This window comes from Mesorhizobium sp. B2-3-12 (assembly GCF_006442205.1).
Lineage (GTDB): Bacteria > Pseudomonadota > Alphaproteobacteria > Rhizobiales > Rhizobiaceae > Mesorhizobium.
In genome coordinates, this window is the sequence record NZ_VFVR01000003.1 from 283,094 (window position 1) to 338,219 (window position 55,126).

Genomic DNA, 55,126 nt, shown 5'->3' on the forward strand with positions numbered 1-55,126 from the left:
AGGGCATCAACGGCACCGTCGCCGGCAGCGGCGAAGCGATCGCCGCGCTGATCGACCATATTGAAGCGATCGACGGCCTGTCGGGTCTCGAAGTGAAGTACAGCGATGCCGCGGCAATGCCGTTCCACCGCATGAAGGTGCGGCTGAAGCGCGAGATCGTCACCATGGGGGTGGAGACCATCGACCCGGCGACAAGCGCGGGCACCTATGTGGAGCCGGGCGACTGGAACGCGCTGATCTCGCAACCCGACACGCTCGTCATCGACACGCGCAACGCCTATGAGGTCTCGATCGGCACTTTCAAGGGTGCGGTCGATCCGGCGACGGCGAGCTTTCGCGAATTCCCGGCCTGGGTGGAAGCGCACCGGGCGGAGTTCGAGGGCCGCAAGGTGGCGATGTTCTGCACCGGCGGCATACGCTGCGAAAAGGCGACGGCCTATGTGAAGTCGCTCGGCTTCGAGGACGTCTTTCACCTCAAGGGCGGCATTCTCAAATATCTCGAGCAGGTCCCGGCCGAGCAGAGCCTGTGGCAGGGCGAGTGCTTCGTCTTCGACGAGCGGGTTTCGGTGTCACACGGCCTCGCGGAGGGTGAAGCGGAATTGTGCCGCGCCTGCCGCCATCCGCTGACGCAGAGCGAGCTGACGTCGCCGAACTATGCCGCCGGGGTTTCTTGTCCGCATTGTTTCGATGCCCGCTCGGACGAAGACCGCAAGCGCTACGCGGAGCGCCAGCGGCAAGTGGAGCTCGCGCGAGCCCGGGGCAGGAGACCGCATATCGGATCCTGATCGAGGCGCCGCGGCCGGCAAAGCGGCCGCGTGTCGTTGCAATGTCAGGCTTCGGGACCTACGTCTTCGGCGTTCGAAACCCGCCCGTTCGGCCGGGCATATGCTGGAGGCACTGAATGTTCGATCCCAAGAAGCTTCTCGACGATCTGCTCGGCTCGCAAGTTCCCGGCACCAGCGGCACGGTCCGCGACAAGGCCGGACAAGCGGTGCAGATGGCCAAGGACAATCCGCTGGCCGCCGGTGCGCTGGCCGCGATGCTGCTTGGAACCGGTGCTGGCCGGCAGGTGACGGGTGCCGCGGTGAAGCTCGGCGGGTTGGCCGCCATTGGTGGCCTCGCCTACAAGGCCTATCAGAACTACAAGGCCGGCAACGCACCCGAACAGGCGCCCACGGCCGGCGAGCCGGAATTGCTGCCGCCGCCCAAGGACACGGCCTTTCACCCGTCGCAGGCGCCGCAAGGCGAGGATGAGTTCACGCTGACCCTGGTGCGGGCGATGATCTCGGCGGCCAAGGCCGACGGCCATGTCGACGACGAGGAGCGCCAGAAGATCGCCGGCAAGCTCAGCCTTGCCGGGATCGGCACCGATGCGGAAAAATTCCTGATGGCGGAGCTGGAGAGCCCGCTCGATCTCGACACGCTGGTGGCCGGCGCCAGGACCGATGCGCAGAAGCTCGAGCTCTATACGGCGTCGCGTCTCACCATCGATCCCGACACGCGCGCCGAGCGTGGTTATCTCGACCTGCTTGCCGGCCGGCTTGGCCTGCCGGATGCGCTGGTCGACCATGTCGAGGCGACGGTTTCGGCGGCCAAGGTGCCAGCGGCAAAGGGGGGGACCTCAACCAACCCGCGCTGGTAGGTCGAAACGGGACAGGCGGGTCTTTCCAGCGTTAACCTTTCGTTAACTCAGGAAGCGCATGATTCTAGACAGTCGGATCGGCTTTCCTCCTCCCAAGCCCGGTTCAGATCAGGGCGGTCGCCAATGACCGCCCTTTTTGTCGGCCCTCGCCGGACTTCCTCCAAAGACGCGGTTCCACTTTTTCGAGCGCAGGCGCCCGCGGCCCCGCTTGCCATCGCCGCCGTCATTTGCGATGCCTTCTCCCGAGCCAAATCCTGAAAATCAGTCGGGCACGCGCGGCGCTGCCGGAGGACATCTGCCATGACCGAGCAAAAAACCGCCATCGTCACCGGCGCCGGAACGGGTATCGGCAAGAGCGTCGCCACGGCACTGCTCAAGGCGGGCTGGAACACGGTGTTCTGCGGGCGTCGCAAGCCGGTGCTGGACGCCGCGATCGCCGAGATCGGACCGACCGAGGCGAGGGCGTTGGCGGTTGCCTGCGACATCAGCAAGGCCGCCGAGGTCGACGATCTGTTCGAGACGGTGGCGGCGGCGTTCGGACGCGTCGACCTGCTCTTCAACAATGCCGGCATGGGCTACAAGTCGACGCCGATCGACGAGATCCCGGTCGAGGTGTGGAACGATGTCGTCGGCGTCAATCTCACCGGTTCGTTCCTGTGCGCGCGCGCCGCCTTCGGCGCCATGCGCAAGCAGAAGCCGATGGGCGGCCGCATCATCAACAATGGTTCGGTGTCGGCCTATGCGCCACGCCCGGGCTCCGTGCCCTATACGGCGACCAAGCACGCCATTACCGGGCTGACCAAGACACTGGCGCTCGATGGCCGCCCCTATGACATCGCCTGCGGCCAGATCGATATCGGTAACGCGCTGACCGACATGGCGCAGCCGATGACCGTCGGCGTGCCGCAGGCCAATGGCTCGATCGCGGCCGAAGCGGTGATGGATGTCCAGCGCGTCGCCGACGCGGTCGTGCACATGGCTAGCCTGCCGCTCGACGCCAATGTTCTGTTCATGACGGTCATGGCGACCAAGATGCCATTCGTCGGGCGTGGGTGAGCAGCAGGTACTGGCAGCGCGTTCGCCCGAGCCTTATTTTCCCGCCAGAGGCACGCCGGGCTTGAAGAGCAGAATAGGCCTGATCTCGTAAACGGCGGTTGGATTGACACGACGCAGGTCGCGGGCGATCGCTATCGCGTCGTCCCTGGTGACGCAGTCGACGACATAGAGACCGAGCAACTGTTCCTTGGTCTCGGCGAAAGGCCCGTCGATGATCACACCGTCGCCCGGGCCGCGCAAGGTGCAGGCATCCCGTGTCGTCCCCAGACGCGCCGACGGCCCAAGCGTGCCTTCCGCATGAAGCCTGGTGTTGATCTTCAACAACTCGGCCATCAGCGCCGCGTCTTCCTGCGGCGTCAGTGCCTCGATCGCGTCTTCCACGTGATAGGCGAGGATTGCATAAAACATCCGAGGTCCCTCATTCCGGTCCTGATCCGGGGAAGTGGTAGCCGTTTTCGGCATGACCGCCCAGCCTCGGCCACGCGCCTCCCGACGGCTCATGACACCGTCGTGGCGGCCGATGCCGGCCAGGCATGGGAGGCGACGAAACGAGCTGAAGCTCATTTCGCCAGGAACGCTCCGATCCGCTCCAGCGCGCGCAGGATGTTCTCCTCGGAATTGGCGTAGGAGAGCCGGATGTACCCTTCGCCGAGAATGCCGAAATCGGGGCCGCCGATCAGCGCCACGCCGGCCTCGTCAAGCAGGGCCGAGGCGAGTTTCTTCGCCTTCCAGCCGGTCTTCGACACGTTGGGAAAGGCGTAGAAGGCGCCCTTGGGCGTGATGCAGGAGATGTTTGGCAAGGCATTCAGGCCCTCGACCACGATCTTGCGGCGGTTGTCGAAGGCGCGCATCATCTTGGCGACATCGTCCTGCGGGCCGTCAATTGCCGCGATGCCGGCGAACTGGCTCGGCGCGTTGACGCAGGACCAGCAATTGACCGCCAGCTTGCGCACCTTGTCGTAGAGATGGGCACCCTTTTCGCCGTTCGGCCAGATCGACCAGCCCATGCGCCAGCCGGTCATCGCCCAGGTCTTGGACCAGCCATTGAGCACGATCAGCCGGTCGCGGATATCGGGAAAGCCGAGCAGCGAGCAGTGCGTCTCGCCGTCATAGGTCATCACGTCGTAGATCTCATCGGACATGATGGCGACATCGGGATGCTTCTCCAGCCCCTTGACCAGCTTCTCGATCTCGGCGCGCGGGGTGACGCCGCCGGTCGGATTGGCCGGCGAGTTGAGGATGAGGAGCCTGGTTTTCGGAGTGATCAGCGCCAGCGTTTCCTCGGCCGAGAAGGCAAAGCCGTTCTCCTCGCGCATCGGCACGGGAATGGGTGCCGCACCCGTGAACTCGATCATCGAGCGATAGATGGGAAAGCCCGGATCGGGATAGAGGATCTCGGCGCCCGGCTCGCCGAACATCAGGATGGCGGCGAACATGGTCGGCTTGCCGCCTGGCATGATCATCACCGCCTCCGGCGAAACCTCGACGCCGGTGGTGGTCAGCGTGCGGCGCACCACCGCCTCGCGCGTCGCCAGCAGGCCGTTGGCCGGCGTGTAGCCATGGTGGCCGTCACGCAAGGCCTTGATCGCGGCTTCCACGATGTGCTGCGGCGTCTTGAAGTCGGGCTGGCCGATGCCGAGATTGACGATGTCGCGGCCCTGGCTCGCCAGCGCCGTGGCCCGCGCCAATACCGCGAAGGCATTTTCCTCGCCGAGACGGTCGAAGGCCGAAATCGTGTGGAGCATTTTTCCCGTCCGTGTGGTTCTTGCTGTTGGGTCGCGTTTTTGTGAGCCTTGGCCCGCAAAAGTCAAACGGATTGGAGCTTTCGGTGTCGGAAAATCTTGCGAATTGGCAGCCACGCCCGCGACCCGAGCGCAAGGCGATTGACGGCCGCCATGTCAGGCTCGAGCCGCTGAGCGCCGCAAAGCACGGCGACGGCCTCTATGAGGCGTCTTCCGTATCCGATGTCGGTGGCCGCTTCGCCTGGCTGCCCGACTATCCGCCGGAGACGCGCGCCGCTTTCCAGCCCTGGCTGGACAGGGTCGAGGCCAGCGAGGATCCGTTGTTCTTTGCCATCATCGACAAGGCCAGCGGCAAGGTCGCCGGACGCCAGACGCTGATGCGCATCGATCCCGCTTATGGGGTCATCGAGATCGGCAACATCTATTGGGGACCGCTGATCTCGCGCAAGCCGGCGGCGACGGAAGCGCAGTTCCTGTTCATGAAATATATCTTCGACGAACTCGGCTATCGCCGCTACGAATGGAAGTGCAACAACCGCAACGAGCCGTCGAAGCGTGCCGCGGAGCGGTTCGGCTTCAAGTTCGAGGGCATCTTCCGCCAGCATCTCATCGTCAAGGGTGAAAACCGCGACACCGCGTGGTATTCGATCATCGACAAGGAATGGCCGGCTCTGCGCCAAGCCTATGAAGCCTGGCTCGATCCGGCCAACTTCGACGCCAATGGCCAGCAGAAACGCCGCCTGGAAGATCTTCGCGCGGAATTGGGCGCGTAACAGGAGTTTACCGTTTGGCCCATAGCCACGATCACAGCGGGCACGACCATGGCGCTGGTCATGTGCATGGCTCGACCGACAAGAAACGCGTCCTGATCGCGGCCTGCCTGACCGCCGGCTTCATGGTTGCCGAGGCGCTCGGCGGCTTGCTGACCGGATCGCTGGCGCTGTTGGCCGACGCCGGCCACATGCTCGCCGACGCCATCGCGCTCGGCCTGGCCTGGTATGCATTCCATCTGGCGGACCGGCCGGCGACAGGCCAGCTCACCTACGGCTTCGGCCGGGTCAAGACGCTGGTGGCCTACACCAACGGCATCGCCATTTTCGTCATCGCGCTGTGGATCGTCTACGAAGCGTGGGATCGCCTGCTGACACCGGCGCCGGTGCTGGGCGGACCGATGCTGGTGGTGGCGATCCTCGGCCTGCTGGTCAATATCGGCTCCTTCCTGGTGCTGCATGGCGGAGATCGCGACAACCTCAACATGCGCGGCGCCATCCTCCATGTGCTTGGCGACCTGCTCGGCTCCGCCGCCGCGATCGTGGCCGCGCTGGTCATCCTGACGACCGGCTGGACGCCGATCGACCCGATCCTGTCCGTGCTGGTCTCGCTGCTGATCCTGTCGACCGCCTGGTCACTGATGCGCGCCGCGGCCCACGTCCTGCTCGAAGGCGTGCCGCCAAGCCTTGATCGCGACCTGATCGCCAGTGACATCCAGGGGGCGGTCCAGGGCGTGCGCGAAGTGCACCATATGCATATCTGGTCGCTCGACGGGACAAACAGCATGGCGACGCTGCATGCCTGTCTCAAAGAGGGCGTCGATGCGCATCAGGCGGTCAGCGCCATCAAGAAGCGGCTTGCCCGCGAACACGGCATCAGCCATGCCACCGTGGAACCGGAATTCGGCCGGTGCGCCGACGAGGGCGAGGACCACGAGCATGAGCATGAGCATGGTGCGACCCCGCATCACGGCCACTATCACTAGGCCCGATCGATGACCATTGACCGGACCTGCCCCAGGAGTTCTCCAGCGTTGAAACTCAGCCCGATGAACGATCGCCGCTCCGGTGCGGCATGATGGACCGTGACACGCGCAATGCGGCCATCGCGGCGGTCTGGATCATGCTTCTGTTCGGCATTGCCGCTTTCTACCTGCCGACCGTGATGTTGGCACTCGGCAGTTTTTCGACCGTGCTGGCGGGTATATTCGGCACCGTCTTCGTGCTGGCGTTTTTCTTGGTGTTCTGGCTGCGCGCGCGCATCCAGCGCAAAAATCAGGGCAAGTAAGGGATATCGGACATGCGCATTCTGATCACCGGCGCCGCGGGCATGGTCGGCCGCAAGCTCATTGCCCGACTGGCCAAGGACGGCACGCTGCGCGGCAAGAAGATCACCGCGCTCGACCTGCACGACATCGTGCCGCCGCAGGCGCCTGAGATAGACGGCGTCAGCGTCGCACTGCACACCGGCGACTTGGCCGAAGCCGGCGCCGCCGAGAGCCTGGTCGCGTCGCGCCCCGACGTCGTCTTTCATCTCGCCGGCATCGTCTCGGGCGAGGCGGAAGCGAATTTCGACCTCGGTTACCGCGTCAACCTCGACGGCACGCGCGCGCTGTTCGACGCCATCCGCCTGGCCGGTTTTGCGCCGCGCGTTGTCTTCACTTCGTCGATCGCGGTGTTCGGCGCACCGTTCCCGGATGTCATTCCCGACGAATTCCATCCGACGCCGCTGACCTCCTACGGCACGCAGAAGCAGATGAGCGAGGCGCTGTTGGCCGATTATTCCAGGCGAGGTTTTTTCGACGGCATCGGCATTCGGCTGCCGACCATCTGCGTGCGGCCCGGCAAGCCGAACAAGGCGGCCTCCGGCTTCTTCTCTGGCATCATCCGCGAACCGTTGAGCGGGCAGGAGGCGATCCTGCCGGTGCCGCGCTCGGTCGTGCACACCCATGCCAGCCCGCGCTCGGCGGTCAATTTCCTGATCCATGCGGTCGGCATCGACGGTGCCGCCGTCGGGCCGCGCCGCAATCTGACGATGCCGGGTGTCGCCGTCAGCGTCGGCGAGCAGATCGAGGCGCTTGAACGCATCGCCGGATCGAAGACGGCAAGCCTGATCCGCGAAGTTCCGGACGAGACGATCTGGGCGATCGTCCAGGGCTGGCCGACCCGGTTCGAGGCGCGGCGCTCACGCGAACTCGGCTTCAGCGCCGAGGCGAGCTTCGACGAAATCATCCGCGCCCATATCGAGGATGAGCTCGGCGGCAAGATTCCCGGTTAGAGGTCCGCAGCCATCCGTTCGATCGTGGTGCAGGTCTAGACGCTGCCTGTCAGGCTCGCCGACAACAGCAGCAATCCGAACAGGAACACGAAGGCGGCGCCGCCGATCTCGACGATCGAGTGGATACGGTTGCCCATGCGGCCGTCGCCGGCGAAATAGACCGCCCAGTTCTTGGCGGTCACCGCCAGCGTCGCCAGCGCCGAGACGGTGACGGCGGTGCCGATCGACATGGCCAGCACCGACAGCAGGCCGCCAAGCCAGAGCCCGTTGAGCAGCGCGAAGCTGAGCACGATCAGCGCACCGGAGCAGGGGCGGATGCCGACCGCCGCCACCGCCGACCATGCGGTGCGCCAATCGAAGCGGTCACCCGACAGCAGCGCCGGATCGGGCGCATGCGAGTGGCCGCAGGTGTCGCAGACCTCGCCCGCATGGTCGTGATGCGCATGGTCATGGGCGCCGTGATCATGATGATGGTCATGCGCGCTGTGGTCATCGTGCGAATGATCATGGGCATGGTCGTGGTCGTCATGCACGTGAAGCGCGTGCGAATGGGCATGCGCCGAGTGGGCTGCGTGCGAATGGCCTGCATGGGAATGCCCGGCGTGAGAATGGCCAGCATGGGAATGACCCGCATGAGAATGCCCGGCATGAGCCGCCGACAGGCTATAGGCCGGCCCCTTGCCAAACAGGCGCAGGACGGCGGGGCCGAGCTTGCGCCACAAAAGCCAGGCGCCGAAGAGGGTGACGAGGGCAAAGCTCATGATTTCCATGAACCAGGCCGCGTCGGTCATCGAGATGGTGGTGCCACGCAGGACGAAATAGGCAAGCAGCATCACCAGGATCGCCGTCAGGCCCTGCAGCAGCGCCGAGACGAAGGACAACAGGATGCCGCGCTTGAGCGCCACTTCGTTGGCCACCATATAGGACGAGATGACGGCCTTGCCGTGGCCGGGGCCGGCGGCGTGGAAAATGCCATAGGCGAAGGACAAGCCGATGAGCACCCAGAGCTTGCTGTTGTCCTGGCGCATCGCCTTCATGGCTGTCGCCAGCGCGCGGTAGAATTCCTGCTGCCTGAGATTGATCCACATCAGGATGTGAGCGAAGGGGCCGGTGGTCGGCGCCATGCCATCATTGACGCCGATGCCGAGCGAACTCTGGGCGTGCGCGGCATTGGCGAAGTGCATCATGGCAAAGGTGAGGGCCAACAGGCCGAACGCCAAGCGCAGGGATGGTTTCGTCACCGGATTCATCCTTCTGGCTGACAGGTCAGTTCGAGCTTGGTGGCAAAGATCTTGCTCATGTCGGTGCCTGTCGGGTCGTTGAAGAAGGCATCCGTCAGGGTCTTCTGGTTTTCCTTGATGGCTTCGTCCGGGTCCGGCCGAACGACCTTGCTGGTGCAGTTCGACGGCAGGCCTGCGACCGTGATGTTGGAGTCCTCGGTGAAGTCGATCGCCGTGTAGAAGGTGGGGTCGTAGACGCCTATGTCGATGGTGCCGGTCAGCTTGATCGGCACCTTGGGTTCGGATTCGAACAGGATGATCAATTGGTCGTTGTCGAAATTGGCCATCAGATGCGGCGGCGGCACCATCGTCACGTCCTTGCCGTTCTGCGTGACGAGCTGGAAGTAATTGAACTCAGCCAGCGAGGCATGGACGGTGTCGGCGACCTCCTTCAGCTCCTTGTCGTCAAGCTTCAGGTCGGAGTTCTTGTCGAACTCCATCATCACCGTACTCGAAAACAGGTCGTCGAAGCGCCAGAGATGGCGCAGCGCTTTCACACTTTGGTGATCCGGTGACAGGATCACGTCGAGGCGTGCTTCGGCGAAGACGTGCGGATGCACCTCGGCCGGTCCCGTCGCGGCGAAAGTCGCCGCCAAGGCCGAAGCCAGCGTGATTGCGTGCCGTTTCAAATGCATTCGCGGTCGCGATTCCCTTGGCTTCGAGAGCGTTGTCGAAGGTTACCAGAAAGGGGGCGAAATTGGGACTGTCGGCACATGTCACCCAAAAGTGCGCGGCTGTTCCGATGCAACGACCGGACGCGACCAGGATTCAAAGCGCATCGCGGCGCGACGCACCTCCAGGGCTGAGGCAGTTCAGGCGCTTTCGCGCGTCCTGAACCACTGCACCAGGAAGTCGACGAAAACGCGCACCTTCGCCGGCAGGTAACGGCGATGCGGATAGACTGCGAAGATGCCGCCGCCCGACAGGATGCGGTCGTCGAGCACCGCCACCAATTGGCCGCTCTTGAGGTCGGGCGCGGCGATGAAATCCGGCAGGATGCAAAATCCCAGCCCCGACAAGGCCGCGGCGCGGGCCGCCATCGGGCTGTTGACCTCGATCGGGCCCGACACGGCAATACTCACCGGATCGCCATTGTCGCCCTTGAACGGCCAGTTGTTCAGGCCGCGGCCATTGGTGTCGACGATGCAGGGCATGTGGCCGAGATCCTGCGGCCGCGTCGGCATGCCATGCTTGGCGATCAGTTCGGGAGAGCCGCACAGCTTGATCGAAAACGGCGCCAGCCTTCTGGCGATCAGCGACGAGTTCTCCAGGCGCGAGATGCGCACGGCGAGGTCGAAGCCTTCCTCGACCAGATCGACGAAGCGGTCGTCGAGCTGGATGTCGAGCACGATGTCGGGATACTGCTTGGCGAAGTCGATCAGCGACTGGCCGATCGGCGCGTCGGCGAAGGTGCGTGGCGCCGACAGCTTGATCCGGCCGCGCACGTCGCCGGAAGATTCGCGCACGGCATCGGCCAGGCTGTCGACTTCGCGCACGATCTCCGAGGCGCGGCGGTAGTAGGTATGGCCGGCCTCGGTCATCGAGAACTGGCGCGTCGTGCGGTTCAGCAGCAGCGCGCCGAGCTCGTCCTCCAGTTCGCGCACATATTTCGACAGCAGCGCCTTGGAGCGGCCGATCTTGCGCGCCGCCGCCGAAAAGCCCTCGGCCTCGACGACGTCGATGAAGGCACGCATGCGGGTCAATGTGTCCATGGTTCAGGCCTTTTGTGCTGCGTCCAAAGCGCGGCGCGTCGAAACGAATTCATGCGACGCGCTTTGGGTGTTGTTTGATGCATGTCGTTGTCGCAAAACCGAGGTCACTTTTGCGCGACATGCATTAGAAGTTTCCGGCCGAGCCGTATCAGGGCAATGTCGCTGCCGGAAGGGCCAAGCAGCGACAGGCCGAACGGAGCGCCGGCGACCGAGCCGATCGGCAAGGTGATTTGCGGGAAGCCGGAGAGCCCGGCCAGGCACAGGAGATGCAAGGCGCGCTCGCGATAGGCCTGGAACTGCTCCGGCGTGCTGTCGACGTAGGGCGCGGGGCCCGGCACCGTCGGCAGGACCAGGAAGCCGTCCTTGCCGAGCAAGGCGTTCAGTTCGCCGCGGAACGTCAGCCGACGCACTTTCTCGGCCTGGGCCGTGCGGTCGTCGACGACGCGGCCGAAGCCGAAACGCTCCTCGACGCCGGGTCCGAGGTCGCGCTCGCCGCCGGTGATCCAATCGCCATGCACCGCCCAGGCTTCCCTGGCCTGCAGCCGGCGAAAGCACCAGTAGAGTTCGTCCGGGGAGGAGCTGAAGCGCGTCGTCGGCATCGCCGGCACGCCGAACACCGCGCTCGCCAGCGCCTTCATTTCCGCATATTCGGCGAGCGCCGGGCGGGCGACCATTTCGTCCAGCCAGGCGAGCGAGAGCGGGCGGTCCAGGGAATGTTGATGCGGGTCGCGGCCAAGCAGCAGCTTGCCGACGGTCTCGTAGGTCTCGATGTCGTCGGCGAACCAGCCGAACGTGTCGAAGCTCGGCGCCAGCCGCATGGTGCCGTCGAGGGAAATGCGGCCATGGGTGGTGCGCAGCCCAATCAGCCCGCAGAAACTCGCCGGCGCGCGGATCGAACCCCCGGTGTCGGACCCCGTGGCGATGTCGGCCAGCCTGCCCGCTACCGCCGCCGCCGACCCCGACGACGAACCGCCGGTGACACGGTCGGGTGCCGCGGGATTCACCGGAAACGGAAAATGCGCGTTCTGGCCGAACAAAGCGAAGGCGAGCTCGTCGGTCTGGGTCTTGCCGATGAAACGCGCACCGGCGTCGAGAATCGTCTGCACGGTGGGTGCCGTGCGCGAAGCGGCATGGCTTCCGGCGAATTTCTGCAAATTGCCGCAACCGGTGCGGTAGCCGGCAACGTCGTAAATGTCCTTGACCGCCAGCCGCAGCCCGGCCAGCGGGCCAAGTTCTGCATGCGCCACCGGCATCCGGCGAAGGTCGAGGAAGGCGTGGAGGGGGCCGTGCGTGCCTGTCATCGTTCGATATCCGGATACGGTCGCGCCAACATTGTTCGATGCCAGAAATTTTACAACCTGGGATACGATTTTTATTGATTGTGAAATGCTTCGCCCCTATATCGCGCTTGCCCAAAGTCGCACGTGCCTGTGGGTGTCCGCCGATCCTCGAATGGTGAGGGAAATCGGTAAGGTAACTGGAGCCAACCCCTCCAGTCGGTTTAGCGGCCAACCGCCAGACCGAGGACACCTTGAAGCAACGACGGTGCGGGCCTTTCTGGTTCTCTGCCGGTTGTCCAAAGACCGGGGTTACTGAAGAGGCACACCTTCATTGCCGGCAGTGCGGAACGGGGTTCTCCCAATCCAAGCCAAGGCAGACAAAGCGAACCGAAGCCGGGCAAGGCCAAGGTTCATCGCCGCGAGACGGCGTTTCATGGTTCCGGGGTCTCCACCGGCTGGTTCCATTGAACTTCCGTCCCGCCTTTGTTTGACCGCGTGTTCGCGAGGCCGACAGCCCGCGTCCGCACCCTTGCGCGCGCCGAAAGGCGTGATGGAGAAACCCGATGGCCACCCAGCGTATCCTCGACTTCCTCGCCACCCGACGTCCGTCCGGCCCCTGCCTCGTCGTCGACCTCGATGTCGTGCGCGACAATTTCCGCGCCTTCGAGAAGGCTCTGCCCGATTCCAAGATCTACTACGCGGTGAAAGCAAACCCGGCGCCGGAGATCCTGCGCCTCCTTGCTGCGATGGGCTCGTCCTTCGACACCGCTTCCGTTGCCGAAGTCGAGATGGCGATGGACGCCGGTGCGCCGGCGGACCGCATCTCCTTCGGCAACACCATCAAGAAGGAGCGTGACATCGCACGCGCCTACCAGCTCGGCATCAGGCTGTTCGCGGTCGATTGCGTCGAGGAGGTCGAGAAGATCGCCCGCGTCGCTCCAGGCTCCCGCGTGTTCTGCCGCGTTTTGACCGATGGCGAAGGCGCCGAATGGCCGCTGTCGCGCAAGTTCGGCTGCGTGCCCGCGATGGCCGTCGACGTGCTGCGCCATGCCAAGGGCCTCGGCCTCGACGCCTATGGCGTGTCGTTCCATGTCGGCTCGCAGCAGACGGACCTGACCGCCTGGGACCGCGCGCTGGGCGATGCCAAGAAGGTGTTCGCGACGCTGGCCGAGGAAGGCATCGTGCTCAAGATGGTCAATATGGGCGGCGGCTTCCCGACCCGTTACCTGAAGGACGTGCCGGTGGCGCAGGCCTACGGCCAGGCGATCTTCTCGGCGCTGCGCAAGCATTTCGGCAATGCGCTGCCCGAGACCATCATCGAGCCGGGCCGCGGCATGGTCGGCAATGCCGGCGTCATCAAGTCGGAAGTCGTGCTGATCTCGAAGAAGGCCGACAACGACAATGTGCGCTGGGTGTTCCTCGACATCGGCAAGTTCGGCGGTCTCGCCGAGACGATGGACGAGGCGATCCGCTACCCGCTGGTCACTCGCCATGACGGCTCGGAGACGGCACCTTGCGTGCTCGCCGGCCCGACCTGCGATTCGGCCGACGTGATGTACGAGAAGACGCCCTATCCGCTGCCTTTGTCGCTGACCATCGGCGACGAAGTGCTGATCGAAGGCACCGGAGCCTACACGACCACCTACTCGGCGGTCGCCTTCAACGGCTTCGAGCCTCTCCGATCCTACGTGATCTGACGGTTCTTTTTTCCGCGCGTTTTCGGCCACCACTTCGCCTGAAAATGCGCTGAGAACCGGTCAGGTCATCCGGCGCGGGCGCTTGTCGTCCGCCCGGCTTCGCTTGTGGAACAGATCTCCGCTCGCCAGGGATTGCGGAAATGGAAATGTCAGTTGAAATCGTAGCTCATGCGCCGGCTTTCGCCATGGTCGCCGAAGCCGTTGCCGACGTGGCGGCGCGCGAAGCCTTGCTCGATCGCGCCATGGGGCCGAAGCGCAAGACCAAGTCCTCGGAGAAGCTACGGCGCGGCCGTAGGCCCTCGGAAGGCCTTGCCTTCGTCGCGCGCGATGGGTCGGGCGGCGTGGCCGGCACGGTGCGGCTATGGGACGTCACGCTGGGCGAGGGCGGTTCGGCGGCGCTGCTGCTCGGCCCGCTCGCCGTCGATCCCTCGCTCAAGAGCGCCGGCATCGGCTCGGCGCTGATGCGTCATGCGATCGCGGAGGCCGGGCGCCTCGGCCACGCCGCGATCCTGCTGGTCGGCGACGCGCCTTACTATGGGCGCTTCGGGTTTTCGGCCGCCAGGACCGGTGCGCTCGCCATGCCTGGACCTTACGAGCGGCACCGCCTGCTGGCGCTGGAACTGGTGGAAGGCGCCCTCGACGGCGCCAAGGGCACGCTGAAGGCGTCCGGCCGCAAGCTCAAGGGGCAGGCGCCGACGCTGGCTGCGTGAGGCTTCAAGCTCGACCGCCATGCAAACAAAACGCCGCCTCGGAAAGGCGGCGTTTTGTCATCTCAAAGCCGCTTCTGGCGGCGACGTCCGTTCAGCCGATCAACTGGCTCAGAGCCATGGCGACAGTCATGTCGCCTTCGACCTTTATCTTGCCGGTCATGAACGCCATGGTCGGGTTCAGGTCGCCCGCGATCAGCGACTCCAGATCGTCGAGCGACAGCTTGATGGTGCAGTCGGTGGGAGCGTCCGTGGTCGAGACGGTCGCGCCGTCGATGACGATGACGCCGTCGCTGCCGGTGTCGAACTTCACGGAACGGTCGAAGCCGCTGCTGGCCACGCGCGACTTGATCTTCTCGGCAATATCCTGAACGCTCACGCTGTTCTCCCTGTCTGGTTGCATCTGCTGCATCGTCACGCGACGGTACTTCGGCCCAGCCGAAGTCCATGCGACATCACTGGCGATCATGATCGCTGCCGCATATAGCTTTGGATTGACGTTTACGTCAACGCGAATTGCAGGAATTGTCTCGGACGCCGGCTGCCATCGGGACCACCAGCGCCGGGCCGATGGCTCAATGCGCGCTGACCGGCTTTGGCGTCTCGGGCGCCGTGGCGGCGGACTCCTGCCGGCGGCGCAGCCAATTGTCGCGGATCTCATCCTTGCTCAGGAAATTGATCTGATCGATCAGCACTTCATGCACCAGGGTTGCGCCGACGCGGGTGTTGACGGTGTCGCGGATCGCCGCGCGAAAGGCATCGAGGTCGACCGTTGCCTTCTTGGTGAAGTCGATCTGGGGATGGGCGTAGAGATAGCTGTAGACCTCGTCCGTAATCAGCGCCTCGGCGGGGATCGACAGCTTCTTTATCTGTTCCGGCTCGACGGTGTAGACGAGCTTGGCCAGGAAGTAGCCGTCGATCTTCGAATCGTGGATCAGCGGCACCGAAATGATGTCGGTCTTGACGTAGTCCAGCCCGCCCAGCATCGGCTTGGGTTTCTCGCCGACGCCCTGTTCACCGGCGGCCTGGAACGAATAGAACACCGCGCCGAGCGTGGCGGCGCAGATCCAGACCGCTATGGCGATGACTTTGATCATTTTGAACCCGAGCCCGGCATCGCCGCGCCCTAACCCTTCATCCTGCCGAACTCGCCGGCGGAGTAGGTGCCATCGGTCTCGGCGCGCTGGATGGCGCTGCGCAGCAGGCTGGCGACCTCGTTGACGGCGCTCAGGTGCGCCAGGATCGCGGCCTCGTTCTTCGCCAGCTTCTGGCGCAGCCGGGTCAGGCCCTCGCGGTGCTGCTCGAGGAATTCCGCTTCGCTGCCGCCCTTCATGGCCCGGGTCAGCTCGTAGAGATAGCGGCTCTTGCGGGCGTTCGACGCCTTGAGGTCATAGCTGGTGTCGTTGCGGATGCCGGCGGTTTCTTCCTCGACCACCTCCTCGATGCGGCCGATGATGGCGGCAAGGTTTCCAGGCCGCGCGAAAGGGGTCGGAGCGTCCGACGCGGTCGTGCGCGCGGGCAGCTTGGCGGTGAATTCCGAAGAGTCGGCCATGTGTTTCCCAGTCCTAGATCTTGATGTCTGTTTTTATGGTTGTCTCGTCGCCGGTCATCGACCTGGCGGCCTTGCGCTGCAGTTCCTGGACGAGCGAGGTGGACAGACGGGTCTGCTGATCGATCTCGGTCTTTTCCGGCCCATTCGAAACCGGGCCGATCGGAACCTTGCGCTTGCCGTCCATGTAGTGGTCGGCGAGCAGCGACTTGGCGATGCCGATGCCGCCGCGGTCGGCCATGACGTCGGCGACGCGCTCGGCGAGCTGCGATTTCCACATGTCGCCGGCGAGACCCGTGCCGTAGACGCCCTCGGTGTCCTTGGGCAGCATGTTCTGGATGAAGGTCTGAAGGACCATCGCCTCGAACTTCTTGAACTTCTTGGCCGGGTCGGCCGTCGCGGCGGCCTTGTCAGCCGTCGCCCGCGACAGGATCGAGCCGGCATCGACCGAAGCCGCGCTGTCGACCGAAAACGTGCCGGCAACGCCGCCCGCACGCCTGGTCAGCGCGGCGCGCGCAGCCTCGATATCAGCCGGTTCCGCGGCTCGGGCGACATCCATCACGATGTCGCTGGGTGGAGAAATCGCCAAGAAAGTCCGCCTTTTGCCGGTTTTCCTTAGCCAGGACCATGCCTCAACAAGCTTGTGGCAGGCTTGCGGGGGGTGGGCTGCTTGACTCAAGCCAGACGCGGGGAGCCAGCGACGCGGCCCGCTTCCCGTTGCGCTGTTGGCCTGGCTGATGCTGGTCTCGGCCGCCTTGCCGGTGACCTCGGCAGCTTTTGCGCCCACGGCGCAAATAAATTGGTGCCACTATCGATTAGGCTTGCGGCGCTTCCGATGTCACCAGTAGAGATCGCGGCATATGCTGCTCGCAGGCATATGCCGTCGGCACGCTCGCCGGTGGTAAGAAGCGCTATCTGACCGCTCCCGATCGGCCGTAAGGCACAAGGGCAGCGGCGTCTGTCAGGAATATGAGGCGGATCAAGATGACCACCTGTCTCAGCGTCGCCCCCACCTGTCTCAGCGTCGCCCTTTGTGTCGACGGCGGAAATGTCGACCAAGCGGCCGTAACGATTGCTTCGGTGCTGGCGCATCTCTCGCCCGGGCCACCGCTGACGTTTCACGTATTTCATGACGCGCCACCCAGCCGTCGCTCCCGGCGCCTGGAAAGGCTGCGAGTGGGTCCGCATCGTGTGTTCGTGCGGTACGTCGAGAACCGGTTTCGCGACATGGCGCGCTTCGATCACGTCACGCCCGCGGCGTTGCTGCGGCTGCAACTCGGCGAGTTCCTTCCCGACCTGGATCGCGTTCTCTATCTCGACGCGGATATCCTGGCGGTGGCCGACATCCGGCCGCTGCTCGCTACCGATCTTGGTGGCGCCGTGGCCGGTGCCGTCCGGGATTTGGGCCTGCATGCGGCGCTGGCCGAGGAGGCGGCAACCGGCCGCCCCGACCATGTGCTCCATGTCCGCGACGCGCTCGGCTGGGACCCTGACGACTTCACCTATGTCAATTCCGGGATGCTGTTGCTGGACCTTGCCGCCCTTCGCCGCGAACGGTTCGGCGAGCGAGCGGGCCAACTCGTGCTCGACCATCCGCACAGGTTCCGCTGGCGTGATCAGGACGCTATAAATCTGCTGCTCCGAGGCCGCGTTGCCCTGCTGGATCCGCGCTGGAACACCATGGTCTGGCTGCTGGAGCGGGAGCCACGCCGGCACTATGTCGATATGGCCGCCGCGGCACTGCAGCGCCGCGATCCCTGGCTGTTGCATTTCTCCGGCGCCAGCAAACCATGGGACAGTCTTGTCGACATTCCCGATTACCGTCGCTGGTGGCGCGCGGCGATCCGTACCTCGCCGCTCTGGGGCCTGAGCTGGGTCAGGCTGCTGCTCGCGACAGCGGTCGCGTCGGCGTGTGGGGCGATCCGGAGAGAACGCAGGCGCCTGCGCGCAAAGCTGCTCTCATCGAGTTCCACACAATAAAGGCGCGGGGTCGCTTCCATCGCGGGGTGGTCGTTGTCTCGATGAATGGCGGCAGCGACCTTTGAGGACACTTGCGGGGCGTGGGCTCAATCGCCGCGGCTATTCCTGCCGCTTCTGCGCGATCAGGTCCAGCCGCTCGCGGTCCGATCTCTCGCGCTCGTCGCGGTTGCGCACGTCCTTGTAGGCACGCTCCACCATGTTGGTGCGGGCGGTGGCGGCGGCGATGAGGCCGGCTTCCTGCCTGGCGCTTTCCAGGCTTGCCTCCTGGCGCAGGGCGGCCTGGGCGATGCGGCGATGATACAGGTCGGGGAACAGGCCGGAGAGGGAATCGTCCTGGTCGAAATAGCCGATCAATTCGCGGGCTTCGGTCTCGGCGGCGTTTGCCGCCGCCACGAAGGTGGCGTGGCGGGTCTCGTGCAGGGCCTTCAGCTGTTCCTGCACCTTGACCAGTTTCTTCAGGCGATCCTTGCGCGTGCTCATGTCACCTCGCCAGCGTGAGGTTGACGAAGCCGTCGACGAACAGCGACAGCATGGTGCCGACGGCGAAATAGAAGATCAGCATGCCGCCGGCCATCACGAAGGGCTGGGAAATGAAATAGATCGGGATCTGCGGCGTCAGCTTGTTGACGAAGCCGATCGTCAGATTGACCAGAATGGCGTAGGCGACGAACGGGCTGCCGAGGCGGATGACCAGGAAGAACGTATCCGACACGGTGTCGGTGATGTCGACGAGGGCCGCCTGCGGGTTGAAGAAGACGTTGACCGGCGCGACCGTGTAGGACGTCACCAGGGCACGCACGATCTCGTGGTCGAAGTCGAAGACGAACAGCATCAACAGCGCCGAGAACGAAATGATGGCGGCGAGCGCCGCTTGCGGTTCCGGCTCCTCGATCGCCGGTCCGCCGGAGCCGCCATAACCGATCAGCATGGCGATGGCCGAGCCCATGAAGCGCAGCGCTTCCATGTAGAGCCTGGTCATGGCGCCGATCAGCCCGCCGACCAGCAGCTCCGAGATGATCATCGGCACCAGGACCTGTGGACGCGGATCGACGAAGGGAAAGATCTTGTCCCACAGGAAGGCGAGCAGGCCCCCGGTGGCGGCGACCGCGACGAACAGCCTGACCTGCACCGGCACGCGGGCGCTGGACAGGCCCGGCATCAGCATGAAGCAAGCGCCGATGCGGCAGAAGGCAAGGAACGCCGCGATGACGACCGCCTGCGAGAGAATGTTCACGATATCGTCCCGAGCACCCTGATCTCGACGCCCTTGGCGATTTCGACATGGGAGAGCACCGGCAGCGTGGTGAACAGGCGCTCGATGATCATGCGCACATAGGGGCGCGCGTCGGGCGCGGTCACGAGCACGAAACGCTCGCCGGCTTCGAGGTGCTTCTTGATCGCCTTGGTGGCGTCCTGGCCGAACTCTTCCAGCTGGCGCGGATCGATGTCGAATTCGCGCACCTCGCCCTTGGCGTCGCGCTTGAGGCTCTGGTGGAAGGCAAGGTCCCAGCGGTTGCCGAGGCGCAGCACCTTGAGCACGCCGCCTTCCGAGAGGTCGCCGCAGATCTGCTGGGCCATGCGGATGCGCACATGCTCGACGATCTGCTCGGTGCGACGCACATGCGGCGCGATCTCGGCGATGGCCTCGATGATCAGATGCAGGTTGCGGATCGAGACGCGTTCGGCCAGCAGCAGCTTCAGCACCGCCTGCAGGCCGGGATAGGAGATGTGGGTGGTGCAGATCTCGTCGGCGAGCTTGCGGTATTCCTGGTCCTGGCGTTCGAGCAGCGCCTTCATGTCCTTGTAGGACAGGAGCTGCGGCAGGTTGTTGCGGATGACTTCCGAGAGGTGGGTGAGCAGCACCGACATGTTGTCGGCGAAGGTGAAGTTCTCGCGCTTCAGATCCTCGGCGAAGGTTTCCATGACGGAATAGGCGCGCATGCCGAAGGCCGGCTCGCGAATTTCCTCACCCGGGATCTCGGGTATGTCGCGGTTGCCGAGCAGCACCATGATCTCGCCGACGCGCATCGAATATTCGGCGACCACGGTGCCGTGCACCTTGATCTGGTAGCTTTTCGGCGGGATGGCGAAGTCGTCGGCGACGCGGACTTCCGGCACGACGAAGCCGTATTGCTGGGCGAATTTCTTGCGCATCTTGGACATGCGGAAGACCAGTTCCTGATGCGAGACCAGGAGGCGGGTCGAAAGCTGCTTGCCGATCAGAAGTTCGATCTCGGCGGTGGCGAGCGAGGCCTTGACCGAATTCTTCTCCTCCTCGGCCTTGGTCGCCTTCTCCTGGCTCTTCAATGCCTCGGCCTCGGCGACCGCGCGGTTGTGGCGCATCGGGATGACGTAGCCGAGGCCGGCCATGCCGGCGGCCAGCGCGAAGAACGGGAACAGCGGCAGACCGGGCATCAGGCCGAGCAGCACCAGCAGTGCGGCCGCCACGTAGAGCGCGCGCGGGTGGGCGCCGAGCTGGCCGAACACGGCCTGGTTGGTCGAGCCGCGCGTGCCACCCTTGGAGACGAGCAGACCGGCGGCGAGCGAGACGATGAGTGCCGGGATCTGGGTGACGAGACCGTCGCCGACCGACAGCTTGATGAACACGTCGGCGGCTTCGCCCATGCCCATATTGTGCCTGATGTAGCCGATGGCGATGCCGCCGACGATGTTGATGGCGGTGATGATCAGGCCGGCGATGGCGTCGCCGCGGACGAATTTCGAGGCGCCGTCCATCGAGCCGAAGAAAGAGGATTCCTCTTCCAGTTCGCGCCGGCGCAACTGCGCGGTCTTGTCGTCGATCATGCCGGCCGAGAGGTCGGCGTCGATGGACATCTGCTTGCCGGGAATGGCGTCGAGGGTGAAGCGTGCGCCGACTTCGGCGATACGCGTGGCGCCCTTGGTGATGACGATGAAGTTCACCACGATCAGGATCATGAAGACGATGAGGCCGATGACGAAGTCCGAGGCCATGACCAGCTTGGAGAAGCCGGCGATGACATAGCCGGCGGCGTGCGTGCCCTCATTGCCATGCGACAGGATCATGCGCGTGGTGGCGATGTTGAGCGACAGGCGCAGCATGGTGGCGATGAGCAGCACGGTCGGGAACGACGAGAAATCGAGCGGCCGCTGGATCCACAGCGCCACCATCAGGATCAGCACCGACAGCGCGATCGAGAAGGCCAGCCCGACGTCGATGAGAAAGGCCGGGATCGGCAGGAACAGCACAGCCAGGATGATGACGATGCCGAGCGCGAAGAAGACGTCGCGGCCGTTCTTGGCCACCGCGCCGGGCTGGATGCTTTCGCTGATCGCCATTCTCGTCCTCGAACCCATGGGCTGCCGAGCATGCGACAGCCCGGCGAGGGTAGCTGGCCAAGCTTGCGCGAGGGTGGGAGAGTGCGGGCTCGATTCTCTGGCGAAGGATACTCCATGCTCCTGATCATCGGCACGATCCGCCTGCCGCCCGACAGGCTCGACGAGGCAAGGCCCGTGATGGAACGCATGGTCTCGGCCAGTCGCGCCGAGCCCGGCTGCCTCGAATATTCCTATGCGCAGGATGTCTTCGAACCTGGCCTGATCCGGGTCACCGAAGTGTGGAGCGACAGGATTGCGCTCGATGCGCATTTCCGCGCGCCGCATCTTGCCGACTGGCGCGCGAGCTGGCCGGGGCTCGGTATCGGCGAGCGCAATCTGGTGCTCTACGAGGCTGGCGAGCCCATGCCGACCTGAGTGGGCCGACGTCCGGCGCCGGATCGGTGGGCGTCGCAACTGGCGGGCAGCCGTCGGCACTGGAGGCGGAGAAAGCCGGATCGAACGGTTCGCGGCCAAATTGGCGCCTTCGATGTCGGCATTGTGGTTGTCACGCCGTGCCGCCCGGCGTATCAGGCGGGTCTACCGTTGCCTTTTGATATCGGCGAGCCGCCCCGGTGCTTTCCAGGACCCAACCGCAAGTTTACGCCCGCCGGCTGCGCGCGGTGCTTCTGAGATCAGTCCCTCTGCTCGAGGCGCGCGGCATCGCCGTGGTGATCCTGGCGGGCATTGTCGGCGTCGCGGCGGGTATACTGGTCACAGCGATGAGCCAGATCGTACAGGACCTGCACGGATTGCTGTTCGGCGTCCAGCCAGGCGGCCGGCTGTCGGGCATGTTCTCGCTCGCCAATCCGATGCAGGCGCTGGTCCCGGCGATCGGCGGCGTCCTGCTCGGGATATCGGTGGTCTGGCTGAGGATCCGCAAATTCCGCACGCCGGTCGACCCGATCGAGGCCAACGCCCTCTATGGCGGGCGCATGTCGCTGACCGATACCTTCATCATCGTCGTCCAGACGATGATCTCCAGCGGCTTCGGCGCCTCGGTCGGCCTGGAGGCCGGCTATACGCAGGTCGGCTCCGGCGTCGCCTCACGGCTGGCGCGTGCCTTCCGGCTGCGCCGCAACGATGTCCGCATCCTGGTCGGCTGCGGCGCCGCCGGCGCCATCGCGGCGGCCTTCGACGCGCCGCTGACCGGCGCCTTCTATGGTTTCGAACTTGTCATCGGAATCTACTCGGTCGCCAATGTCGCGCCCGTCATGACCGCGGCCATCTCGGCGTCGCTGACTGCCGAGGTTTTCGGCGGCGTGCCGTTCCCGCTCGAGCTTGCAGGGCTGCCGCAGCTCACCGCCAGCCAGTATGTGCCGTTCCTGCTGCTCGGTCTGCTGGGCGGAGCGGCCTCGATCGCCATCATGCAACTGGTGACGCTGATCGAACGCGGTTTCAACAGGCTGTCGGTCGATGCCTCGCTGCGCCCCGTCATCGGCGGTGTCCTGGTCGGGCTGCTGGGGCTGATCACGCCGCAGGTCCTGTCCAGCGGCCACGGCGCGCTGCATCGCGAGTTCGCCATGAATTATGGGCTGGCGGTGGTGGCGAGCGTGTTCGTGTTGAAGCTGGCGGCGTCCGCCATCTCGCTGGGCTCGGGCTTTCGCGGCGGACTGTTCTTCGCCTCGCTGTTTCTCGGCGCGCTGCTTGGCAAGGCGTTTGCCGGCGTCATGGCGCTGGTCTCGCCGGCGACCGGCATCGACCCTTCCGTCGCCGCCGTCGTCGGCATGACGTCGCTCGCTGTCGGCGTCGTCGGCGGTCCGCTGACCATGACCTTCCTGGCGCTGGAATCGACCCGCGACCTGACGCTCACCGGCGTGGTGCTGGCGGCCTCGATCATGGCGGCGATCCTGGTGCGCGAGACCTTCGGCTATTCGTTCTCGACCTGGCGCTTCCATCTGCGCGGCGAGACCATCCGCAGCGCCCACGACGTCGGCTGGATGCGCAGCCTTACCGTCGGCTCGATGATGCGCGAGGACATCAAGACCGTCGATGCCTCGACGACGCTGGCCGCCTTCCGCAAGGAGTTCCCGCTGGGTTCGGCCCAGCGCGTGATCGCGGTCGACCCGGGGGATGAGTATGTCGGCGTGCTGATCGTGGCCGAACTGCACAGCGATCCCTCCGGAGGCGAGGTGCCGGTGCGCGATCTTGCCCAGTACAAGGATGCCGTTCTGGTGCCCAGCATGAACGTGCAGGCCGCCGCGGAGACCTTCCAGCGCGCCGGGGCGGAGGAACTGGCCGTGGTCGAGGATTTCGCCGACCACATCGTGCTCGGGCTGCTGACCGAGGGCCATTTGATGCGGCGCTATGCCGAGGAACTCGAAAAGGCGCGCCGGGATCTGTCGGGCGAGGGGTAGGGCGCCCGCGGTCTCCGAACGCGTCAATGCTCGATCGGTCCCTTCGCCGGCACCAGCGCCGTGCCGGCGGTCGTCGGGCGCTCGATCACGCGGCGCACGCGCGGCGGCTCGTCGCCCGAGTGCAGCGCCCGCAAGCGTTCGCCGACCATGGCATCGGCCTGGGTGATACGGCCATTGTGCCTGACATATTCGAGCCAGGTCGGCGTGTGGTAGTGCTCGATCCATATCGTGGGATTTTCGAGATCGCGCGCCAACGTCCAGTTGCGGGCCCCGTCACGGCGGCGGATGCGGCCGCGTTCGGCCATGGTGGCGAGGAATTCCGCCTCGTCCTCGTGCCGGATCACATATTCGATCATGATGGCGATCGGACCGCTGCGCGGCTTCAGGTCGAGCGCCAGGTGCGGTTCCTTGAAGCGGTTGAGCGGGTCGAGGTTGAGGACCTGCTGCTGCGGCAGCGGCAGCAGGAGGCCGATGGCGCCGCCGGCCAGCATGGCGACGGCAGCCGCGATCAGCGCGGTCTCGGCGCCATGCGCGTCGGCGACGACACCCCAGATCCAGCTGCCCAGCGCGATGCCGCCGAAGGTGGCGGTCTGGTAGACCGACAGAACCCGGCCGACCACCCAGCGCGGGGTCGCCATCTGGACGGTGACGTTGAAATGGGATAGCGCGATCACCCAGCAGGCGCCGCCGATGAGCAGGCCGAGCGAGGTCTGCCAGGCATGCTGGCTGATCGCGGCGTTGAAGGCGCACAGCGCGAACCCGGCGAAGGCGCAGCGAACCATCGTCTCGCTGGAGAGCAGTTGCCGCAGCCGCACGCTGATCAACGCGCCGCCGACGGCGCCGATGCCGAAGGCGCCCAGCATGACGCCGTAGGTGAGCGCGTCGCCCTTGACGACGTCGCGGGCCACCAGCGGCAGCAGCGCCAGCACCGCGCCGGCGCTGAAGCCGAAGGCGGCGCCCCTGACCAGCACCTTGCCGATGTTGGGCGACATGGCGACGTAACGCAGGCCAGCACCCATGGCCGCCCCCAGCGACTCGCGCGGCAAGGTCGAGACCGGCACCTCCCGCTTCCAGCGCGCCATCACCACGATCAGGCCGATATAGCTGATGGCGTTCGCCGCAAAGGCGGCCGCCGCGCCGGCGGCCGCGACGATGATGCCGCCGATCGCCGGGCCGACGCTGCGCGTCAGGTTGAAGCCCATCGAGTTCAACGCGACGGCGGCGGGCACCTTGTCGCGCGGAACCATGTCGCCGACGGAAGCCTGCCAGGACGGGCTGTTGAGCGCCGTGCCGCTGTCGATCAGGAAAGTGAAGGCCAGAAGCGTCCAGGGCGTGAGCAAGTCGTAGTAGGTGAATACCGTCAGCAGCACCGAGACGACCAGCATGAAGGTCTGCGCGACCAGCATCACCTTGCGGCGGTCGAAACTGTCGGCGATGGCGCCGGCCACGAGCGCGAACAGCATGATCGGCAAGGTGGTCGAGGCCTGGACCAGGGCGACCTGATAGGGCGAGGTGGCGATGGTGGTCATCATCCAGGCGGCGCCGACACCCTGGATCAGGCCGCCGAAATTGGAGACGAGACTCGCGCCCCAGACCGCGCGGAAGATGCCATGCCGGAACGGCGCCAGCGCCGAGACGCTTTCGCTATCCGGCTTTTCGTCACTCATGGGTGGATTCCTGCCACGGCGTGCTGATCCTTGCGGGGATCGGTTTCCCCGCATGATTTGCCGAAACTATGGCATCGCCGCACAAAGGGCGAATGCCTTGCAAGGAAGATCATGGTCCAACAAGGGGATAGCGAAGGGCCACGCTTTCGCCGCCATCGCAAACCGCTTTGCCGCCCTGGCGCCCAGCGTGTCGTTTCACCGCGTCTCGGCGACGGCCGCATGCAGTGCTTCGGTCAGATGCCCGGTGGATTGACCGCCGGCATGCAGACGCAGGAAAAGCTCCATTCCCACCAATCGAAGCCGCGAGGCCTGGTCGCGCCTGGCCAGGTCGACCAGATCCGCGACCGAAGATGCCGGCCACTTCATCGCATCGCGCAGATAGCCGCCATGCAACAGGGTCTCCGTGCCGGCGGTGAAGTTCGCCGATACCTGGAAACCGTTCTTCCTCGCCTTCACGTTCTGAAGCGGAATGTGTTTTTCCGCTACCTTCTTCAAGAGCCACTTTCCCTGCCTCTGGCGGTATTTGTGTCGCCGGGGCAGATGGATCGCGAAGTCGATCAGCCGGTTCTCGAGGAACGGCACCCTGAGTTCCACCGAGGCCGCCATGCTCAGCCGGTCATGCCGGTTCAGCAGATCCTGGAGATGCGAATACATGTCGTGAAGGCAGCAGCCGAGGAAGGCGCGGTCGCCAAGCGGCGTGACTGGCTCCAGCCGGTCGAAGATCCTTGCCTGAAGGAAATTCAATTCCGGCGAAAGCGCCCTGAGCACGATGTTGCGATCCCAGGCATGGCCACCTGCGATCGATGTGCGGAAGGGGGCATGACGCTGGCGCTCGAATTTTCGGGTCAGGTTGCGCTTCGAAACAAACAGCCGTCTCGGCCAGGACCAGGCCCGCCACACTTTCAGGCTGGCTTCCTGCCAGTCGTAGCCGCCAAACAGTTCGTCGGCGCCTTCACCGGTCAACAGCACCTTGATGCCGTCGGCCCGGCACTGCTCGGCGAGCGCGAGCAGGCAGACATGGCTTGCATGCCAACCATCGCTTTCCAAATGCCAGATGGTCTTCGGCCAGAGGTCGAGGAACCGGTCCTTGTCGACCGGCACCCTGTTCAGCGGCACCTGGGCGTGGCTGGCGGTGCGCTGGGCGTCATTAGCTTCGCTGTGGCCAATGCCGGGATCGACGACATAGGCTGTCATCTCCGGCCTGAACCGTTTGGCCAGCGTGGTGACGAGGCCGGAATCGACGCCGCCGCTGCAGGCGGCGGCAAGGCTGGTATCGGCGATGCAATGGAGCCCGACGCTGTCCTCGATCAGCGTTTCCAGCGTCGCCATGTGGTCGGCGTCGCTGGCCGTGTCGCCGACGATGCGGGCGGCGTCGAGCACATCGAGGACATGCCAGAAACAGCGCTTCTCAATGCCGGCATCGCTGATCTTCCACAGGCCCGCCGGCGGCAGCCGCTCCATGCCCTGGAACAGGCTGGAGCAGGAGTCACGGCTCTGCCAGGCCAGGCGCAAGGTGATCTCGCGCGCATCGACGCTCCGCGCGACGCCGTCGCAGGCGAGGATCGCCTTGTCCTCGGAGGCGAACAGGATCCGATCACCCATCTCGGCCACCGACATCGGCTTGATGCCGAGACGGTCGCGCGCGAGCCACAGGGCGCCGGCACGGGCGTCGAAATAGGCGATGGCGAACATACCGTCGAACATCGGGATGGCCTTGTCCGGGCCCCAGTGGTGCAGTGCTTCGAGAACCACCTCGGTATCCGAGACCGTCCGGAACCGTCGGCCTTCGGCTTCCAGCGCGTCCCGCAGCAAGCGATAATTGTAGACCTCGCCATTGTAGACCAGCACGCCTTGGCCACAGGCGGTGAGCATCGGCTCGCGCGCCTGCGCGGACAGATCGATGATCGAGAGCCGCCGGTGACCGAGCGCCAGCCGGCTGTCGTTCCAGCTGGCATGGTCGTCGGGCCCGCGATGGGCCAGCGCCTGCATCATGCGGGCGACGTCGGCGATGTCGCCGCCGCTGATCGGATCACGCTTGCGCCAAACGCCGGCTATGCCGCACATGGCGTGCCGGCCGGTCCGGCGTGGTCCAGAAATCCGTGAGACATCATCGAGACAACACCGCTATGTCCGCCTGGCAATTCGCCGGATCATGGAGCGGCACTCTAGCCGCAACGCGGCGGCCCGCAAGCTGCATTCCATCCGGGCGCGAGACTGGACGGAAGGCCGTCGCGTAGTTTTTCTGGACTTGCTCAGAAGCCGTTCTGGATACGCTCGAAGATGACATTGGTGAAGGCCGATATCTGGCCGCCGATGAAGGGACCCGTAAGCGCCACCACCAGCATGATGGCGACGATCTTGGGCACGAAAGTCAAGGTGATTTCCTGGACCTGCGTCAACGCCTGGAGCAAGGCGATGCCGATGCCGACCGCCATGGCGACCAGCACCACCGGAGCGGACGCGGTAAGCACCGTCCACACCGCGTACTGGACGATGTCGAGAGCGTCGGCCTCATTCATGTGGGCGGTTGGCCTAGCTCGCCGGCTTGATCGATACGCCCGCGCCGACGGGGACCGTGGTGCCATCCTGCAGCACAGCGATCAGTCCGTTGCTGCCAAGCGTGACCGACGCCACCGTGCCCGTGATCTTGCCATCGGCCGAGGTAATGTTGCGGCCTATGAGAGCGTCGGCCTGCGACAGCGCCGACGACTGCATGATCTGGTCGAGCTTGGTGTTGGTCTGCACCGATTGCTCGACCTGCGAGAAGGTGGCGAGCTGGGCGACGTACTGCGTCGAATCCATCGGCTTGGTCGGATCCTGGTTCTTCATCTCGGCGATCAGAAGTTTCAGGAACGAATTGTAGTCGACCGCGGTCTTGGCGGTCTGCGTGGTGGTCTGGTTGGTGCCAGCCGGTATCGTCGTCGTCATGTCCACGGTCATCAGTATCGTGCTCCCACGGCCAGCGGGCGCGCGGCGCCCGGAACTTCGTCATTGCCGCCAAGCGCGCGGCGCTCGAGAGGGTAAAGCGCGCGGATCGCCTTCAGGGCCTCGTAGATGTGATCCTCGCCGACCATGCGGTCGATCTGTTTGAGCGCGCCGCCAATCTCGGCGTCCTCGAAACTTGCAATCAGCAGCGGTAGCGAGCGGCGGAACATCTCGCGCGCTTCATCGGCGCCGGCAGGGTTCATCAGCATGACCTGGACGATGAAATAGAGCTGCCGCAATGGCGTCGACGCTTCGTCGGCCTGGATGACATGGTTCTCGAGCAGGAATTGCACGTCGTTCATCAGCTCGACGGTGACCTTACGATCGACGCGAATGACCGCGCCGTTGATGTAGATCTTCTCGTTGGGCTTCAGCGATATCTTCAGCGTGTTGGTCATTGAATGCCGTCGCGGATGATCTGGGATACTTCGATCAGCCCCTCGAAATTGTCGGTGCGGCCCTGGCGGATGTCCTCGGCCTCGCGCAGCAGCCACAGGCCGATGGAAATCAGGTTGGCACGCAATTCCTTGGGCAGCGCATTGTCGCTGGAGCCAAGATCCTCGACGAAGACCGTCCAGACGCGGTTGGTGAAATGCAGTGCTTCCACGGCCTCCATCGAATCCTGCCCGGCCGCCGCGGCGGCCGACAGCATGTCGATCGAGCGCGTCAGGAGCTCGCGCTCACGGTCCTTGGCGTCCGTGACGGAGGTGCTTTGGACGTCGGCGTAGGAGAATTGGTACATCGTTGGCTCTACCGTTCCGGTTCAGAGTGCTTTCAGGTCAGGTAATTCAACAGGCTGAGCTGCTGCAGGCGCGCCGTCAGAGCGAAGGACGTCTCGATATGCTGCGTCAGATCGGCGACGCGGGTCGCGGCTTCCGCCGGATCCACGGCCTCGAGATCGAGGATGTGGCGCTCGAACAGGTCGACCTGCGTCTTCATGCGGTCGTTGGCGTCGGAGACGCGCTTCTGGACGATGCCGGTTTCGGATTGGACCTGGCCGATGCCGCTCAGCGCCTCGCCGACCAGCAATTGTGAACGGCTGACGATCGTGTCTTTCGCCGCCTGGCTTATGTTGGTGGACATCAGGCTCGAAACCATTGCCGCCGCCATCGCGAGTTTCTTGATACCATCGCTGTTGGCGCTGGTCGAGGTCGCGGTGGTTTCGTTGAGCGCGATGCGGCTGACGATCTGCTGGTCGGTCGCGTTCGACATGTTGGCCTGCCAGCCCGCGCCGAGGAACTGCGGCGTGACATCGTTGGTGATGAAGTCGTCCATCTGGGCGGCAGTGATGTTGGCTGCGGCCGGGTCGGCTGGCGTGAAGCCGAATTTGGCGACGAAGGAAGCGTCGAAGGCGGCCTTGGCCGGGGAGCCGGCCGCCGTGAAATCGTTGATCGGCTTGACGTCGGTGTTGGTGCCGGCGAACAGATATTCGCCGTTGACGCTCGTGTTGAGGATCGAGGCAAGCTGCTGGATCGCGGTCTGGCCGGTCGATTGGGTCAGGCTGTCGGAGTTGTCACCAGACGATGCGGTTGTGAGGCTGGACAGGAAAGTCTGCGCGACACTGGAGAGCTGGCCGAGTGAGGTCTGGGTCGATGAAAGCCGGGCGGCGACCAGCCCGTTGGAATCGATGACCACGTTCAGCCTGTCGAGATCACGCGAGAAGGTGACCGACTGGGCCGTGCGGCCGCCCAGTGCCAGGCCGACATCGGCGACCTTGCCGGTCGAGGATTCCTTGGTGGCTTTGACGAGGTCCGCCTGCATGCGCATCTGCTGGTAGCGCATGGCGTTGGTAAGGGCGGCCGAGGAAACTGAGGTCATGGATTATCCCACCGCGTTCAACAGGGCCGTCATCATATCGTCAACGGTCTTCATCATCCGGGCCGATGCCTGGTATGTGTGTTCGAGATCGAGCATCAGCGACATTTCCTGATCGACATTGACGCCGGTGGCATTGGACAGCGCCTCGGCGCTGCGCTGCGCCAGCGCTTCCTTGGCGTCCGACGCGGTCGACGCCTGCTGGCGCATGGCCTGGAGCCAGCCGATGGAATTGGCGGCATAGTCGGAAACGCTGGACGTCGCCGAAATCCCGGCGGCGGAATCGAACGTCATTGGCTGGTCGAGTCGGTCGCCATAGGCAACCAGAAGGCTGGAATAGGATGCCCCGCCACCGGTGTTAGCGACATAGGCAACACCGTTGGCGCCGCCGTCGCGCAGCAATGTCGGATTGCCGCCCACGCTGGGGTCCATCGCCGCGTTGATACTGATCGAACCGGCAAGGCCGTTGACCAGCGTGCCCGCGGCCGGAACGGCCGGCGCGCCGGGCCATGTGAAGAGGCCGGCGGCGTTGGGCAGCGAAGGCGCGGTCTCGGCAAAGGCCGTGATCAGGCCGCGCGCGGTCTCGTCGAGCTGGCCCTGCATGGTCGAGGCGACGCCGTCGCGCAGTTGCAGCAGGCCGGCAAGCTTGCCGCTGGCGCTGGTGTTGCCGCCGGCACCCGCCGAGACGGGCACGTTGTCGATGTAGACGGTGTTGCCGGCCGCGCCGGCGGCATAGCCGGCCGACGGCGTGAAGCTCACCGTGCGCGGGATGGTCTCGAACAATGTGGTGCCGTCACCCGTGGTGATGACCATGTCATTGTCGCCGCGCGTGAAAGTCGAGATCGGAACATAGTCGGCAATCTTCTTCAGCAGCGCGTCGCGCTGATCGAGCGCGTCGGAAACATCCGTGCCGGAACGGGTTCCGGACATGACGGCCTGGTTGGCATCCTGGAACTGGCCGAGCAGTGAGTTCAGGTCCTTGACCGCGGTGTCGATCTGACCGTCGGTCTGGGTGCGGAAAGCCTGAATGGCCTGGGAGCCTTCGTTCAGGGAGCGCACGACCTGCCTTGCTGCGTCGATGACCGTGGAGCCGAGATTTTGGTTGGACGGCGAGGTGGCGTAGAGCTGCAGCTGCTGCTGCAGATTGGCGATGGCGGTCGAGGGCGAAGACGCATTGTCGACGCCATTGACCGCGACGTCCAGCTGATCCATGCCGCTGAAGAGCGCGTTCTGGCCGCTATAGGCCGACAACGCGCCGAGGTTCTGGCGAAACAGCAGGTCGTTGGTCACGCGCTGGATATCGACCACCCGGGCGCCCGGCGTCGTACTGGAGACGACGGCGATGCGGCGCGCATAGTCCGGATTGGAGGCGTCCGAGACGTTGCGCGTGACAACGCTTGTCTGCCGCGAGGTGGCCAGAAGCGCCGATTGGGCGATACTCAATGCGGAGGAAAGCGACATGCTGGTCTTTCACGGGCGAAGCCCGGTTTATCTCTTCAGGTTGACAAGGACGTCCATCAGGTCGGAACCGGTCTGGAAGACTTTCGAATTGGCGGTGTAGCTGCGCTGTGCCGCGATCATGTCGGTCAATTCCTCGGCGATATCGACGTTGGAATTTTCGAGCGCTCCCGAGATGATCGAACCGGCCTTGCCTTCATTGGCAAAGCCGACACGGATCGCACCGGAATCGGTGCCTTGCGCGTAGACGTTGCCGGGCAGCGCCTTGAGCTGGTCGGGGCTCTGCACGTCGGCCAGCGGAATCTTGTAGAGCGGCTTGGAGGTGCCGTCCTTGTACTGGGCGTAGATCGTGCCATCCTTGCTGATCTGGATCTTGTCGATGGTGCTCGGCGCATTGCCGTTGACCTGAGCGTCGGAAACGGTGAATCCGGTCCCGAGCTGGGTCAGCTTCGACAGGTCGAGATCGAGGCTGGCGCCGCCCGGCACGGTGAATGTGACGCCGGTGGGGGTGCCGCTGAGCTTGCCGGTGGTGGTGTCGAAGGTCAGGTTGGCCGAGCCGAGCGCGCCGCCGGCGGCATAGGGGAAACCAGTTCCAGGCGTTGCCTTCGACTGATCGAAGACTGCTACCTCCCAGGTGCCGGCACCGGTATTGGTGAAATAGACGTCGAGCAGCTTCTTGTTGCCGAGGTTGTCATAGGCGACCATCGACGTTTTCTGAGTGTACTGTGCGGTGGCGGCGTTGGCACTGGGCAGGTTGGCGGCGAGGACCGGTGTCGCACCCGCCGGCAGATTGCCGCTGAAAGTACCCGCGGTGCTCGGGGTTGCGGTCAATCCCTGGTCGGAGATGACAACCGGCTCCAGACCTTCGAAGCCGTTCACCGTCGCTGCCGGCGTGCCGTTGGCGTAGCTGTAGGCCATCAACTGGAAGCCCGCGGCATTGACCAGCCTGCCTTGTGCGTCGGGAACGAAGGCGCCGGCGCGGGTCAGGAAAGGCGTGCCGCTCGGATCCTGGACGACAAAGAAGCCGTCGCCGCTGACGGCAAGGTCGGAAACCGAGGTCGTGTATTGCAGCACGCCCGGATCGCTGACCGCCTGGCGGATCGTCGTGGTGACGCCGCCGGAGTTATAGGCACCGCCGGTCGACGGCATGATCAGGGTTGAGAACTCGGCCGAGGACCGCTTGTAGCCGGTGGTGTCGGAGTTCGCGATGTTGTCGGCGGTTGTCGACAGGCGGTTGGCCTGGGCGTTCATGCCGGAAACGCCGGTCCGCATCATTCCGTAGAGGCTCATCGAGATGTCTCCGCAATATCCATGCCACTGGCTTCGAGGCTACGCGTCCTGTCTTGCGCGAGGCTGGCGCGGGACCGCATCAGAACACGAGCCGGTAGCCGAGGAAGCGCTTGGAATCGATCGGGTCGGTCCCCAGCTTCTCGCGCAGCTTCTTGCGCAATTTGCTGATGTGGCTTTCCACCACGTTCTCCTCGACCTCTTCGTCGAAGATCCCGTAGATGGCGTTGAATACCTGGGTCTTGGTGACGCGGCGGCCGCGGTTGCTCGCCAGATACTCCAGGATACGGCGTTCGCGGCGCGGCAAGGGCAGCGGCTGGCCGTCGATCTCGGGATCGCGGCCGTCCATGAAGATGCGCATGGCGCCGATCTCGGTATAGGCGACGTCCTCGCTGGCGCGGCGGCGGATGGCGGTGATGCGGGCAAGGATTTCTCGGATGTGCACCGGCTTGCGAATGACGTCGTCGACGCCGCTCTCGAACAACCGCAGCGTGTTTTCCAGCGAATGCTGCTCGCTGAGCGCGATGACCGGAGCTCCGGTGCGGTCGCGGATCTGGCGTGGCGAGATCGCGCCGTCACGGCAGTCGCCGATCAGGAAGGCTCGCACCGATCGCAGATCGGTATCGGCGGCCGAGTTGACCCACTCGCCGAATTCGCCCGGCGCGAAACCGGCGCAGGCGATCCCCTCGCGGTCGAAAAGTGAATTATAGCCCGCTGTTACGAGCTCTCGCTCATCAACGATAACGATCATCGGCCCCGCCTTCCGAATCAGCTCATCTGCCCCGTGGGGAAAGGCGTAACCGCTGGCGGGAATCCTGAACAACCGTCATTTCTTGTAACTAGTTTCTTGGGAGTCTGGAATCGTGTCGGTTGCATTAGCGTGCAGCCAGATATGCTTGCGGGTCCAAGTCTTGACCAAGTCGTGCCGGCAGCTTCGCAGCCAGGGGATTGATGTATTAGAAGCAGAAAATGCGCTTACGGGTTGCAGAAGGTACGAGCGTTCGTCGTCCATTTGCCAAAGCCGGTGGCGACCATGTTGGCGATGACCCTGCAGACATAGACCTTCTGCGCCGGATCGTTGTCGGGACCGGCATGATAGCGGGCGACGGCCATAGACCAGGTCTCGTGGCGGGCATGGAGGCTGGCCAGGAAGCGCGCGGCATAGTCGACATTCTGGCGTGGGTCGAGCATGTCCTCGACGCTGCGGAAATGCGAGGCGTGGTAGTGATGGTTGATCTGCATGCAGCCGAGATCGATCAGCGTCTTGCCCTCGCGCTGGGCGTTGGCGAAGGCGGCAAGCGCTTCGGTCCGGCTTCTCGGGAAGACTGCTTTTCCCTCTATATTCAAGGCATTAGGTTGGAGGCTGCCCTTGTTGCCGGTTTCCGTCAACCCGACGGCGTAGAGGATGCCGGCGGGCACGCCATAACGGTCGGCGGCACGCAAGATCTCGGGCTCGCAAGGATTGGTGGCGGCGCCGGCGTTGTTGGCGAGGCTAGATAAATATATCGCCGCCAGCGCGCTCGCGAGAAGGCGAAGCGGCGCGGCCGTGTGCTTGCGCTTCATCATGGCTACCCCTTGCGGATTGCTGACCGGACTGCTGGCCGCCGGCTCCACCATTGCCGCCGCCGGGATTTCCGGGCTGGAAGGATGACGGATCGCGGCCGGGCGCCGCGCTCAGGGACGCCGCGGTTTCCGGGCGGGTTGTAGAGAGAACTGCTATCGAGGGTTGCATGATGGTCACCTTATCAACCTCGAAGCCCAGCCCGCGCAGCGACTTGACGATCGCCTCGCTGTCGCTCGAAAGCCGGCGATAGGCATCGTGTGTTTCGGGCTTCAACTCAATCGACAGTTGTTCTCCGGAGAGCCGCAGATGGGCCGTGACCATGCCCAGTTCGGCCGGGTGAAGTTCGATCTTCAACACATGTGTCGGAACGGCAACAGAGCCCGTCAGTTGAGCGCTCGCGGAAGCCGTCGAGAGCGCCTGGCCCGGGCCGCCATCGGCTGAAATCGCGCCGATCACGTTGAGGGCCGCCTGGCTCATCGGTGCCTGCGGCGGCGCGGGGAAGCTGCGCTCGGAAACGACGTCGACGCGTGTCGCCCCCGACAACTGTTTTCCTGGCTCGGATCGCAATGAGGACTGAAGGTCGGCGATGGATTTCATGTGCGGCGCGGCCTGTTTCGTCTCCACGCCCGGCACCTCCGCTGGCGCCGTCTCGGGCAGCGGGCCGGCCGCGATCATGCTGTCCTGTCTTGGCGCGCTTGCGGCATCGCGGACGAGCTTGCCGTCGAGCCTGGTCAACGGCCCGTCGACGAGCGATACGCGTTCGGATTTGGACACGGATTCGAGATCGCCAAGCCCGGCGACGGATTTCTGCCGATCCGGCGGAAGCTGTCCATCGATAGCGGCGTCCTGTCCTGTTCCGACCGCGCTCGGGTCGGCCGATCTGGCCGATGTCGAGAAATGGCGCAGGTCATGAAACGCCATCAGCAGGGGCAGATGCTCGTCGAGCGGCGTCGCGCCTGCGCCGGTTGCCGACGCATCGGCATCGGCATCCTTCTCCGTCGCGGCGTCCTTGCCGTCCTTCGTGTATTTCGCGGCCTGCGATCCGCTCGGCCTTGCCTTGGCGGTAGGCATCGGCTCGTCCTCGCCCGCCTTTGCCGCAAGTTCCGCGGCAAGCCTGTTCCAACGCGGATCGCGCGAGTTTGCCTCCGACGGTGGCTGCTTTTCCGAATGGGCCGGACTTGCGTTGCCATGCACCATCTTGCCGAATCCGGAATCGTCCATCTTTGCGGACGCAGCCGGCTGCTCGGCTGTGCGCGCGGCGGTAAATCCTGGCTGGGCCGGGCCGAGGCTGGGGGTCATTTTGGAGCGGCTCCAAGCATCTGGTCGATCAGGTCGAGCTGTCGACGGGTTTTCGTCATGGCGGCGTCGGTCGGGTCGGCCGTGTCGCTGCTTGCCGCAGCCGCCGGCGCCGATGCCGGCAGGACGGTTGCCGCCTCGGTTGCTGGCGCTGATGCGCTCGGCGTTGCCGCTGCCGCGTCCAGGGATGGCGCAACCGCCGGTTCTTCGGAAACGGCACCCTCGACGGGCGGCAAGCCGGCGGCATCGGTGGTCGACGCGGCGGCAGTCTCGGGTTCGGGCGATGGCATGGCCGGGGCGAGCGCCGGACTCGGGGTCGGAAGCGAAGCGGGTGGCGCCACCACTTCGCCGGCGATGGCCTGAGCCGCGTCGAGCAAGGCGCGATCGCCGTCCGACAATTTGCCGCGGTCGATCTTGCCCAGTTTGGCGCGCACGTCCTCGATCGTGTCGGAGGTCACGGTGGACAGGCTGGAATAGAGCAGGGCGCGCGGATCGCCCTGATTGGTGTTGCCGTCGCGGCCCTGTTCGGCCCGAGCCGCGGCGAAGGCCGACAAGTCGCTCATGCCGTCGATCGCGGCACGGCGAGCGATGCGCAGATAGATCACCTTCTCACGCTCGGCATCCATCATCGAGGTGATGTCGGCAAGCTTGTCCTGGCTGATCGACATGTGCAGCGCGATGACGCCGGAGACAAAGGAGTCGGCGAACTGGCTGGCGTAGGGCGAATAGAGGTAGCGCTCGACATATTGGGTAGAGACCCGCGCGAACCGTGCCGCGTCGCCTTGCGTGACGGCGATGCCGACCGAGCGCCGTAGCGCCGCTTCCTCGACCAGCGTGCCGGGGCTGAGCAGCTTGGCTTCATCGAGCAATGTGAGCGCGGCCGCCGGCTGGTCCGTGGCAAGCAGAGACCCTTTGACCAGAGCGAGGAATGCGCCGAGATCGCTGGGCAGGGTCATCGGGTCGATCGGCCTTAAGGCTTCGATCGCCTCGCCGGGCCGGCCGTTCAGATAGTCGATCACGCCCTTGGCGATGGCAAGGTTCCGTGGGTCGGAGGCGGCACGCGACACGGCCGCTTCGACGGTCACCGGATTGCCGCCGCTCATGCCGTAGACGAGGAGCGCGCGAAAATTCTTGGCATCCTTGAAATCCTCGGCGTCCGCCGCGCGCAGCCGCGCATCGGTCATCTCGAGCAGCTTGGCCTGCATCGGCATCGCGGCATGATCGCCGGCCGCGATACGGTCCTGGACGAGCTGCAACGAGCGCACCAGCTGATAAGGCTGCAGCGTGTCCTGGGCGAGGCCCGCCGACGGACAAGCCGTGGCCAGCAGCAACAGGCCCATCAGGCGGCTGGTGAGCGCCGCCCGCTTCATCCGCCGGTCGCCATCAGGATCTCGATGCGGCGGTTGGCCGCCGACAGCGGATCAGCGGCATCCTTGGGCTGGCGATCCGCGAAGCCGGCAACCTCGGTGATGCGGCGTTCATCGACGCCGCCACGCACGAGCATGTAATAGGCGGAGTGTGCGCGCGCCGTCGACAGCCGCCAATTGTCGTAGCTGCCACTGCGGAAGGGACGCGCATCGGTGTGGCCGTTGATGCTGATGGTGCCTTTCTGGCTGTTGACGATCCGGCCGATCTTTTCCATCGCCAGTACCAGCTCGCGGCTCGGCACCGCCGAGCCGACCTCGAACATGCCGAAGTCGAGCTGATCGGTGATGGAGATGACGACACCCTTGTCGGTGGCTTCGACTGAGACACCATCATGCAGCTTGTCGCCGGGCTTGAAGGCATCGGCGAGCTGCTGCTTGACGTTGGCGGCCGCCTTCAGCGCGGCGGCGGTCGGAGCCTTGTCCGTCGCCTCCGATTTCGCGGCCTCCTGTTTCGCGGCGTCCGTGCTCGCCTTGGCCACATCCGCGGCCTTGCCGTCTGCGGCCTTGGTGTTGCCCGCCTTGTGATCGCCAGCCTTGCCGTTGTCGGCCTTGACCATAGTCGTGGTGGCGTCCTTGACCTCTCCTGCCAGGGGCTCGAGCGGTGCGTCCTTGACGGGCGGCGCCAGCGGCACGGCCTTGACCTTGGCGACCTCAGTCTCGGCCGGCTTGTCGCCGGGCTTCAGCGGGTCGCCCTCGATCCTGGGACGCTGGGCACTCGCCTCGGCGCCGGGCGCGGCGACCTGCTGCGACCAGAAGTCCGGTTCGAAGGGATCGCGGTAGGAAGCGCCGCCGGAAGCGCCGGTCGCCGGGCCGGAATTCTGCGCGCCGCCATCGCCCTTCTGGCTGACATTCTGCATGACGCCGGTATCAGTGGCGATCTCCGAGAGAACCGCATAGGGGTCGGCGAACAGATGCTCGTCGGACTGTAGCGACTGTTGCGGCTCCTGCTTGTCCTGTTTGCGGTGGGATGAGCCGGCTGCGCCAATGCCGTCTTGTCCCGCCTTGGTTGTCGCTTCCTGCGCGTCGTCAGCCGTCAGCCCGGCCGTGCGCGGTCCATTGCCGAGATCCTTGAGGCCCTTGCGGCTCGACTCGCGGTCGACCAGCTTGACGGGGTTGAAGTAGCTGGCGACGGCCGTCTTGGTCTGTTCGTTGGCGGCATTGATCAGCCACATGACAAGGAAGAAGCACATCATCGCGGTCATGAAGTCGGCGAAGGCGATCTTCCAGACGCCGCCGTGATGACCCTCGTCGTGGTCGTCATGGCCGCGCCGCACGATGATGATCTCGTGCCTGCCATGATCGGCTTCGGCGACGCTCATGACAGGACCTCGGACAGGGTTGCCGACCATTCGGCCATACGCGTCTCGAACACGGCCTCATCGATGGTGACGGTCAGGTCGAAGCCGGGCGCCTCGATGAAGTCGAGGTTTGCGGCGCGGGACCCAAGCGCGGCCTTCAGCGTTTCGAATAGCGAGAGCGGTCCGCGGACAACGATGCGCATCGCCTCGCTATCTCCCACGGCTTCGCGGATCGCGCTGGCGAGCGCTTCAAGCGAGCGCTGGCGCAGATCGTCGCTAACAACGCCGCCGATGATGCGGGCGACGGTGGCGGCGGCAAGATCCGTCACGCGCGCCTCCATGGCATCGATGCACGACGAGACCGCCTTGCCGACGTCGCCGCCAAAACTGTCGAGAAAAGCCTTCGCCTCCTCGGCGTTTGCCTGGCGTTCCGCTTCCAGCGCCGCTTCATGGGCCGCGGCAAGCCGTTCGCCAAGTGCTGCCTCCGCCTGGGCGACCGCTTCGGCGATCAGCGTGCCGATATCGGCAGGCGGTGCCGCCGCCTCGGGCTTTTGCTCGGCGGGCTGCGGCTGGCTGGCACGTTGCGCGCGCGTGCCGAAATCCGGGAGAAGATCGAAGAGGGCTACGGAGGGCATGGTTTACGCCGCGACTTCCTGGGCCGCCCATTTGCGCAGGATCTGCGCGGTGCGTTCCTCGTTGATGTCGACCATGCGGGCAAGCCGTTCCTGCGGCGCCGGCCTGATCTTCTGGCGCAGATCGTCGAGCGGTGTGGCGCCGGCTCGCGTGCCGGGCAAGGCACCGATGGCGGCGCCCGCATCGGCGGAGGCGGCTGCCTCCGGCGTGGGCAACGATCGCTGCACTTCATCAAAATTGGGGCCCGCCAAGGCGGGCGTCGCCTTGGCCGTCAGCGCGGCCGCCATCGGCCGCAAGCCGAAGAAGGCGACCAGGAACACCACGACGATGAAGGCGCCGGCATTGATCAGCGTGCCGGCATGCTGGCCGATGGAATCCAGCATTCCGGCCTGCGGGATCGCCTCTCCGTCCAGCCCGTCGATGAACTCCACCGCCGAGACGTCGATGACGTCGCCGCGCTTGTCGTCGAAGCCCGTGGCGGAGCTCACCATTTTCTGGATTTCGGCGACGCGTTTGGCGATCTGTTCCGGCGTCGCATCCTTGCCCAGGATCGTCTTCAGCCGGTCCTGGTTGACGACGACGGCGATCGACATCTTGGTGACGGTATAGCCGTTGGAGACAGTGGCGATCTTCTTGGAGTTGATCTCGTAATTGGTGATCTCCTCCTTGCGGTCGTTCGCCGAGGAAGTCTGCGGACCTTCGGTGCTGGTCGCCTGGGTCTCCGGCAGGTTCTGTTCGACGCTGGCCGGGGTGGAGGCCTGTTTCTGGTTGCTGTTCTCGTTGGCGCGCACCGACTGCACCGAGCGTTCGACGCGTGACTCCGGATCGAAGATCGTCTCCTCGGTCTGACGGGTATCGGTGTTGACGTCGGCCTTGACGCTGGCGCGGAAATTGTCCGGGCCGAGATAGGGTGTCAGCGCGCGGCGGATGTTGTCGCCGATCTGCGCCTCCACCGTCTGCTCGACGCCGAGCGTGCGGGCGGCGCTGGTGTTGGAGGGATCATCGCCCGCGGCCAAAAGGTTGCCGTTGGAATCGAGCACCGTCACCTTGTCGGCCGACAGGCCGGGGACGGCGGCGGCGACGAGGTGGCGGATCGACATTGCGCTCTTCTCCGCGTCGATGCCGGCATAGCGGATGACGACCGAGGCGGAGGGCTGCTGTTCGTCGCGGCGGAAATTGGCGCGCTCGGACATGACGATGTGGACGCGTGCCGCCTTGATGCCTGATATGGACTGGATGGTGCGGGCGATCTCGCCCTCGAGCGCGCGCACCCGGGTGATCTGCTGCATAAAGGAGGTGAGACCCATCGCGCCGACATTGTCGAACAGTTCGTAGCCGGCATTGGCGCTGGTCGGCAGGCCCTTTTCGGCAAGCAGCATGCGCGCCTGCGCCGTGGTGCCTGCCGGCACCAGCACGGAGGTTCCGTCGGCGCCGACGTCGAAGCCGATACCGGCCTCGCCCAGCACAAGGCCGATCTGGTTCACGTCGGAGCGGTCGAGCCCGACATAGAGCGTGTCGTAGGCCGGGCGGTTGAGGTAGACCGAGGCAATGCCGATGACGCCCATCACCAGGACAGCGATGCCCGCCAGCATGGCCAGGCGCCTGACGCCAAAGCCGCGAAGATTCGAGATGATGCTCTGGATCTGTTCCGGCACGGTTGAGCGACTCCCAGCATGACTTGTCCGCCGGAACACTAGCCCTCGAAGCTTGTGCGAAAATGAAATCGGGCCGCGCTTGCGGCGCGGCCCGGAATTGCAAGTAGAACTATCCGTCAGCTAGGCCGGACTAGCCGTTCTTGAACAGCGACAGGATCGACTGCGAGGAGCTGTTGGCGATCGACAGCGACTGGATGCCGAGCTGCTGCTGAACCTGCAGCGCCTGGAGGCGGGTCGATTCCTTGTTCATGTCGGCATCGACGAGCTGGCCGACGCCGCGGTCGATGGAGTCCATCAGGCTCTGCGTGAAGGTCTTCTGCAGATCGATGCTGCTTTTGGCCGAACCGAGGATTGTGGCGGAGTCGGTCAGCTGGCTCATGACCTTGTCGATCTTGCCGACCATCTGGGTAATGATGTCGTCGGTCACGCCGGCCGCCGTGATGTCGAGATTGAAGGCCGAGACGTTGTCGATCTTGGTGGCGGTGCTCGCCGCGGCCGCGGTCTGGCCGGCGGTGTTGGCGGCGATGTCCGTGGCGCCGCCGGCGAGTGCTGTCGAATAGGCGTTGTCGTACAGGCTCTGGGCGGCGGCCGTGGAGTAGACCGAGGTCTGACGGTCGAGCGTGCCCTGGTTCTTGACGGCGGTGGAGAGACCGGAATCGAACAGCTTGGTGCTCTCGACATCGATGTCGATCGTGCCGAGCGAGATGGCGCCAGACGAGGAGCGATTGAACGATGAGACGATCTTGGCGTCGGCCTGGACGCCATCGTTGGCAGCGCTGACCTGGGTTGATGTCACAGAGAGGTAATTCGAACCCGAAAAGGTCGCGGCATCGGCAAATGACTTCATCTGCGCCTGAAGGGCCGTGATCTCGGTCTGCGTCTTCGCCTTGTTGGCAGCAGTCTGGCCAATGGTCGAAAGCAGCTTGGTCTTGATCTTGCCAATCGTATCCAGCGCATTGTTCATGCCGGTGTAGGCGGTGTCGACCTTCGAGGCGCCGAGGCCAAGCGCGTCCTGCACCGTCGAGAGCGCCTGGTTGTCGGAGCGCATCGTCGTGGCGATCGACCAGTAGGCGGCGTTGTCGGAGGCCTCGGAGACCCTGTAGCCCGTCGAGATTCGGGACTGCGTCTGCTCGAGCGATTTGTTGGTGGCGTTAAGGCTTTGAAGTGCGGTCAACGCAGCCGCGTTCGTCATGATGCTCGCCAAGAAACTCGCTCCTTTTTCAGGCCGGTCTTTCTCAAAACCGGCGTTGCCCTCGCGAGCCGCTCGACCCGCCCGTGGATTGCCGCCGCCCCGATGGCCGATTCGGCAAACCGTTGTAAGTCATTGGTTAACCATGACTAGCGCGTTATGGTTAACGGCTTGTTAAAAGCCAGCTTTCGAGGGTTAAGAAACGAGGGTTGCGCGGGGCTGGAGCAAACGCAAAACGGGCCGCGCTTTTGGCGCGGCCCGTTTGCCTGTTTTGGTCGGTCGAAAGGGATCAGCCGCGGAAGAGCGACAGGATCGACTGCGACGAGCCGTTGGCGATCGACAGTGCCTGGACGCCGAGCTGCTGCTGAACCTGCAGGGCCTGGAGGCGGGTCGATTCCTTGTTCATGTCGGCGTCGACGAGCTGGCCGACACCGCGATCGATGGAGTCCATCAGGCTCGAGGTGAAGGTCTTCTGCAGGTCGATCGAGCTCTTGGCGGCGCCGAGCTTGGTCGCGGCGTTGGTCATGCCCTTCAGCGCGGCGTCGACGACGTTCATCATCGCCTGGATCTGGGTATCGCTCGCAGCCGTGGTGCCCGAGAAGATCTTCAGGCTGGCGACCGAATAGGTGTCGGTAGCCGCCGCAGCGGCGCCCAGGGTCGGGTTCGAGGCCGCGGCCGCGACGCTGCCGTCGGTGCCGAGGCGGTCGGCGTCGAGGATACCCTTCGACACGCCCGTAGCGGTGCCGGCTTCATACAGCTTGATGCTTTCCACGTTGACGTCGATCGTAGAGATCGAAACCGCGCCGGTGGCGCTGCGGTTGAAGGCCGAAACGATCTTGACGTCGGCCGCGGTCGTGGCGGTCGCGCCGCTGTTGACCGACAGCATGTTGGTGCCGGAGAAGGTGGCGCCGTCGGCATAGGCCTTCAACTGGTTCTGAAGAGCGGCGATTTCGACCTGGGTCTTTTCCTTGGAGGCGTCCGTCTGGCCGTAGGATGCGGTCAGCTTCTGCTGGATCTGGTTGATGGTCGTGATCGCGCTGTCCATGCCGGTGTAGGCGGTGTCGACCTTCGAGGCGCCGAGGCCGAGCGCGTCCGAAACGGTGGACATGGCCGAGTTGTCGGAACGCATCGTGGTGGCGATCGACCAGTAGGCGGCGTTGTCCGAAGCCTGGGAGACGCGGTAACCCGTCGAGATGCGGGCCTGGGTGGTGTCGAGGTTCTTCTGGGTGGCGTTCAAGCTCTGCAGAGCGGTCAACGCCGAAGCGTTGGTCATGATACTGGCCATGGCTACTCGTACCTTGTTTTACAGGGTGTTTTTTGCATACCGGTGTGTCCGGTATGACGGAGCGGCATCATGCCAATGACCGTTGCGTTTGGGTCACCCGCCATCTGCGAGCGACTATGGCGGCGAGTCCCTACCAAAGGACTAAACCGGACGGTTAATCGAAAATAATTCGGAGAAAATTCGATGACGCGACGCGCCGTCCGGTTCCTCGGGCAGGCGGCTTACCATGCCGGGCGCGGAGGATCAGGTGAAAGAGCGCACCAGGCTGCCGACGAGCAGGTTCCAGCCGTCGATCAGGACGAAGAACAGGATCTTGAACGGCAACGACACGACCGTGGGCGGCAGCATCATCATGCCCATCGCCATGGTGATGGTCGCCACGATCAGGTCGATGACCAGGAATGGCAGCACGATCAGGAAGCCGATCTCGAAGCCGCGGCGGATTTCGGAGATCATGAAGGCCGGGACCAGGATGCGCAGGTCGACCGTCTCCTTGGCAACGGTCTGGCCGCGTTCGCGCGCGAGGTCGGCGAAAAGGTCGAAATCCTTGTCGCGCACATTGTGCAGCATGAAGGTGCGGAACGGATCGGAAATCTTCTCGAAGGCCTCGGTCTGGCTGATCTGGTTGTCCATCAACGGCTTGACGCCGGTGTTCCACGCCTGATCGAAGGTCGGCGCCATGACATAGAAGGTCATGAACAGCGACAGCGAAATGAGGATGAGGTTCGCCGGCGTCGATTGCAGGCCGATGCCGGCACGCAGGATCGAGAAGGCGATGACGAAGCGGGTGAAGCTGGTCACCATGATCAGCAGCCCCGGCGCCACCGACAAGACGGTAAGCAGGCCGAACATCTGGATGATGTAACCGACGGTGGCGCCATCGGCCTTGCCGATGCCGCCAAGGTCCAGTTGCTGGGCCGCCGCGACGGAGGTGGCGGCACCGATCAGTGCCGCGGCAAGGAGGAATTTTCTCATTCGAGCAGCAATGTCCTAACGAGAACCTGTTTGACGTGCCCCTGACTGCGGATCGAGGCGCGTTCGTCGAGATCGGCCTTCAGGTGCTGGAAGCCGCTGGCGCCTTCGATCTGGTGCATCTTGAGGGTGCGCACGAAGGCCAGAAGATCCTGCTGGATATCCTCCGCCATCGCCGGCGGCTGTGGAACGTCATAGACCACGGACACTTCCATCCTGATCCAGGTGTCCGCGGGCGAGGCGATGTTGGTGGTGATCGGCGCCAGTGCGACGAGCGTCGGCCCGGTGCCAGGCTGTTTTTCGGCTTCAGGCTGGGGGACCTTGCCCTCATTTTCAGGCGCAACGGGCACCGATGATGGTGCGCCGACGCCCTTGAGGTAACCGCCCGACATCCAGCCCATGCCGATGGCGGCCACGGTAACCATGGCCAGCATGGCACCCTGGACGGCAAGGGAAGGACCCTTGCGAGGCTGAACCTGTTCGACATTGGCCACGGTGCTGCGCTCTCCAATCCCCCAGAAGGCCAAAAACTAGAACGGAAGAACCTGATCGAGGACCTGCTGGCCATATGCCGGCTGCTGGACCTCGCTGACGCGGCCACGGCCGCCATAGGAGATGCGTGCCTCGGCGATGCGTTCATAAGAGATGGTGTTCTCCGCGCCGATATCGGACGGGCGCACCATACCGGCGATGGTGAGCACCCTGAGCTCGTAGTTGACGCGCACTTCCTGTGAACCCCTGATCATCAAATTGCCGTTGGGCAGGACCTCGGTGACCACGGCCGCGACATTGAGCTCCAGGTTTTCGGAGCGCTTGATTTCGCCGTCGGCGTTGGTTTCGGTGCTGGAGCTCAAGCCGGCGTCGCCTTTGCCGCTCGTGCTGTTGCCTTCCCATCCGAGCGTGACGTCATAGCCCAGCTTGCGCGCGGCGGTGCGGCTCCGGTCGTTCTGGTTCTTGAAGTTGGCCTTGTCGTTGAGCTTGATCCTGACGGTCAGGATGTCGCCTTCGCGCAGGGCCCTCGGATCGGTGAACAGCCGGCTCTGGCGGTCGTCCCATAGCGAGAACTTCTTGACCGGGGTGGCGGGCGGCTGGGGATAGCTGTAGGGCGCTACCCCGTCGCTGCCGATGCCGGACCCGACCGGCGACAGCGCCGGTTCCCTGCCGATCTCCTTGAAGTTGGTGCCGCAGCCGGACAAGGCTGCCGCCGCGCACAGGATGAGCATTCTGCGGATCATGACGGATCTACCCTTCGGGCTGCGCTGGCCATGATGCCGGTGAGCGTCGCCGCCGCCTTCTGGTCCATTTCGTTGAGGATGACGCCGGCCTTGCGTGAATCGAGCTTCATCAGGATGGCAGCGGCCAGGTCGGCGTTGACGATCGCCAGGCGTTCGGCCGCCGCGTCAGGCTTCATGCCGGCATAGATCTTGACGACGCTGTCCTCCGCCCGCGCCAGAAACACCTCGCGCCGCTTCAGCCAGCTTTCATATTCGGCCTTCTTTGCATCGAGGGCCTTCATGCGCTCGTCGATGCCGGCCTGGAGCTGTTTCAGCTCTTCCGCCTGCAAGGCATAGCGGCGGTCGCGCGCGGCGTCGGCGATGTTGGAGCAGAAGCGCTCGATCTCGCTCTGGTCCGGCGCTTTCTCCCGCGTCAATTGCAGCGGCGCCACAGCGGGCTGCGCTCCGGGCAGAACCTGGCGGACGGTGTCGTCCGCGCGCGCGCTGCCGAGAGCGGCCAAGGCCATCAGCGCGACCGCAAACAGGATGGCACCGGAGCGGTGTCTTGCACGGGACGGGGGGGAGGAGATCATCGGCATGGCTATTGGAGAACCAGGTCGGCTTGCAGGGCGCCGGCCGACTTGATCCCTTGCAGGATGGCAATGATGCCGTCCGGCTTGACGCCGAGACGATTGAGGCCGGAAACGAGGGTTTGTAGGTCGGGTCCGTCGAGCACGGCGACGCGGGCGTTGGGCCGGCTGGCATCGATGGCGGTGAACGGTTCGACGGCGGTTTCGCCCTTGGAGAAGGGTTCGGGCTGCACGACGCGCGGCGCTTCCGTGATGCGCACCGTGAGCGTGCCGTGGCTGATGGCGACACGCGAGATCTTGACGTCGTTGCCGATGACGATGGTGCCGGTGCGCTCATCGATGACGACGCGGGCCGGCGTGTCGGATTCGACCACCAGATTCTCGATCTCGGCATAGAAGCGGGCCGCCGAGACGCTCTTCGGCCGCCTGATCTGCACCGTGCGGGAATCGCGCTCGGCCGCCACGCGCATGCCGAAGCGCTGGGCGGTATAATCATTGATCGCGTCGGCGATGCGGATGGCGGTCGAAAAATCGGGATTGCGCAATTGCAGCGTCAGAGTCGACTGGTCGTCGAACTCGGCCTTCACCTGCCGCTCGACGATGGCGCCGTTCGGCACCCGTCCGGCGGTCGGCACGCCTTGCGTCAGCTGCTCGGCCTGGCCCTGCGCGGTGAAACCGGAAACGATGACCGCGCCCTGGCCGACGGCGTAGATCTCGCCGTCCGCCGCCTTCAGGGGCGTCATGATCAGCGTGCCGCCGGCAAGCGAGGTGGCGTCGCCCATGGAGGAGACGTCGATGTCGATGCGGGCGCCCGACTGCACATAGGGCGGCATGTTGGCGGTGACGATGACGGCGGCGACGTTTTTGGCACGCGCGCTGCCGCCTTCGGTGGCGATGCCGAGATTTTCGAGCATGGCGCGGATCGACTGTTCGGTGAACGGCGAGTTGCGCAGGCTGTCGCCGGATCCGGCGAGCCCGATGACGAGGCCGTAGCCGACGAGCTGGTTGTCGCGCGAACTCTGGAGTTGCGCGATGTCCTTGATGCGCGAGGCGACCTGGCCCGGCGGCAGTTGGCTCGGCCCGGGCGAAACGCGGAACATGCGCGTGGTGGTGGCCGGATCATATTCCGGATCGTTGTAGACACCGCCATTCCTGGCGGCGAGTTCGCGCTTGGCCTTGGGCGTCAGGCCGTCGGCCAGCGCCGGCTGCAGGCCAAGCGCCGCCGCGAGCAGAAGGGCAAACGGCCGCATCATGAAGCGCCGACCTGGACGGTGCCGTCGGCCATCACCGTGCCGGAGAGGATCTTGCCGCTGTCGCTGTTGCGAACCTTGATGAAGTCGCCGGCCGAGCCCGGCTGCAAGGTCACGGCCGTGGCCGTGATCGTCAGCCCGCCGGCGACGAAGAAGACCTGCACGGCGGCACCCTGCTCGACAAGCCAGGCCTCGCGGATGGCGGCGGACGGGATGTAGCGACCGGGCAGCAGCGTGCGCTTGGCGATCTTGCCCTGGAGTTCCTCGGAACGGGTCGCCACCGCATCGGGTTTGTGCTTGCCGGCGATGAGGGTGACCTGTTTCAGGGCGGCGAGTTCGATGGTCTCGCCGGGATAGATAACGCGGTTGGGGATCAGCACGACCTCGCCGGCAGGCTGGCTGCTGGCGATCTGGGTGGCAGACTGCCCTGTCGATTGGCTTGCCGAATCCTGGGCGAAAGCCGGCATGCCGCCGGCCACCAGCGCAAGGATCAGCGCGGCGCGGCGGAATGCGGAGCAGGATATCGGCATGGCCATCATCCGTTACCTGATGTTCTTGGAGACGACGGAGGCCATGTCGTCGGCGGCCTGGATGACCTTCGAATTCATCTCATAGGCGCGCTGCGCCGAGATCAGCTCGGTGATTTCCTTGACTGGGTCGACGTTGGAGGCTTCGAGATAGCCTTGCTGGATGGTGGCGAAGCCGGGATCGCCGGGCACGCCGACATTGGCCGGACCCGAAGCCGTCGTTTCCTGGAAGAGATTGTCGCCGAGCGGCGCCAGACCCGCCTCGTTGGCGAAGTTGACGATCTGGAGCTGACCGAGGTTCTGCAGGTCGGTCTGACCGTCGATGCGGGCAAAGACCTGGCCGGTTTTGTTGACGATGACCTCGACGGCGTCGACCGGCACGGTGATGGCCGGAATGACGCTGGCGCCGTCGACCGTCACCAGCTGGCCGGTGGCGTTGGTGTTGAAGGCGCCGGCGCGCGTGTAGAGCGTGCCGCCATCGGCGCCCTCGATCTGGAACCAGCCCCTGCCGGTGAGCGCCATGTCGAAACTGTTGCCGGTGCTGGTCAGTTCGCCCTGTGTGTGGACGTTGCGCACGGCGGTGGTCTTGACGCCGAGACCGATCGAAACGCCTTCCGGCACCAGCGAGGCGTTGGAGCGGTTGGGCACGCCTTGCGTGCGGTCGACCTGGTAGAGCAGGTCGGAGAATTCGGCACGCGCCCGCTTGTAGCCGGTGGTGTTGATGTTGGCGATGTTGTTGGCGATGACTTCCAGATTTGTCTGCTGGGCGTTCATGCCGGTGGCGGCGATGGCGAGTGCTTTCATGGCCTGCTCCTCAGATACCCATGCGACTGACTTCGAGATAGGCCGAAACGACCTTGTCGCGGATGGCGACGGCGGTTTGCAGCGCCTGCTGGGCGCTCATCACGGCGTCGACCACCTGGCGGGTATCGGCATCGCCCTTGAGCGCCTGCAGCGATACCTGCTCGGCATTCTGCAGCGTGTTCACGGTCTTGGAGGCGGCCTGGCCCACTGCTTCGGCGAAAGAGGTTCCGAGGTTGCCCGATGCCGCCGGCGCAACGCCGCCTTGCAGCAGGTCGGTCGTCGTGTCGCCCAGCCCAGGCTTCAGGTTAAGCGCGCCGATGCCGTTGACGATCATTGGTTCCTCATCAGGTCGATGGTCATTGAAATGAGGTCACGCGCCTGCTTCACGACTTGCAGGTTGGCCTCGTAGGAGCGGTTGGCCTCGGTCATGTCGGCCATTTCGATCAGCACGTTGACATTGGGCATCTTGACGTAGCCCTTCTCGTCGGCGGCCTCGTTGCCGGGCTGGAATTCGACGGGAAAGTTGCTCGGGTCGCGGTCGATCGAGTTCACCTCGACCGTGGAACTGCCGGAGGCCCGGTCGAGTTCGGAGACGAAGCTGATGGTCTTGCGGCGATACGGGTCCGCGCCGGGCGTGGTGCCTGTCGACTGGGCGTTGGCGAGGTTTTCAGAAACCACGCGCAGGCGCTCGGACTGGGCGCCGAGGCCTGATGCTGCGACTTTGAGGGCTGCGGTCAGTGCGTCCATGGTCAGCTCTTCACCGCCATCATCATCATCGAGTGGAATGCCTTGACAATGGCCGTGTTGAGTTCGAAGGAGCGGCGCACCTCGCCGGCCTTGAGAAGCTGGTCTTCAAGCACGACCGTGTTCTTGGACGGCATGATCACGCCGTCGTCTTCCTGCGGCTTGATGGAGAAGCCGGCATTGGTCGCCGCGTTGCCGAGATGGCCGGGCTCGGTGATCTGGAGCGACACGGCGGTGCGGTCGAGCACCTTCTCGAACGGCTCGACGTCGTTTGCCGTGTAGCCCGGCGTGTTGGCATTGGCGATGTTGCCGGCGACCGCCGACTGACGCACCGACAGCCACTGCGCTTGCTTAGCGGCGAGATCGAAAAGGGAAACGGGCTCCATGGGAATCTCCGGGCATGTGCTCGAAGACTAGGCCGTCAGTCTTGCGCGGACCTTGCGGATGGTCGTGGCGGCCTTACCGGGAAAGCTCGATCACCTGGTTGGCGCTGGTGAGCATGACCCATTTGCCATTGCGCTGCTCGATCGCCGATACCTTGCTGGAATCCGGCAGCGTCGAACCGCGCTGGACCATCCACAGGCCGGTGTCGTCCTCGATCATGGCCCGGCCGTTGGCGACATGGACCATGCGAAACTTCGCGATGTCGGCGGGGAAGGGCTGGTCGCCGGGCGGCTCCGATTTGGAATCGTCCTGCACCGTGCCGGTGGCAAACAGGTCGACACCGGCGTTGGGAACGTCCTTGGCGGTCAGTGGCGCGCTTCGCTCGGCGACCACGCCGCCGCCTGCACGTCCCGAATTGGTGCCTGTGCCGCCGAACTTGATCGCCTGCACGCCGAATTGGTCCTGATTGAAGAAGATGTACCAGGGAAACAGGGCGCAGATCAGGCCAAGCGTGACGCCGAGGGCGGCGATGACAAGATCGCTGCGCCGGTCCGCCTTCTTTCTCAATCTCGGAAATTGCGCCTTTGGCGGTTGCGGCCATTCGGCGGCGGAAAAAAGGTCTTCGATCAGCGTTTCGCGGCTTGCCTGGGTGATCTCGGGAGCGCTGACACCGGGAACGACGGGCATTGAGGAATGGGCAGGCCGGACCAGAACGGGTTCGGATCTCGGCAGAGCCGGTTTGACGGCCCTGGCCAGAACAGCCGCGGTCCTGGCGGCAATGGCGCTGGCGACATTTGCCTTGGCGAGCCTGGCCTCCTCCGCCCGAGCCTGCTCGGCGGCGTTCGCCTCGGCGATCATCTCGTTCAGGAGGCGCTCGGTGTACTGGCGTTCAGTCTCCTGGTTCGGCATTCTGCTTTCCCTTGAGATGGCGGGCAAGGTCGGAGAACGGATCGGCGGACGGACGGTCCCTGGGCGATTGCGTCAGCGCCTCATAGATCACGGGCACCTGGCGCACAGCCATGTCGAGTTCGGCGTCGACGCCGCCCTGGTAGGCGCCGAGCAGGCGGATGTCGCGCGTGTCCTCGAAGCGGGAGATCATCGATTTCAGCCGCGTCACCAGGGCTCGCTGTTCGACGCTCCAGGCCTTGCCGGCCAGCCGCGATATGGACGACAGCGGATTGACGGGCGGATAGCGGCCCTGTTCGGCGATCGCGCGGTCGAGCACGACATGGCCATCGAGGATGCCGCGCACGGAATCGGCGACCGGATCATTGTGGTCGTCGCCATCGACCAGCACGGAAATGATGGCGGTGATCGAGCCTTTGCCTTCGGCCCCGGGTCCGGCGCGTTCCAACAGCTTGGGCAGTTCGGTGAAGACCGAGGCGGGATAGCCGCGCGCGACCGGTGGCTCGCCCGTTCCCGTCGCCACCTCGCGCAGCGCGTGCGCGAAGCGGGTGATCGAATCCAGCACCAGAAGCACGCGCTGGCCCTGGTCGCGAAAATGCTCGGCCACGCGCATGGCGGTGTCGGGCGCGCGCCGGCGCATCATGGCGCTCTCGTCGCTGGTGGCGACGACGGCGACGGTCTTGGCCATGCTGTCGCCGATCGTGTCCTCGAGGAATTCGCGAACCTCGCGGCCGCGTTCACCGATCAGCGCCACGACGACGGTGTCGAACGCGTCGGCGCCGGCGAGCATGGCAAGCAGCGTCGACTTGCCGACGCCGGAGCCGGCGAAGACGCCCATGCGCTGGCCGAAGCAGAGCGGCGTGAAGATGTCGATGACCTTGACGCCGGTCATGAAGGCGGTGCCGACGCGCTGCCGCGCCATGGCGCCGGGTGTCGCGCCGGCCGCCGACATGTCGGCGCCCCTGACCAGAGGCGGACCGCCATCGATCGCCCTGGTGAGCGCGTCGATGGCGCGGCCGCGCCACGAGGCGTGCGGCGCCACCGCCAGCGGCCCCCTGCGGAACACGGCATCGCCGATGCCGGCGTCGGCGCTGCGCTCGAAGGGGGCGATCACAATCTCGTCGCGGCTGATCTTGACGATCTCGCCGCGGCGCGTGCCGGCCTGGCCACGCTGCTCGACAATGTCGCCGAGCCTGGCGAAGTCGGACAGGCCGCGTACCTTGTAATGCGTCGATGTGACTTCGGTGACGAGGCCGCCGCGCTTGACCAGCCCGTCGCCGTCGCCGAAGCGCCTGATAACCCGCTCCAACGCGGCAAGCCGATGCTCCGGCGCCGGCTGGAGCTGTCTTTCGGGTGCGCGAATGGATGGCTGCTCCGGCGACATGCTACGACTTCGAGCCGAGCGTCTTTATCGCCTCGTCGGAGGAGGAATCGGTCTGCCGCATCAGCGCGGCGGTGTTCTCGAAGGCGCGCTGGACCATGATCAACCGCGTCATTTCCAGCACCGGATTGACGTTGGATTCCTCGACGAAACCCTGGGCGACGCCGATGTCGGAGCGGTCGGTGACCGGCTCGGGCGTGCGTGCTGGCACAATGCCGGAATTGCCGTAGCGCACGAAGTTCTCGCCCGGGTCGAAATTGTAGAGGCCGATCGAGCCGACGAGCTGGTCGTTCTGGCGCAGTGAGCCGTCGGAGCCAGCCTTGGGCGGGCCGTTGCGGGGATCGAGCTGGATCGGCGCGCCGCCGGCGTCGAGCACCGGGTGGCCCTCGACCGACATCAGTTCGCCATTCTCGTTCATCGAGAAGCGGCCGTCGCGGGTCATGACGGTGCCGGCCGGCGTGTCGATGGCGAACCAGGCGTCGCCCTGGATGGCGAAATCGAACGGGTTGCCGGTCTCGGTCATGGCGCCGTGGGCTCCAGACAGAAAGGTCTTGCCGGAGGAGGCGAACGAAACCGATTTCTGCCCGGTACCCGACACCACGTCCTCGAACTTCACGCCGGTAGCGCGAAAGCCGACGGTGTTGGCGTTGGCGACATTGTCGGCGATCGTGTCGAGCCGGCGCTCGAGGGCCATCTGGGCGGAGAGGGCGACGTAGAGACTGTCTCGCATGATCAGAACTTCAATTTCTGCATGGCCATCATCAGGTCGGTGGAGATGCCCGATGTGACCGGTTTGGCGAAAAGCACGCTGATCGATGTCACCGCCGGCGAGGTCGGGTTGTTGATCTCGTACATGCTGGTGAAGCGGGTCAGGAATTTGTTCAGTTTCACAGGGTCGGTGAAATCCGAGAGGTCGAGCTTCTGTTCGAACAGCTGCGCCTGCTTGTCGATGTCGGCGGTGGCGAAGGAATCGGGCAGTCCGAGCGCGGTGCGCACCACGCTGGCGAGCGCGGTGTCGGCCAGCACGTCGTACCAGCTGGTGATGTCAGGCGCCTTGCGGTTGAAATAGAGCGCCAGCCGCACGCCTTCATTGGTCTTGCCGGCATCCTCCTCCAGCGTTTGACGCATGTACTTGTCGACGGTCGGCTGCTGCGCGGCATTGATGGTGGTGGCGGCCTCGCCGTATTGTTCGAAGTTGAAGGCGGTGGCGAGCCCGGCATAGGCCTTGTTCGTCATCTTGTTGGCGACGCTGTCGGCGTCGCGAACGCCGCCGGCCAAGACGCTGCGGATGAGATCCTTGCTTTCCGTCGCCGGATCGAGTGCGTAAGCCGACAGCGCATAATTGTACAAGCGGCTGTTGGCCATCAGGTCGTCGATGGATTTCACGTTGGTGACGTTGGCAAGGTAGTAGGCGGTCTCCGACTTGATGGTGTCCGCGTTAGGCGGGATCAGGCCAAGCGCCGACCCCGTGGTGTAGATCTTCGGCGTGTCTTTCAGCACCTCGTCGCGCGACGTTGTCTGATCGCCATATTGGGCAAAGTTGAACGCCGTGACGAAGTTGGCGTAGCGTTTGTCCGTCAGCTTGTTTGCCGGGCTGCTCGGATCGCTGACGCCTCCCGCCAGCATCGTGCTGATCTGCAACGGCGTTTCGGTCGATGCATCCAATCCATAGGAAGCCATGGCGAAGGTGAGCAGCCGCTTGTCCGCCATGAGGTCGTCGATCGACTTCACCTTGGAGATGTTTGCCGAGTAATAGTCCGCCTCGCCCTTGATATACTGGGCGCTCGGCTCGACCAATTTCAGTCCGGTTCCGGCCACGTATCCTTGCGGCACCGCCTGCTGGACGGCATCGCGCGTGGTCGTCTGGTCGCCATACTGGGCGAAGTCGAAGGCCGAGACAAAGTTGGCGTAGCTCTTGTCGGTCAGTTTGTTGGCGGGACTGTTGGGGTCGCTGACGCCACCTTCGAGCATCGCCCTGACGGTTGCGGCCGGTTCGGTCTCCGCGTCCAGGCCGAACGCGGCCATCGCGTATGTCAGCAGGCGGCTGTTGCCCATCAGGTCGTCGATCGACTTAACCTTGGAGATGTTGGTGACGTAGTAAGAGGTTTCGCTCTGGTAGTAAGCGAGCCCCGTTTGCGAGGCGCCGATCTGGACCTGCAGCGCATAGTTGCCCGTGACCAGTTGCTGGGCCTTGTTGTAGATGGTCGCATTGGCGCCGTTGGCGGCGAAGTTGAAGGCGCTGACGAACGCGGCGTAGCGCTTGTCGGTCAGCTTGTTGGCGAAACTGTCGGGATCGGTGACGCCTTCCTTGAGCGCCTTGACCATGAACGCCTTGGCGTAGGCCATGTCCTCGAGCCCGTAGGCCTTCATGGCGTACTTGAACAGCCGGTCATTCTTGACGAAATCGTCGATCGATTTCACCTTGGTGATGTTGGCCAGATAATATTGCGTCTCGCGATCGACCGTCGGCTGTTGCTCGATGCGGTCGATCGACTTGTTGATGTCTTTGGTGATCAACTGGTAGCTGGTATAGGTACTGAGCAAGTGCACGCCTCCGGCCGAAGCTATGCCAGCACAATAAGCCCACTTCCTTGCGCGAAACTGAATCGCGTCCAGCGTTCGGATTCAAGCCTCACACAAGGCACGGGGACTATCCCTTGCTCGACGTGAAATGCGGAAGGACCGGTCGTGGGCATTCTGATTGGACTTGTGGTGACGCTCGGCTGCGTCCTCGGCGGCTTCATGGCCATGGGCGGGCATCTGCACGTGCTGGTCCAGCCGTGGGAAGCCGTGGTCATCTGCGGCGCGGCGCTCGGCACCTTCCTGGTCGCCAATCCGATGAAGACGGTCAAGGATACCGGCAGGGGTATCCTGGAAGCCTTCAAACAGGCGGTGCCGAAGGAGCAGGACTATCTGGAAACGCTCGGCGTGCTGCACAGCCTGATGCGCGAGCTGCGCTCCAAGTCGCGCAGCGAGGTCGAGGCGCATATCGACAATCCGGAGGAGTCGGCGATCTTCCAGGCCTTTCCGACCGTGCTCAAGAACCACGACCTGATGAATTTCATCTGCGACTACTGCCGCATCATCATCATCGGCAATGCCCGTTCGCACGAGATCGAGGCGCTGATGGACGAGGAAATCCAGACCATCAAGTCCGACAAGATGAAGGCCTATCACGCGTTGGTCGCGGTCGGCGACGGCTTGCCGGCGCTGGGCATCGTCGCGGCCGTGCTCGGCGTGGTCAAGGCGATGGGCGCGCTTGACCAGTCGCCGGAAATTCTTGGCGGCCTGATCGGCGCCGCGCTGGTCGGCACCTTCCTCGGCATCTTCCTGTCCTATGCCGTGGTCGGACCCGTCGCCACCAAGATCAAGACGGTGCGCGAGAAGAAGA

At 64.7% G+C, this 55,126-nt stretch carries 58 protein-coding genes (2 of these 58 cut by a window edge); 13 read left to right on the plus strand and 45 right to left on the minus strand.

All coding sequences use genetic code 11. The features are described 5' to 3' along the window. From FJ948_RS11640 to FJ948_RS11650, 3 genes are all read left to right on the plus strand, one after another. A protein-coding gene (locus FJ948_RS11640) for a rhodanese-related sulfurtransferase (RefSeq protein ID WP_140704427.1) crosses the window boundary here: on the plus strand, nucleotides 1-785 show its 3' portion. Its footprint begins 148 nt before the window's first position; the window shows 785 of its 933 coding nt (coding positions 149-933); the start codon falls outside the window, past its left edge; its stop codon occupies nucleotides 783-785. 116 nt (nucleotides 786-901) lie between these two features. After that, a complete protein-coding gene (locus FJ948_RS11645; RefSeq protein WP_140704429.1) occupies nucleotides 902-1,642 on the plus strand; it encodes a tellurite resistance TerB family protein in 741 nt (246 codons plus the stop codon). Nucleotides 1,643-1,942: 300 nt separating this feature from the next. Then, nucleotides 1,943-2,698, plus strand: a complete 756-nt coding sequence (locus FJ948_RS11650) for an SDR family oxidoreductase (protein WP_140704430.1) — start codon at nucleotides 1,943-1,945, stop codon at nucleotides 2,696-2,698. 33 nt (nucleotides 2,699-2,731) lie between these two features. On the opposite strand, the gene FJ948_RS11655 is transcribed toward FJ948_RS11650, so the two are convergent. Both FJ948_RS11655 and FJ948_RS11660 read right to left on the minus strand, forming a co-directional pair. After that, a complete protein-coding gene (locus FJ948_RS11655) occupies nucleotides 2,732-3,106 on the minus strand; it encodes a YciI family protein (RefSeq protein WP_140704432.1) in 375 nt (124 codons plus the stop codon). A gap of 152 nt (nucleotides 3,107-3,258) precedes the next feature. After that, nucleotides 3,259-4,443, minus strand: coding sequence for a pyridoxal phosphate-dependent aminotransferase (locus FJ948_RS11660; RefSeq protein ID WP_140704434.1), 1,185 nt, complete (start codon nucleotides 4,441-4,443; stop codon nucleotides 3,259-3,261). Between the two features lie 83 nt (nucleotides 4,444-4,526). Between FJ948_RS11660 and FJ948_RS11665 the strand changes: the two genes are divergently transcribed. The 4 genes from FJ948_RS11665 to denD all read left to right on the plus strand — a co-directional run bounded on the left by FJ948_RS11665 (nucleotide 4,527) and on the right by denD (nucleotide 7,488). Next, nucleotides 4,527-5,213, plus strand: a complete 687-nt coding sequence (locus FJ948_RS11665; RefSeq protein WP_140704436.1) for a GNAT family protein — start codon at nucleotides 4,527-4,529, stop codon at nucleotides 5,211-5,213. 14 nt (nucleotides 5,214-5,227) lie between these two features. Continuing rightward, nucleotides 5,228-6,196 carry a cation diffusion facilitator family transporter gene (locus FJ948_RS11670; protein WP_140704438.1) on the plus strand — a complete coding sequence of 323 codons (969 nt, stop codon included), beginning with the start codon at nucleotides 5,228-5,230 and terminating at the stop codon, nucleotides 6,194-6,196. Between the two features lie 89 nt (nucleotides 6,197-6,285). Next, nucleotides 6,286-6,498: a hypothetical protein gene (locus FJ948_RS11675; RefSeq protein WP_140704440.1), complete on the plus strand. Its 213-nt coding sequence runs from the start codon at nucleotides 6,286-6,288 to the stop codon at nucleotides 6,496-6,498. Between the two features lie 12 nt (nucleotides 6,499-6,510). Further along, nucleotides 6,511-7,488 (plus strand): D-erythronate dehydrogenase, encoded by a 978-nt coding sequence (gene denD / locus FJ948_RS11680; RefSeq protein ID WP_140704442.1) that lies wholly within the window; start codon nucleotides 6,511-6,513, stop codon nucleotides 7,486-7,488. Nucleotides 7,489-7,523: 35 nt separating this feature from the next. Here the strand turns inward: denD and FJ948_RS11685 are convergent, their stop codons facing one another. From FJ948_RS11685 to FJ948_RS11700, 4 genes are all read right to left on the minus strand, one after another. Then, nucleotides 7,524-8,738, minus strand: coding sequence for a nickel/cobalt transporter (locus FJ948_RS11685; protein ID WP_140704444.1), 1,215 nt, complete (start codon nucleotides 8,736-8,738; stop codon nucleotides 7,524-7,526). Beyond that, a complete protein-coding gene (locus FJ948_RS11690; RefSeq protein ID WP_140704446.1) occupies nucleotides 8,735-9,403 on the minus strand; it encodes a DUF1007 family protein in 669 nt (222 codons plus the stop codon). The genes FJ948_RS11685 and FJ948_RS11690 overlap by 4 nt, the downstream gene beginning before the upstream one ends. A gap of 177 nt (nucleotides 9,404-9,580) precedes the next feature. Continuing rightward, entirely contained in the window at nucleotides 9,581-10,480 is a 900-nt protein-coding gene (locus tag FJ948_RS11695; RefSeq protein ID WP_015315874.1) for a LysR family transcriptional regulator, read from the minus strand. Between the two features lie 104 nt (nucleotides 10,481-10,584). Next, complete coding sequence (locus FJ948_RS11700; RefSeq protein WP_140704447.1) at nucleotides 10,585-11,781, minus strand: amidase; 1,197 nt, start codon at nucleotides 11,779-11,781, stop codon at nucleotides 10,585-10,587. Nucleotides 11,782-12,323: 542 nt separating this feature from the next. Here FJ948_RS11700 and odc2 point away from each other — a divergent pair. Together odc2 and FJ948_RS11710 are read left to right on the plus strand one after the other, a co-directional pair. Beyond that, nucleotides 12,324-13,457 (plus strand): ornithine/lysine decarboxylase, encoded by a 1,134-nt coding sequence (gene odc2 / locus FJ948_RS11705; RefSeq protein ID WP_140704449.1) that lies wholly within the window; start codon nucleotides 12,324-12,326, stop codon nucleotides 13,455-13,457. A 140-nt stretch (nucleotides 13,458-13,597) separates the two neighbouring features. After that, nucleotides 13,598-14,167, plus strand: a complete 570-nt coding sequence (locus FJ948_RS11710) for an N-acetyltransferase (RefSeq protein WP_140704451.1) — start codon at nucleotides 13,598-13,600, stop codon at nucleotides 14,165-14,167. A 91-nt stretch (nucleotides 14,168-14,258) separates the two neighbouring features. On the opposite strand, the gene FJ948_RS11715 is transcribed toward FJ948_RS11710, so the two are convergent. The 4 genes from FJ948_RS11715 to FJ948_RS11730 all read right to left on the minus strand — a co-directional run bounded on the left by FJ948_RS11715 (nucleotide 14,259) and on the right by FJ948_RS11730 (nucleotide 16,302). Further along, nucleotides 14,259-14,543, minus strand: a complete 285-nt coding sequence (locus FJ948_RS11715) for an SCP2 sterol-binding domain-containing protein (protein WP_140704453.1) — start codon at nucleotides 14,541-14,543, stop codon at nucleotides 14,259-14,261. A 196-nt stretch (nucleotides 14,544-14,739) separates the two neighbouring features. Beyond that, on the minus strand, nucleotides 14,740-15,261 hold the full coding sequence (locus FJ948_RS11720) for a hypothetical protein (protein ID WP_140704455.1): 522 nt from the start codon (nucleotides 15,259-15,261) through the stop codon (nucleotides 14,740-14,742). A 29-nt stretch (nucleotides 15,262-15,290) separates the two neighbouring features. Then, entirely contained in the window at nucleotides 15,291-15,716 is a 426-nt protein-coding gene (locus FJ948_RS11725; protein WP_140704457.1) for a hypothetical protein, read from the minus strand. A 13-nt stretch (nucleotides 15,717-15,729) separates the two neighbouring features. Then, entirely contained in the window at nucleotides 15,730-16,302 is a 573-nt protein-coding gene (locus FJ948_RS11730) for a rod-binding protein (protein WP_181173640.1), read from the minus strand. Between the two features lie 395 nt (nucleotides 16,303-16,697). Between FJ948_RS11730 and FJ948_RS11735 the strand changes: the two genes are divergently transcribed. Then, nucleotides 16,698-17,693 carry a glycosyltransferase family 8 protein gene (locus FJ948_RS11735; protein ID WP_181173641.1) on the plus strand — a complete coding sequence of 332 codons (996 nt, stop codon included), beginning with the start codon at nucleotides 16,698-16,700 and terminating at the stop codon, nucleotides 17,691-17,693. Between the two features lie 99 nt (nucleotides 17,694-17,792). Here the strand turns inward: FJ948_RS11735 and FJ948_RS11740 are convergent, their stop codons facing one another. From FJ948_RS11740 to flhA, 3 genes are read right to left on the minus strand one after another with little or no spacing between them, the layout of a single operon-like run. After that, nucleotides 17,793-18,173 carry a hypothetical protein gene (locus tag FJ948_RS11740; protein WP_140704461.1) on the minus strand — a complete coding sequence of 127 codons (381 nt, stop codon included), beginning with the start codon at nucleotides 18,171-18,173 and terminating at the stop codon, nucleotides 17,793-17,795. 1 nt (nucleotide 18,174) lies between these two features. Further along, nucleotides 18,175-18,927, minus strand: coding sequence for a flagellar biosynthetic protein FliR (gene fliR / locus FJ948_RS11745; protein WP_140704463.1), 753 nt, complete (start codon nucleotides 18,925-18,927; stop codon nucleotides 18,175-18,177). Continuing rightward, nucleotides 18,924-21,011, minus strand: coding sequence for a flagellar biosynthesis protein FlhA (gene flhA / locus FJ948_RS11750; protein WP_140704465.1), 2,088 nt, complete (start codon nucleotides 21,009-21,011; stop codon nucleotides 18,924-18,926). The genes fliR and flhA overlap by 4 nt, the downstream gene beginning before the upstream one ends. Before the next feature lie 114 nt (nucleotides 21,012-21,125). Here flhA and FJ948_RS11755 point away from each other — a divergent pair, with 114 nt between their 5' ends. Continuing rightward, entirely contained in the window at nucleotides 21,126-21,425 is a 300-nt protein-coding gene (locus tag FJ948_RS11755; protein ID WP_140704467.1) for a putative quinol monooxygenase, read from the plus strand. A gap of 197 nt (nucleotides 21,426-21,622) precedes the next feature. Beyond that, nucleotides 21,623-23,404 (plus strand): chloride channel protein, encoded by a 1,782-nt coding sequence (locus tag FJ948_RS11760; RefSeq protein WP_140704469.1) that lies wholly within the window; start codon nucleotides 21,623-21,625, stop codon nucleotides 23,402-23,404. A 23-nt stretch (nucleotides 23,405-23,427) separates the two neighbouring features. On the opposite strand, the gene FJ948_RS11765 is transcribed toward FJ948_RS11760, so the two are convergent. The 32 genes from FJ948_RS11765 to FJ948_RS11920 all read right to left on the minus strand — a co-directional run bounded on the left by FJ948_RS11765 (nucleotide 23,428) and on the right by FJ948_RS11920 (nucleotide 54,279). Beyond that, nucleotides 23,428-25,071 carry an MFS transporter gene (locus FJ948_RS11765; RefSeq protein WP_140704471.1) on the minus strand — a complete coding sequence of 548 codons (1,644 nt, stop codon included), beginning with the start codon at nucleotides 25,069-25,071 and terminating at the stop codon, nucleotides 23,428-23,430. A gap of 195 nt (nucleotides 25,072-25,266) precedes the next feature. Beyond that, on the minus strand, nucleotides 25,267-27,135 hold the full coding sequence (asnB, locus tag FJ948_RS11770) for an asparagine synthase (glutamine-hydrolyzing) (protein ID WP_140704473.1): 1,869 nt from the start codon (nucleotides 27,133-27,135) through the stop codon (nucleotides 25,267-25,269). A gap of 188 nt (nucleotides 27,136-27,323) precedes the next feature. Beyond that, nucleotides 27,324-27,590 (minus strand): flagellar biosynthesis protein FliQ, encoded by a 267-nt coding sequence (gene fliQ, locus FJ948_RS11775; protein ID WP_140704475.1) that lies wholly within the window; start codon nucleotides 27,588-27,590, stop codon nucleotides 27,324-27,326. 13 nt (nucleotides 27,591-27,603) lie between these two features. Further along, nucleotides 27,604-28,011: a flagellar hook assembly protein FlgD gene (flgD, locus tag FJ948_RS11780; protein ID WP_140704477.1), complete on the minus strand. Its 408-nt coding sequence runs from the start codon at nucleotides 28,009-28,011 to the stop codon at nucleotides 27,604-27,606. After that, on the minus strand, nucleotides 28,011-28,454 hold the full coding sequence (flbT, locus tag FJ948_RS11785; protein ID WP_140704479.1) for a flagellar biosynthesis repressor FlbT: 444 nt from the start codon (nucleotides 28,452-28,454) through the stop codon (nucleotides 28,011-28,013). Before flbT ends, flgD begins: the two co-directional genes overlap by 1 nt. Continuing rightward, complete coding sequence (flaF, locus tag FJ948_RS11790; RefSeq protein ID WP_140704481.1) at nucleotides 28,451-28,798, minus strand: flagellar biosynthesis regulator FlaF; 348 nt, start codon at nucleotides 28,796-28,798, stop codon at nucleotides 28,451-28,453. Before flaF ends, flbT begins: the two co-directional genes overlap by 4 nt. A 32-nt stretch (nucleotides 28,799-28,830) precedes the next feature. Next, nucleotides 28,831-29,874: a flagellar hook-associated family protein gene (locus FJ948_RS11795; protein WP_140704483.1), complete on the minus strand. Its 1,044-nt coding sequence runs from the start codon at nucleotides 29,872-29,874 to the stop codon at nucleotides 28,831-28,833. Nucleotides 29,875-29,877: 3 nt separating this feature from the next. Continuing rightward, entirely contained in the window at nucleotides 29,878-31,332 is a 1,455-nt protein-coding gene (flgK, locus tag FJ948_RS11800) for a flagellar hook-associated protein FlgK (protein ID WP_140704485.1), read from the minus strand. 27 nt (nucleotides 31,333-31,359) lie between these two features. Beyond that, nucleotides 31,360-32,619: a flagellar hook protein FlgE gene (locus FJ948_RS11805; RefSeq protein ID WP_140704487.1), complete on the minus strand. Its 1,260-nt coding sequence runs from the start codon at nucleotides 32,617-32,619 to the stop codon at nucleotides 31,360-31,362. 79 nt (nucleotides 32,620-32,698) lie between these two features. After that, nucleotides 32,699-33,367, minus strand: a complete 669-nt coding sequence (locus FJ948_RS11810; RefSeq protein ID WP_140704489.1) for a response regulator transcription factor — start codon at nucleotides 33,365-33,367, stop codon at nucleotides 32,699-32,701. A 224-nt stretch (nucleotides 33,368-33,591) separates the two neighbouring features. Next, nucleotides 33,592-34,179, minus strand: coding sequence for a transglycosylase SLT domain-containing protein (locus tag FJ948_RS11815; RefSeq protein ID WP_224539229.1), 588 nt, complete (start codon nucleotides 34,177-34,179; stop codon nucleotides 33,592-33,594). Further along, the gene (locus FJ948_RS11820; protein ID WP_140704491.1) at nucleotides 34,109-35,479 is read right to left on the minus strand and encodes a flagellar hook-length control protein FliK; all 1,371 of its coding nucleotides are present in this window, start codon (nucleotides 35,477-35,479) and stop codon (nucleotides 34,109-34,111) included. Before FJ948_RS11820 ends, FJ948_RS11815 begins: the two co-directional genes overlap by 71 nt. Further along, nucleotides 35,476-36,846 carry a chemotaxis protein MotC gene (locus FJ948_RS11825; RefSeq protein WP_140704493.1) on the minus strand — a complete coding sequence of 457 codons (1,371 nt, stop codon included), beginning with the start codon at nucleotides 36,844-36,846 and terminating at the stop codon, nucleotides 35,476-35,478. The genes FJ948_RS11820 and FJ948_RS11825 overlap by 4 nt, the downstream gene beginning before the upstream one ends. Further along, the gene (locus tag FJ948_RS11830; protein ID WP_140704495.1) at nucleotides 36,843-38,222 is read right to left on the minus strand and encodes a MotB family protein; all 1,380 of its coding nucleotides are present in this window, start codon (nucleotides 38,220-38,222) and stop codon (nucleotides 36,843-36,845) included. Before FJ948_RS11830 ends, FJ948_RS11825 begins: the two co-directional genes overlap by 4 nt. Continuing rightward, nucleotides 38,219-38,836 (minus strand): hypothetical protein, encoded by a 618-nt coding sequence (locus FJ948_RS11835; protein WP_140704497.1) that lies wholly within the window; start codon nucleotides 38,834-38,836, stop codon nucleotides 38,219-38,221. The genes FJ948_RS11830 and FJ948_RS11835 overlap by 4 nt, the downstream gene beginning before the upstream one ends. A gap of 3 nt (nucleotides 38,837-38,839) precedes the next feature. Next, nucleotides 38,840-40,489 carry a flagellar basal-body MS-ring/collar protein FliF gene (gene fliF / locus FJ948_RS11840; protein ID WP_140704499.1) on the minus strand — a complete coding sequence of 550 codons (1,650 nt, stop codon included), beginning with the start codon at nucleotides 40,487-40,489 and terminating at the stop codon, nucleotides 38,840-38,842. A gap of 130 nt (nucleotides 40,490-40,619) precedes the next feature. After that, nucleotides 40,620-41,693 (minus strand): flagellin, encoded by a 1,074-nt coding sequence (locus FJ948_RS11845; protein WP_140704501.1) that lies wholly within the window; start codon nucleotides 41,691-41,693, stop codon nucleotides 40,620-40,622. Between the two features lie 274 nt (nucleotides 41,694-41,967). After that, nucleotides 41,968-42,963, minus strand: coding sequence for a flagellin (locus FJ948_RS11850; protein WP_140704503.1), 996 nt, complete (start codon nucleotides 42,961-42,963; stop codon nucleotides 41,968-41,970). Between the two features lie 243 nt (nucleotides 42,964-43,206). Then, nucleotides 43,207-43,938, minus strand: coding sequence for a flagellar type III secretion system pore protein FliP (gene fliP / locus FJ948_RS11855; RefSeq protein ID WP_023770451.1), 732 nt, complete (start codon nucleotides 43,936-43,938; stop codon nucleotides 43,207-43,209). Then, a complete protein-coding gene (locus tag FJ948_RS11860; RefSeq protein ID WP_140704505.1) occupies nucleotides 43,935-44,429 on the minus strand; it encodes a flagellar basal body-associated FliL family protein in 495 nt (164 codons plus the stop codon). Before FJ948_RS11860 ends, fliP begins: the two co-directional genes overlap by 4 nt. A 36-nt stretch (nucleotides 44,430-44,465) precedes the next feature. Further along, nucleotides 44,466-45,170: a flagellar basal body L-ring protein FlgH gene (flgH, locus tag FJ948_RS11865; protein WP_140704507.1), complete on the minus strand. Its 705-nt coding sequence runs from the start codon at nucleotides 45,168-45,170 to the stop codon at nucleotides 44,466-44,468. After that, a complete protein-coding gene (locus FJ948_RS11870; protein WP_140704509.1) occupies nucleotides 45,167-45,748 on the minus strand; it encodes a MotE family protein in 582 nt (193 codons plus the stop codon). The genes flgH and FJ948_RS11870 overlap by 4 nt, the downstream gene beginning before the upstream one ends. Nucleotides 45,749-45,750: 2 nt before the next feature. Continuing rightward, nucleotides 45,751-46,992: a flagellar basal body P-ring protein FlgI gene (locus FJ948_RS11875; RefSeq protein WP_140704511.1), complete on the minus strand. Its 1,242-nt coding sequence runs from the start codon at nucleotides 46,990-46,992 to the stop codon at nucleotides 45,751-45,753. Beyond that, entirely contained in the window at nucleotides 46,989-47,525 is a 537-nt protein-coding gene (flgA, locus tag FJ948_RS11880; protein ID WP_181173642.1) for a flagellar basal body P-ring formation chaperone FlgA, read from the minus strand. Before flgA ends, FJ948_RS11875 begins: the two co-directional genes overlap by 4 nt. Nucleotides 47,526-47,531: 6 nt before the next feature. Then, entirely contained in the window at nucleotides 47,532-48,320 is a 789-nt protein-coding gene (flgG, locus tag FJ948_RS11885; protein ID WP_140704515.1) for a flagellar basal-body rod protein FlgG, read from the minus strand. Nucleotides 48,321-48,330: 10 nt separating this feature from the next. Next, the gene (locus tag FJ948_RS11890) at nucleotides 48,331-48,654 is read right to left on the minus strand and encodes a flagellar hook-basal body complex protein FliE (protein ID WP_181173643.1); all 324 of its coding nucleotides are present in this window, start codon (nucleotides 48,652-48,654) and stop codon (nucleotides 48,331-48,333) included. Continuing rightward, nucleotides 48,651-49,067 carry a flagellar basal body rod protein FlgC gene (gene flgC, locus FJ948_RS11895; RefSeq protein ID WP_140704517.1) on the minus strand — a complete coding sequence of 139 codons (417 nt, stop codon included), beginning with the start codon at nucleotides 49,065-49,067 and terminating at the stop codon, nucleotides 48,651-48,653. Before flgC ends, FJ948_RS11890 begins: the two co-directional genes overlap by 4 nt. A 2-nt stretch (nucleotides 49,068-49,069) precedes the next feature. Further along, nucleotides 49,070-49,450 (minus strand): flagellar basal body rod protein FlgB, encoded by a 381-nt coding sequence (gene flgB, locus FJ948_RS11900; RefSeq protein ID WP_140704519.1) that lies wholly within the window; start codon nucleotides 49,448-49,450, stop codon nucleotides 49,070-49,072. Nucleotides 49,451-49,523: 73 nt separating this feature from the next. Continuing rightward, nucleotides 49,524-50,357, minus strand: a complete 834-nt coding sequence (locus FJ948_RS11905) for a hypothetical protein (RefSeq protein WP_140704521.1) — start codon at nucleotides 50,355-50,357, stop codon at nucleotides 49,524-49,526. Further along, nucleotides 50,338-51,738: a flagellar protein export ATPase FliI gene (gene fliI, locus FJ948_RS11910; RefSeq protein ID WP_140704523.1), complete on the minus strand. Its 1,401-nt coding sequence runs from the start codon at nucleotides 51,736-51,738 to the stop codon at nucleotides 50,338-50,340. Before fliI ends, FJ948_RS11905 begins: the two co-directional genes overlap by 20 nt. A gap of 1 nt (nucleotide 51,739) precedes the next feature. After that, on the minus strand, nucleotides 51,740-52,465 hold the full coding sequence (gene flgF / locus FJ948_RS11915) for a flagellar basal-body rod protein FlgF (RefSeq protein WP_140704525.1): 726 nt from the start codon (nucleotides 52,463-52,465) through the stop codon (nucleotides 51,740-51,742). 2 nt (nucleotides 52,466-52,467) lie between these two features. Then, nucleotides 52,468-54,279, minus strand: coding sequence for a DUF1217 domain-containing protein (locus FJ948_RS11920; RefSeq protein WP_140704527.1), 1,812 nt, complete (start codon nucleotides 54,277-54,279; stop codon nucleotides 52,468-52,470). A 144-nt stretch (nucleotides 54,280-54,423) separates the two neighbouring features. Between FJ948_RS11920 and motA the strand changes: the two genes are divergently transcribed. Further along, nucleotides 54,424-55,126: the 5' portion of a flagellar motor stator protein MotA gene (gene motA, locus FJ948_RS11925; RefSeq protein ID WP_140704529.1), read on the plus strand. Its footprint extends 173 nt past the window's final position; only the first 703 of its 876 coding nucleotides appear in the window; the start codon lies at nucleotides 54,424-54,426; the stop codon falls past the right edge of the window.

Bases quoted from the DNA above. Each gene is read 5' to 3' on its own strand.
- FJ948_RS11905 (WP_140704521.1), bottom strand. From the start codon at position 50,357: ATGCCGAACCAGGAGACTGAACGCCAGTACACCGAGCGCCTCCTGAAC.
- FJ948_RS11720 (WP_140704455.1), bottom strand. From the start codon at position 15,261: ATGATCAAAGTCATCGCCATAGCGGTCTGGATCTGCGCCGCCACGCTC.
- flgG (WP_140704515.1), bottom strand. From the start codon at position 48,320: ATGAAAGCACTCGCCATCGCCGCCACCGGCATGAACGCCCAGCAGACA.
- FJ948_RS11830 (WP_140704495.1), bottom strand. From the start codon at position 38,222: ATGAGCGTCGCCGAAGCCGATCATGGCAGGCACGAGATCATCATCGTG.
- FJ948_RS11650 (WP_140704430.1), top strand. From the start codon at position 1,943: ATGACCGAGCAAAAAACCGCCATCGTCACCGGCGCCGGAACGGGTATC.
- FJ948_RS11875 (WP_140704511.1), bottom strand. From the start codon at position 46,992: ATGATGCGGCCGTTTGCCCTTCTGCTCGCGGCGGCGCTTGGCCTGCAG.
- FJ948_RS11825 (WP_140704493.1), bottom strand. From the start codon at position 36,846: ATGAAGCGGGCGGCGCTCACCAGCCGCCTGATGGGCCTGTTGCTGCTG.
- denD (WP_140704442.1), top strand. From the start codon at position 6,511: ATGCGCATTCTGATCACCGGCGCCGCGGGCATGGTCGGCCGCAAGCTC.
- flhA (WP_140704465.1), bottom strand. From the start codon at position 21,011: ATGGCGATCAGCGAAAGCATCCAGCCCGGCGCGGTGGCCAAGAACGGC.
- flgC (WP_140704517.1), bottom strand. From the start codon at position 49,067: ATGGACGCACTGACCGCAGCCCTCAAAGTCGCAGCATCAGGCCTCGGC.
- FJ948_RS11655 (WP_140704432.1), bottom strand. From the start codon at position 3,106: ATGTTTTATGCAATCCTCGCCTATCACGTGGAAGACGCGATCGAGGCA.
- FJ948_RS11765 (WP_140704471.1), bottom strand. From the start codon at position 25,071: ATGAGTGACGAAAAGCCGGATAGCGAAAGCGTCTCGGCGCTGGCGCCG.
- flgK (WP_140704485.1), bottom strand. From the start codon at position 31,332: ATGTCGCTTTCCTCCGCATTGAGTATCGCCCAATCGGCGCTTCTGGCC.
- flgB (WP_140704519.1), bottom strand. From the start codon at position 49,450: ATGGAGCCCGTTTCCCTTTTCGATCTCGCCGCTAAGCAAGCGCAGTGG.
- FJ948_RS11835 (WP_140704497.1), bottom strand. From the start codon at position 38,836: ATGCCCTCCGTAGCCCTCTTCGATCTTCTCCCGGATTTCGGCACGCGC.
- FJ948_RS11690 (WP_140704446.1), bottom strand. From the start codon at position 9,403: ATGCATTTGAAACGGCACGCAATCACGCTGGCTTCGGCCTTGGCGGCG.
- FJ948_RS11710 (WP_140704451.1), top strand. From the start codon at position 13,598: ATGGAAATGTCAGTTGAAATCGTAGCTCATGCGCCGGCTTTCGCCATG.
- FJ948_RS11660 (WP_140704434.1), bottom strand. From the start codon at position 4,443: ATGCTCCACACGATTTCGGCCTTCGACCGTCTCGGCGAGGAAAATGCC.
- FJ948_RS11700 (WP_140704447.1), bottom strand. From the start codon at position 11,781: ATGACAGGCACGCACGGCCCCCTCCACGCCTTCCTCGACCTTCGCCGG.
- odc2 (WP_140704449.1), top strand. From the start codon at position 12,324: ATGGCCACCCAGCGTATCCTCGACTTCCTCGCCACCCGACGTCCGTCC.
- FJ948_RS11755 (WP_140704467.1), top strand. From the start codon at position 21,126: ATGCTCCTGATCATCGGCACGATCCGCCTGCCGCCCGACAGGCTCGAC.
- FJ948_RS11675 (WP_140704440.1), top strand. From the start codon at position 6,286: ATGATGGACCGTGACACGCGCAATGCGGCCATCGCGGCGGTCTGGATC.
- fliP (WP_023770451.1), bottom strand. From the start codon at position 43,938: ATGAGAAAATTCCTCCTTGCCGCGGCACTGATCGGTGCCGCCACCTCC.
- flgD (WP_140704477.1), bottom strand. From the start codon at position 28,011: ATGACCGTGGACATGACGACGACGATACCGGCTGGCACCAACCAGACC.
- FJ948_RS11805 (WP_140704487.1), bottom strand. From the start codon at position 32,619: ATGAGCCTCTACGGAATGATGCGGACCGGCGTTTCCGGCATGAACGCC.
- FJ948_RS11725 (WP_140704457.1), bottom strand. From the start codon at position 15,716: ATGGCCGACTCTTCGGAATTCACCGCCAAGCTGCCCGCGCGCACGACC.
- FJ948_RS11810 (WP_140704489.1), bottom strand. From the start codon at position 33,367: ATGATCGTTATCGTTGATGAGCGAGAGCTCGTAACAGCGGGCTATAAT.
- FJ948_RS11820 (WP_140704491.1), bottom strand. From the start codon at position 35,479: ATGACCCCCAGCCTCGGCCCGGCCCAGCCAGGATTTACCGCCGCGCGC.
- fliQ (WP_140704475.1), bottom strand. From the start codon at position 27,590: ATGAATGAGGCCGACGCTCTCGACATCGTCCAGTACGCGGTGTGGACG.
- FJ948_RS11815 (WP_224539229.1), bottom strand. From the start codon at position 34,179: ATGAAGCGCAAGCACACGGCCGCGCCGCTTCGCCTTCTCGCGAGCGCG.
- FJ948_RS11890 (WP_181173643.1), bottom strand. From the start codon at position 48,654: ATGATCGTCAACGGCATCGGCGCGCTTAACCTGAAGCCTGGGCTGGGC.
- FJ948_RS11645 (WP_140704429.1), top strand. From the start codon at position 902: ATGTTCGATCCCAAGAAGCTTCTCGACGATCTGCTCGGCTCGCAAGTT.
- asnB (WP_140704473.1), bottom strand. From the start codon at position 27,135: ATGTGCGGCATAGCCGGCGTTTGGCGCAAGCGTGATCCGATCAGCGGC.
- FJ948_RS11695 (WP_015315874.1), bottom strand. From the start codon at position 10,480: ATGGACACATTGACCCGCATGCGTGCCTTCATCGACGTCGTCGAGGCC.
- FJ948_RS11795 (WP_140704483.1), bottom strand. From the start codon at position 29,874: ATGACCTCAGTTTCCTCGGCCGCCCTTACCAACGCCATGCGCTACCAG.
- flbT (WP_140704479.1), bottom strand. From the start codon at position 28,454: ATGACCAACACGCTGAAGATATCGCTGAAGCCCAACGAGAAGATCTAC.
- FJ948_RS11870 (WP_140704509.1), bottom strand. From the start codon at position 45,748: ATGCCGATGATCTCCTCCCCCCCGTCCCGTGCAAGACACCGCTCCGGT.
- fliI (WP_140704523.1), bottom strand. From the start codon at position 51,738: ATGTCGCCGGAGCAGCCATCCATTCGCGCACCCGAAAGACAGCTCCAG.
- flgA (WP_181173642.1), bottom strand. From the start codon at position 47,525: ATGGCCATGCCGATATCCTGCTCCGCATTCCGCCGCGCCGCGCTGATC.
- FJ948_RS11850 (WP_140704503.1), bottom strand. From the start codon at position 42,963: ATGGCCAGTATCATGACCAACGCTTCGGCGTTGACCGCTCTGCAGAGC.
- FJ948_RS11740 (WP_140704461.1), bottom strand. From the start codon at position 18,173: ATGAGCACGCGCAAGGATCGCCTGAAGAAACTGGTCAAGGTGCAGGAA.
- FJ948_RS11735 (WP_181173641.1), top strand. From the start codon at position 16,698: ATGACCACCTGTCTCAGCGTCGCCCCCACCTGTCTCAGCGTCGCCCTT.
- flgF (WP_140704525.1), bottom strand. From the start codon at position 52,465: ATGCGAGACAGTCTCTACGTCGCCCTCTCCGCCCAGATGGCCCTCGAG.
- flaF (WP_140704481.1), bottom strand. From the start codon at position 28,798: ATGTACCAATTCTCCTACGCCGACGTCCAAAGCACCTCCGTCACGGAC.
- flgH (WP_140704507.1), bottom strand. From the start codon at position 45,170: ATGATCCGCAGAATGCTCATCCTGTGCGCGGCGGCAGCCTTGTCCGGC.
- FJ948_RS11685 (WP_140704444.1), bottom strand. From the start codon at position 8,738: ATGAATCCGGTGACGAAACCATCCCTGCGCTTGGCGTTCGGCCTGTTG.